We start from the raw sequence: 50,050 nt of genomic DNA on the forward strand, positions 1-50,050 counted from the left end.
CATACAAAAAATATAGTTTGTTGTTTTATCTTTCATCTTTTTTCTAATATATGTAAATATTCAACTGTTTCAGTTGCTTTATGATTTCTGTTTTCTGTTTTATCAGCTTTAAAACGTTGATAATTAACAGTTTTTAAACTGTAATTTCCGTAAGCAGACATTATTGTACTTACCTCATTTTCAGTCATTAACCCTTCATTGTTATAGCTTAAGAAAATGTGCTTAAATTTAGCGTTTTTTATTAAATTTTCGAAGGAAATTTTCACTTCATTTTTCTTGCAATAAGAAGACCTATAATAATCTCTTAATCCCGTTTTTCCCTTCGGAAGAAAAGTATCATAATTGGCTATTGTGTTTAATAAATGATAATTTGAACCGTACTGCCGCGCATTATATGGCGGGTCTAAATACAAAATATCACCTTCAATATTTTCAATTAGTTTATTGCTATCTTCATTAAAAACTTGATGTGAGTTTTTAGTAATTATAAATTTAGCAGGTATAAAGTTTAATGTTTTTTGAGCAGATTTTTTGATATGTTTTAAATAAGCGCCATAAACTGAAGCTGTATTTGCAACTTTATCGGCACTTTCTATTAACGATGCTATTAAAAAATAATACATATCATCATTTATCTCCTTCGTTGTTTTCCAAGTTTCTATTTGTTGTCGTATTGCATCAATTTTTTTACCATTTTCTGAAGAAAAATACAATCTTCCTTCACTTCCGTTTTCGCAGTAATTATGAAATATAAAGCCCTCAATTCCAATTAAATTATTTAAAGTTTCAAACTCAGTTTTACAATTTAATAATTGGTGATTTCCAATATAATTTCTGTTTAAAACGTAGCTATATTTTTCTACATCATTTGAAATAACTTGCTTTACTAATGGTTTAAAATTACGACCAACAATACCCGTTCCTGCAAACAAATCACAAAATACTAAATTTGATAAATCTAAGCCTACAACATCAATTATTGAAGTTTTTAAAAATGTAGAAAGTTTATGTTTAGACCCTATATAATTCACTTAAATTTATTTTATTGCCCAAATAATATCGGCTTTTACTATTTCATTTTCAAAATAAAAACTATGTAATTCTGACGGTTCAAATTTACTCAAATAAGTTGAAACTATATTTTTTAACCAACTAATCTCAGCTTTTAATTTCCAATGCTCATTTTCGTTTTCAAAATTTACCAATACAATAAAAAGTCTATTTTTAAAATGTTTACGCTGTTGTTGGCTTTGATTTTTATACAACCACTCTATTAATTCATGCTTATGTTCAATTGCATATGGAACTGATTTTTTAAATCCTTTTGGAAAAACGGTAGTTTTATGATCAAACGGAATTTCGTTAATAAAAAAATCTGTGAATTTATTGTAAGAATCTGGGTGTGATTTTACCGTAGTATGTTCACAAAAAATAGTTTCAATTGCTTTTGCCGACCAAAAATTAAACCATCTGTTTAAGGCATAATTTTTCAAATCGTTATATTGAGCATTATTTTTAAATTTAATTTCAATAGTTGATAAAAGCAACTCAAAAGAAGCTACTTTGTAGATAAAACTAGTTTGTTTATCAAACACATCAACTTGTTTTCTTCCCCACGAATACTGAAATTTTAATCTTTTTTTAAGTTCTTCTTCTAGCGCTTTGTAATCCATTAATACTATGAAAATTTCCGCTCAATTAAATCTATAAACCGGCTTTCGTATTCTAATTTTTCATTCCAATCATAATCTGGTTTCACAAAATTTAAAATAAAATCTTTTGCATCATTTTCAGTTTTAAAAGAATTTAATTGTGATAACACACGATTAAAATCTTCTTGATTTCCTTCAAATAAATGTTTTACAAAAGCTATTCTATCATTTAAACCAATTTGTAAATTATTTTTAAATAGCGCATCATTTAATGAACGTTTAGTATCTGGTGCATTTTCAACTACGGGGTTTTCTTTAGTAACTCTTTCAAACATTTCAGTAGCTACATCAGCTGATATTGCATCTTTTAATTCATCTTCTAAAGAGTTTTGTGTTGAAAATATTTCTTTTTCATCATCTTTTATTAAGGTGTCTTCAATTCCAAATATTTCTTCAACTTGTTCTTCTGAAATTAATTCAACTTCTTTTCCAACTTCAGTTATTTTTGTTTGCTCATCTTCTACTTCTTCAGAAACCAATTCAATTTTATCAACAATTTCCGTATTATTTTGTGGTGTGTTTATATATGCATCAACAAATTTAAGTACAGATAGCTTTTCGTAAATACCGTGTGCTTTTTTATGTAATTCATCTATAGCGTCGTTATTTTTCATTTCTAAAATACTCTGTGCCAGGCTTATTAATTCAGCTTTAATTTTTTTGTGCATAAGTTGCGCTATTAAATGATTTTTGATGTATTTTTTTTAATAAATTTGAATTCTAAACGAATGTAACATTTTTTTTATTGCATTTATTTTTGAAACTAAAAAATTACAATAACCTTTCAAGCGTGAAATTACAAAATGTTTCTTGAAAATACAGTAAATCATAACGAACAATTTGGATGGATTGAAGTAGTTTGTGGATCCATGTTCTCTGGTAAAACAGAAGAACTAATTCGCAGGTTAAAAAGAGCTCAATTTGCCAAACAAAAAATAGAAATTTTTAAACCTGCAATAGATACTAGGTATGATGAAGAAATGGTGGTTTCGCATGATGCCAATGAAATTAGATCTACACCTGTACCGTCATCTTCCAATATTTTAATTTTAGCAGATGAAGTTGATGTTGTTGGGATAGACGAAGCTCAATTTTTTGATGATGGTATTGTTGCCGTTTGTAATGAATTAGCCAACCGCGGAATTCGTGTAATTGTTGCTGGTTTAGATATGGATTTTAAAGGAAATCCGTTTGGACCAATGCCTGCGCTTATGGCAACTGCTGAATATGTTACAAAAGTACATGCCGTTTGTACAAGAACGGGTAATTTAGCGCATTACAGCCACAGAACAGCTATTGGTGATGAATTGGTGATGCTAGGTGAAACACAAGAATACGAGCCTTTAAGTCGTGCCGCATACTATAAAGCCATTCGTGATGAAGAAAACAAAAAAGCAGCACAAAATAATCATGAAAAATAACCACGTAACTACGCTTGAAATAGATTTAAATGCTATTGATTTTAATTTCAATTATTTTAAATCTAAAATTCATAAAACAACAAAAGTTTTAGTAGTAGTTAAGGCGTTTGGTTATGGTAGTAGCGCCATAGAAATTGCTAAACTTTTAGAAACTAAAGTTGCTTATTTTGCAGTTGCTTATTTAGATGAAGGAATTGCTTTACGAAATGCAGGAATTAAAACGCCTATTTTAGTTTTACATCCTCAAAAAAACAATTTCAAGAAAATTATTGAATACCATTTAGAACCTAATATTTATTCACTTCCTTTATTAAACTCTTTTATTGAAGTTACTAAAAATTTAAACTTTCAAAGTTATCCTATTCATTTAAAATTTAACACTGGTTTAAACAGGTTAGGGTTTACAGAAAACAATATCTCTGAAATCTCTTCAATTGTTAATAATCAAGAAGAAATTATTATAAAATCTATTTTTTCACATATTGCTGCAAGTGAAGATTTAAACGAACGTACATTTACATTGCAACAAATAACTAGTTTTAATACAATTTCTTCAACATTAATTCAGCAATTAAAAAATACACCTTTTAAACACATGTTAAATACTTCAGGAATATTAAATTATGCTTCCGAAGCGCAGTTTGATATGGTACGTTTAGGAATTGGTTTGTATGGTTTTGGAAATGATGAAACTCAAACTAAAAACTTAATAAATGTTCTCACTTTAAAATCAGTAATTTCTCAAATTCATACTATTGAAGAAGGTGAAACTGTTGGGTATAATAGAGCTTTTAAAGCTATTTTAACCATAAAAACAGCAACAATACCTATTGGCCATGCTGATGGTATTTCAAGACAATTTGGAAATGAAATTGGGTATGTTTACATAAATAATAAAAAAGCGCAAATAGTTGGAAATATTTGTATGGATATGATTATGGTTAATATTACTGACATTGATTGTAATGAAGGTGATGAGGTTTTAATTTATAAAAACCAACAACATATTGAAAGCCTAGCAAAAGCTATAAATACAATTCCTTATGAGCTACTAACTGCAATTTCTCAACGAGTTGGAAGAGTGTTAAAATAATGTTAAAGAAATTGATTTTTTTACTATATTCGCTACACTATTCATCAACTAAAACAACTATATAATGGGAATGTTAAAAGAATTTAAAAATTTTGCAATGAAGGGAAACCTTGTTGACATTGCAGTAGGTTTTGTAATGGGTGCAGCTTTTAAAAGTGTTGTAACCTCATTTACAGGAGGTATTGTTTCACCACTTATTGGTTTAATTTTCAATTCAAATTTAAAAGATTTAAACTGGGTTGTTAAAGATGGCGTTGCTAATGATGCTGGAGAAATTGTAGGTGAAGTTGTAGTTCTTTACGGTGATTTTTTAACAAATTTAATAGATTTTATAATTGTTGCATTTGTAATGTTTATGATTATAAAAGGAATTAATAAAACAAAGAAAAAAGAAGAACCGGCTCCTGAAGCTCCAAAAGGTCCTTCTCAAGAAGATTTATTAACTGAAATAAGAGATTTATTATCTAAAAAGTAAACCAAACTTTATTTAATAAGCTAAAAAAGGTTCGCAAATGCGAGCCTTTTTTTATTGCTATTTTTTCGTTTCGTAAACGTCAGCAATAGTAGGAGCGTTATTACTTTTAGCAATTAAAATTAATTCATCATTTACTGATACATTTCCTGTTTTAAGTACTTTAAAATACAATCCGCTTTTAGTAGAATTCCAAAATTGTTTTAGTATTTTTTGTGTACCAAAAACCAATTCTAATTTCATACAAGGTTCTCTTGGTTTTGTTACTTCTAAAATAACTTCACCCAACTTATATGTATTTCCTACTTGTATTTGAGTTTCATCTAAATTTGATATGGTTAAATTTTCACCAAACATTCCAAATCTCCAATCTAAATTTGGGTACAATTCTTTCCAATATACATAATGATTTTCCGAATATGCATATACCGCTTGATCTATTCCACCGTGATATTTTCTATCAACTACTGCATCACTTTCAACATCTTCTTCACCTAAAACTATTTCGCTGACCGGAAATTTATAAATCCCTGTTTCAACAACTCTTCCTTTATAATTAATGGTTTTTTTCTCGCCAATATTTACTGATACTACTTTCATTTAAACTTTAAATTTTGAAAGTTTATCAGCAATTTTTCTATTATCAGATAAACGAGGTACTTTATTTTGTCCGCCTAACTTTCCAATTGATTTCATATAATTATTAAAACCACCTTTTTCAATACTAGTTATTTTTAAAGGTTGTAATATTTTTCCTTTAATTAAATCTAAATAATATATGTTTTGTTGTTGCATAGAAACATCAACTTTAGCTGCAAAACTTTGTAAGTTTTTAGGTTCATTATCAAACTCAATAAACCACTCGTGATATGGCAAACCACTTTCTGGCGTAATTTGAGGCGCAACAGTAAATTCAGTAATACCAATAGTTGTATTGGTTGTATTTTCATTCATTGCTTGTTCTACTTCTTTCCCAATTACATGCTCTCCAAATGCCGAAATGAAATGCTTAATGCGCCCGGTAACTATAATTCTTGGCGGATTTACTGAAAGAAATTCAACCGTATCACCAATATTATAACCCCAAAGTCCTGCGTTAGTATTTAAAATTATCACATAATTTACGCCTGCTTTTACATCAGCTAAAGAAATTCTAGTTGGATTATCCTCAAAAAATTCTTCGGAAGGAATAAACTCATAAAACATTCCATTATCCACCAATAACATCATTCCCTTTTCATTTTGAGAATCTTGGTAGGCGATAAATCCTTCAGAAGCCGGATACAATTCAATAGTATCCACTTTTCTTCCAATTAAATCTTCAAATTTGTTTCTGTAAGGTTCAAAATTAACACCTCCGTAAACAAATAAATTAAAATTTGGAAACACTTCACCTACCTTTTTACCGGTTCGTTCAATAATTTTTTCGAAATACATTTGCACCCAAGATGGAATTCCACTAATGAGTGTCATATCTTCGTTTATTGTTTCATCAACAATAGCGTCAACTTTGGTTTCCCAATCTTCAATACAATTGGTTTCCCAACTTGGCAAACGGTTTTTAAGTAAATAATTTGGAATAAAATGTGCTGAAATCCCTGAGAGCCTTCCTGTTTTTATTCCATTTTTTTCGTTCAATTCTGGGCTTCCTTGTAAAAAAATCATTTTACCATTTACAAAGTCCGTTTTTTTAGTTTCAGCAATATAATTTAGTAGTGAATTACGCGCGGCACTAATATGCATTGGCATAGATTCTTTTGTAAGTGGAATGTATTTTGCGCCTGAAGTTGTCCCAGATGTTTTCGCAAAATACAGTGGTTTTCCTTTCCATAAAATATCAGATTCTCCAGCTACAACTTTTTCTACATATGGCTTTAAAGCTTCATAATCTCTAACGGGAACATTTTTTTTAAAATCTTCGTAAGAATTTATGGAATTAAAATTATGATCTTTCCCAAATACAGTTTTAGAAGCCTGAGCAATTAAGTTTTTGAAAACTTTTTGTTGAATTTCTACTGCATTATTACTTTGTTTGTAAAATTTTGATGCAGTTAGTTTTGCAAATGGTTTTGCTAAAATTGATTTAATGCTCATTTTTATTCGAAATCAATATAATTTGTTGGGTTTACAGGATAACCTTCATTCCACAATTCAAAATGTAAATGAGGTCCTGTAGTATATTCGCCAGAATTTCCTGCTGAAGCAATTACTTCACCAGATTTTACTAAATCACCCTGTTCTTTGTGTAATGCTGAATTATGCTTGTAAATAGAAATAAATCCGCTAGTGTGTTTCACAATAATAACATCTCCTGTATCTGCTGTCCATTCGGCAAAAATAACTGTACCATCTGCAACCGATTTTACAGGTGTATCCATTTCTACAGCAATATCAACAGCAAAATGTTTTTTTTCTAAATTATAACCATCAGATAATATCCCTGTTACTGGTGCAAAAAATACTATATCAGCATTTTTAGTTGCTTCTTCAAAAATACTATATCTATCAGTACTTTCAATTTCTTGTCTAAACTCTAAATCAATATCGCTAGCACTTAAATCAATAGTATCTTTATCATATTGTATTGCTTGTAAAACAGAATCTTTATCAAACATAACTTCTGAAATTTCACCCGTTAACAATGCTCTAACTTTTTGAATGTATAAGTTATTTACTTCTAAAATTTGTTGTAATGAATCTGCTTTATATACTAATTTAGTAGCATCCTTTTTTAACTTTGTTGATGAATATCCAGGAATATATTCTCTTAAAGGAGTAAAGGCGATTAAAAAAATGGTGCCTACAATTAATAAAATAGAAAATACACTTCCTAAAATAAATACATTTAATCTTGTTAATTTAAATGAAACTTTTTCTTCAAAAGTGTCTTCATTCAAAATAACCATGCGGTATTTATGAATTAGTTTTTGTCTAAATTTTCCTTTATTTTTTGATTTTCTTGTCATAATTAAACTTAAAACAAAGGTACAACGAAATTTTATTTAAAAATTTTAATATACTTGTTTAGGTGTGTTAAAACTTAGATAAAATTATTTTTTATAAAAGTTCATTTCATCAATATATTCCCAAACATTTGCAGGTAACATTGTACTTATATTTTTTTTATCTTGAATTGATTTCCTAATTAAAGTAGAAGAAATTTGAACTATTGGAGCGTTTACGGTATGAACATTTTTGTGGTCAAAAAATTGATGTTTGATTGTACCTTCAGAAATACGCGGATACACATATAATTGATAATTTTGAAGTATTGTCTCATAGTTTTTCCATTTATGAAATCCTTTCAAATTATCTTCTCCCATTATTAAACAAAATTGATGTGTTGAGAATTTTTCTTCAATATGAACCAATGTATTTATAGTGTAATTTGGCTGTGGCAAGTTAAATTCAATATCAGTAGTTTTTAATTTTGGGTAGTTTTCAACAGCTATATTTACCATTGCTAATCTATGATGATTACTTAGCATTGTAGTTTTTTGCTTAAACGGACTTTGCGGTGTTATTACAAACCAAACCTCATCCAAATCAGAAAATTCAGCTATATAATTTGCAATAATCATATGCCCAACGTGGATTGGATTAAACGTGCCAAAAAACAATCCTACCTTCATTTATTTTATGAAATTTTCAACCATATTAAACGCGTCCTTTTTTGCTGTATCTAAATCGTTATTAATCAAAATAACGTCAAAGTTTTTAGCATATTTTAATTCATTTTCAGCTTTTGCAACTCGTTCCTTTATTTTTTCCTCACTATCAGTTTGTCTATTTCTTAGTCTGCGTTCCATTTCTTCTATAGATGGAGGTTGCACAAAAATAGCCAATGTTTGCTCTGGAAATTTCTTTTTTATTCTTAGCCCGCCAACAACATCTATATCAAAAATTACGTGTTTACCTAGGCTCCAAATTCGTTCAACTTCCTTTTTTAAAGTACCGTAATAATTATTTGTATATACTTCTTCCCATTCAATAAAATCATCATTTGTAACATGTTCTTCAAACTCTTTTAACGAAATAAAATAATAATCTTTTTCGTTTATTTCAGCACCTCTTTTTTCGCGTGAAGTTGCTGAGATAGAAAAGTCTAAGTTTAATTCTTTTTGTTTTAATAAATAATGTACAATTGTAGTTTTACCTGAACCTGAAGGCGCTGAAAAAACTAGTAATTTTCCTTCTTTTTTTACTAACATACTATCCTATAAAACGTTCAAATTTTGTTCTTTTATTTTCTCTAGTTCATCTTTCATTTGAACTACTAATTTTTGCATATCAGCAAAATTAGATTTTGAACCAATAGTATTTATTTCTCTACCTATTTCTTGCGTTATAAATCCAAGTTTTTTTCCGTTTGAAATATCTCCTTGAAGTTCTTTTTTAAAATAATCTAAATGATTTTTTAAACGAACTTTTTCTTCTGTAATATCTAATTTTTCAATGTAATAAATTAACTCTTGTTCAAATCTACTTTCATCAATTTTAGCTTCTAGTTCTTCAATCGCATTTTTTATTTTTTCTTTAACTTTTTCAATACGCTTTGGATCAACCTCAATAATTTCCTTTAATAAATTTTCGATAATTGAAATACGTAAATCAAAATCGGTTTGCATAGATACTCCTTCATCAATTCTGTATTGAATTATTTTTTCAATAGTTTCATCAATCGCCTTGTCTATTTCAAACCATTCATTCTCATCTAATTCATCTCTTTCTGTTTTTAATGAATCTGGCAATCTAACAGCCATTTTTAGTAATTCCATTTCATTAGAATCAACAATATCTTTTAATTGATTCATGTATTCTTTTACTGCTAATTCATTTATTTTTGAAGAAACTTCACCACCATTATTTTCAATGTAAATTGAAAAATCAACTTTTCCTCTAATTAAAGTTGAAGCTAATTTTTTACGAACATCTAATTCTTTCTCTCTATAATATGAAGGAATTCGAACATTTAAATCTAAATTTTTGCTGTTTAACGATTTTAACTCAATCGTTATTTTTTTAGTAGAAAGTTGCAATACGGTTTTCCCGTATCCGGTCATTGATTGTATCATCTAAATCTATAATTTAGGCAAATTTACTAATTTTATACATAGTATTTCATACATGGCTTTTACAACTGTTAACTATTTAAAATTACTCAAAAAAAAACCTCCCAATTGGGGAGGTTTTTTAATTAAAAATTTCAATTAAATGTTTAGTTATTTAGAACCCAAACACCACCTGTTTTAATAAGGCTCATACTTAATTCATTAATACCATTATCATATAAAAGATAAGTGAAAAAGTATTTTTGACCTTCTTCAGCCGCAGGGCTTAAATGATCAGCAAGAATACCTAAAGCTTCAACCACCTGACCTTCAGTCCAATTATAATCAAAATCACTATAATTAGAAAGGTTTGGTAAACTCACGTTATCATAGTCAGGGTTTCCTGTTAATTGATCTGCCATATAAGTATAATCAGCAGCAGTTAATGTATATTTAATAGTATTGTCAGGTACCCAATTATTACCATCATGTCCAAATTGTAAAACTGTACTTATTGTAGAGCTATAAGCTATCCATTCACCATCTATTAAAGTGTATAAATTACCACGTACTTGTGCTCCGCTGTTACTAGAATAATAGTCATATGCTACATCTAATTCAGTACCTTCTAATGCGTAAGGGAATTTTAATTTTAAAAATGTTGGTAAGTAATCATTTGGAGGTGTTGAACTACCAAAGTTGTTATATCTTCCTGGCTGCCCTGAATCTTCTCCCATAGAGTCAAAATCTTCAGCACTTACTAAGTAAAATCTTTCTGGAGCAGTTACCCAAGCCCCATCTGTATAAGTATAACCCATTACTTTAGAAGTTTTATCTCCTATAACTACATCATCTAATTCATCATTACTCATAATAGCTGACCAAGTGTTTGCAACACGTATCCCATCTATATTAGCGTTAGGTCCACCGCCTCCTTGACGTACACCTATTCTTTCTAAAGTATAACCTGCTGTTCCAGTATTTGTAACTAATGGCTCTGATGGCTCATAAGAAAGTGCAGATGATAATACATATAGATTAGCTTTACCTGTAGCAATATCATAAGACGCTACAATAAGGTACGTAGTATCTAAATCAAATGATGTACTACCATAAGTTAAGGTACTTGAACTAGCTCCAATACCAAATAAAATGTTACCAGATCCATCATCTTTTGCACCTACTCTAGCTGCATAATTATAACTACCATCTTCCTCCATAAAATGAATAAAGTAAGTACCATCATCAACAGTACCTAAATTTACAAGTGCGCTATAATAAACAGTACCTGAAGAAACTGGCGAAAATGAGGTGTTTACATCTTCATTTCCTGGATTGTTAATTCGAATAGCTCCGCCTACACCTGAAGTAGGATAATCAGTCATTGATAAATCTGCAGTAGTATATCCAGCAGGGTTGTAACCAGAACTTGAATGTGCTACCCAATTACCACCAGATGCTACTGTAATATCATCCGCTACATTACCGTAATCAAAATTTTCTTCAAGTAAAACTTCAGGAGTAACTGTATAAGCGCTTCCTGTAAACTGAAAATATTTTGCTACAGCATAATCTCCTTCGTCAGCATAATTAATATTATCAGCAAGTATATCAGCTAAATAATTAGTAGGAACTGCATCAGATTGGAAACCTAATAAATCACTTCCTCCAAAAGTATAATCATCTTGATTTAAATAATAATCTTCTATCCCAAAAGCATTACCTATGTATAATTGGTAACCAACTAATACGGAAGATCCTTTACCCCAAACTGGGTACATATCTGTTAATAAAGCAGGTATATCAGATTTTGCATCATCTTCAGAACTAAAACTTCCATAGTTTAAACCTAAGGTGTCATAATCATCATCTGTTAATGTATAATCAGCGTCACCTGCAATTGGTGTTTCTTGAGCATCAATGGCAGCATTAATCTCATCCATTGGTTCGCAGGCTGTAAATACCAAACCGAAAACCATTATTAAATAAATTAATTTTTTCATAATTATATATTTTTAAAATTTAATTTTCATTCCAACACTAAATGTTCTCCCTGCACCGTAATAAACCGTTGCATCTGTTTCATCATGATTACCACTTGAACCATCAAACGCATCAGATACATATACAACATCAAATATATTGTTCATTTTAGCATTTAGAGTTGCTTTAAAATCACCTATAGCAAATTTATGGTTAAGTCCAAGATCAACTAAATGATAATCAGGCATTTCCCATGAATCTTCTCTATCTATCAGTCCTTCATCGTCTAAACCTCTTCCGTTAATATCATACCTTGCGTAAATATTACCTGCGTAGTTATAATCTACATATATAAAAGTTGTAGGTAATACATTATAGTTAAAACCTAAAGCAAATGTAGTTTGAGCTGCATCAGAAACTTTTAAATCTTTAGCATATACATCAACTGTTTGATCATCTAAAGCGTTTCCTCCTTCATCGAATATTGTTCCAGTTACATCATTTTTCCATTTCCAATCTCCTAAAGAAGCCATACCTGTAATTGTTAAATTATCAGAAGCATTGTATCTAAAATCAAATTCAATACCCATATGTAAAGCATCTAAACCTGGAATGTTATAAGCTAATCTATCTCCTTCAGGGTCAGGATTAGAAACAGTTCCGGTTAAAGATTTATCTACCCAAGATGTATTATAAACATTTAAGTTTGCTGCAAAATTTGAACTTCTGTAACCATAGCCAATTTCAGCACTAAATACTTTTTCATTTAAAGCATCAGGGTTTAATGTAGTACTACTTGTGCTTTGAAATACATTTCCAGTTAAGAAAGGAGCTTTGGAAAATGAACCTATATTAACAAAAACATTACTTGTTTCATTAATATTATAGTTCGCACCCCCTTTTACACTATATCCTAAAAAGTCTGCTTTGTCTGATATTCTGTTAGGATCATCTGAAGCATATTTCATGAAATCTATTTTGCTGTATGTTGTATTTGAAATAGCAGAAGATAAAAATATAGCTACATCATCATTATAGGCATATTCTAATTGTCCAAAGATTCCTCCTTTAATTACTTTACCATCATAGTCTTTATTATATCTATCACCAACTTTTAATGCTTGATTATATGTATTGTCTGAACTATTTGTGTTATGGAAGAATTGACCACCTAACAAATCTTTAACCTCATACCAGTGTGAACCAACATAGTATCTTCCATCTAAACCACCTGATAATGTTAACTTATCTGATAATTCTGTTTTTAAAGTTGATAAAATACCAATCCATTGGTGAGAGTTCATAGAAGCAGAAAGAATATCTGTAGATCCTAAAGCTCCATTCGCTTTATTTTCTTCAACTATTTTATCAAAATTTATTGGTGTATCAACATCTCCAATTCTGTAATTAACATCATTAAATTTAGATCCAGAAGTTCTTCTACCTCCACCAGAACCGAAAGAAGCATAAACAGCTGTAGATAAATTAGTATTATCATTAATATACCAGTAATGATTTAAAGACATTTGAGGTTTGTGGTAAAAGTTGTATGAAATGTGTTCAACTTCTCCATTTTTATAACCCCAATCTGGATTGTATCTCTGACCACCAGCTTCAGTAGCTCTATTTTGAGCTATAGTTCGTCTATTGTATCTTTGTCCGTGTACTTGTTGAGCACCAAAAGCTGTAAAAGATATTTTGTGTTGGTCATTTATTTCTTTTGATAAATTTAAAAAGTAGTTATAACCATCAAATTGAGTTCCATCAACATATCCATCTCCGTAAATTTTTGCAGCAGAAACTGTTGCAGCAAAACCATTCTCCATTAAACCGGTAGAAAGTGTAGCTCCGTATTTTTTATATCCATCATTTCCGGTAGACATTGTAATATTTCCACCTTTTACAACATCTGTTGATTTAGAAATAATATTAATAGTACCACCTATTGAAGGTACAGCAACTTTAGAAGCTCCTAAACCACGCTGAACCTGCATAGCACTAGTAACATCTGCTAAACCAGCCCAGTTACTCCAATAAACTCTACCGTTCTCCATATCATTAACAGGTACACCGTTAATAAGAACACCAATATTATTTGATTCAAAACCTCTTAAGTTAATTCTAGAATCTCCATAACCACCACCTGCTTTTGTTGCATATACCCCTGGTGTAGATTTTAAGATTTCAGGAAATTCTTGAGTCCCTAATTTCACTTCAATAGCTTCTGCTTTTATAGTAGAAACTGCTACAGGTGTTTTTCTATCTACAGCAAAAGATGTAGCTGTAATAACAATTTCCTCTAATGATTCAGAAGAAGGATCTAATGAAATAGTTCCAAAATCCTTATTCCCATTAAATGATAAAGATTTTGTTTGGTATCCAACAAAAGAAACTAAAATAGTACCGTTAGCACTTGTAGTTTCAAATGTAAAATTTCCATCAAAATCAGATGATGCTCCTGATTGAGTTCCTTGAAGAACAACAGTAGCTCCAGGTAAAGGTTGATTTGTTTCATCAACAACCTTACCAGTAAGTTTGGTTTGTGCAAAAATGACAGATGTTGAAATCAACATAACTATCACTAGCCAATTTTTAAAATTTCTCATTGTTTATTTTAATTTGAATTAAATGTTTGTGCAAAAATGCACCTTTTTATTGATTTATCTTTATTAACTAATCGTTAAGTTTTAACAAAAAATTAAGACTATTAAAAGTAATAAAAATCATCGTAAAAACTGACAAACAATTGTTTAAATGTTAACAGTTTATTAACAGATGTTAATTGTTCAACATGGTTGCTTCTTATACTGTTAAAAAATTAACTTTTTTTATACAATTTTTGGGCTAATTCTTTTCCTAATTCAACGCCAAATTGATCGTAGCTAAAAATATTCCATATAATTCCTTGAACAAATATTTTATGTTCATAAAAAGCAATTAGACTTCCTAAAGTTTTAGGTGACAATTTTTGAATCAATATTGTAGTACTTGGTTTATTTCCTTCAAAAACTTTGTATGGTAATAACTTTTCAATAGCATCCATTTTACCTTGAGTCTTTAAGTCTAAATGAACTTCTTCTTTTGTTTTACCTTCAGCCAATGCTTGAGTTTGAGCAAAAAAGTTAGCCATTAATTTATCATGATGTTCTTTATTTCCATATAATGACTCTTTAAACCCAATAAAATCAGCTGGAATTAATTTTGTTCCCTGGTGCAATAACTGCATAAAAGCATGTTGAGAATTGGTACCTGTACTTCCCCAAATAACATTTCCTGTTTGGTAATTTACCTTTTCACCATTTCTATCAACACTTTTACCATTACTTTCCATAATGGCTTGTTGTAAATAAGGTGCTAATTTGCTTAAGTATTGTGTGTAAGGCAAAATAGCTTCAGTTTCAGCATTAAAAAAGTTGGTGTACCAAACACCTATTAAACTTAACACAACTGGCGCGTTTTTTTCAAAAGGTGTATTTTTAAAGTGTTCATCCATTTCAAACGCACCGATTAAAAGGTCTTTAAAATTTTTGAAACCTATAGCTAAGCTTATTGACAAGCCAACAGTGCTCCACAATGAAAAACGACCGCCAACCCAATCCCACATCGTAAAAATATTGTCGGTTGCAATTCCAAATTCACTAACAGATTTTAAATTTGTAGAAACAGCTACAAAATGTTTTGCAACATCATTTTCTGAAGCAGTTTGCAAAAACCATTTTTTAATAGTAGTTGCATTTGTTAATGTTTCTTGCGTGGTAAAAGTTTTTGAAACAATTACAAATAGTGTTGTTTCAGCATTTAAATTTTTAATAACTTCTTGAACGTGGTCACCATCAATATTTGAAACAAAATGAACATTCAACTTATTTTTGTAATATTTTAAAGACTCCACAACCATATCAGGCCCTAAATCTGAACCTCCAATACCAATATTTACAACATCAGTTATTGCTTTTCCTGTATATCCTTTCCAATTTCCAGAAGTAACTTTATTGGTAAACGCTTCCATTTTAGCCAACGTTTCGTTCACTTCAGGCATCACGTTTTTACCATCAACAACTATTTCATTGTTAGCTTGGTTTCTTAAAGCGGTATGTAATACTGCTCTTTTTTCAGTCTGATTAATTATTTCACCTGAAAATTGTGCGTTTATTGCACTTTTTAAATCTACTTCATTTGCTAGTTCTAACAAATATTCTAATGTTTCTTCAGTAATTCTATTTTTTGAATAATCAAATTCAAAATTGTTAAAATTTATGGTGAAGTTTTCTTTTCTTTTGGTGTCGTTATTAAATAACGATTTTAAATGTTGATTTTCAATTTCAGCAAAATGCGCTGTTAGTTTAGACCAAGCTTTTGTTTGTGTTGGGTTTGTGCTTTTTAATGACATAACTTAAAGTTTATTTCTTTTTCTGAAGAATAAAAAGGTTTTAATTTGGATAGTTTATTGAGTCTATTTTATTTTTTAAAGGAACTATAAATTCGAAATAATTAGGTTTAACAATTTCTTTCATTGGTTCGGCAGCTGGTAATTTTTGCTTTAACGGATCAACTTGTTTTCCATTTTTCCAAAAACGATAACATACATGCGGACCAGCTGTATTTCCTGTCATTCCAATTAAACCAATTACTTCACCTTGTTTCACAAATTGCCCAACTTTCACCTTTCGCTTACTCATATGTAAATATTGCGTACTGTATGTTGCGTTATGGCGTACTTTTACATAATTACCATTACCTCCTTTATAGCGAGATTCTGTAACTGTACCATTTGCGGTTGCCATAATTGGCGTACCAATAGGCGCGGCATAATCTGTACCTTTATGTGCTCTAACTTTATTACCATATAAAGGTATTCTTCTTCGTAAATTATAACGAGATGAAATTCTACTAAATTTTACAGGCATTTTTAAAAACTGGCGACGTAAATTAGTGGCCTCATCATCAAAATAATCGGGAATATTTAATATTGAATCAGCTACAAATTTAAATGCGTAAAATGGCTTATTCCCATGTTCAAAATAAGCTGCTTTTACTTCTCCAATACCAACAGGCACAGTATCATTAATATAAAATTGTTCATATATTAATTTAAATTTATCGTTTTTTTGAAGTCGAGAAAAATCAATTGTCCAAGCATAAATATCATCTGCCATTTTGTAGGTTAAATACGAACTTAAACCTTGTTCATCAATTGCATCAGACAGAGAGCTAGTTATAATTCCTGAAGCAGTTTTAATTACTGCTTTTACAGGTTTTTTAGCATTGTATGCCGCAATTATTGAATCTTTAAAATCAATAACAGTATAACGAACTTTAGAATGTTTGTATATAAAAACTTGTGCTGCTTCAGTAGTATCTTTTTTAGCTAAAATGGTATAAGGAATACCACTTTTAATTCTTCTTACATTAAAAGTGTCTTTAACTTTAGTTACAATTTCTAATACTTTTGGATATTCAACATGATGTCTATCTAATATTTCACTAAAGTTTTCACCTTTCTTTATTGTATCGTGAATTACTTTAAAGTTATTTAGCTTAAAACCATACTCATAAATTACTTTTGGTAATGCAGGTACAATATTAATTACTGGTTTTTCTTCTTTACAAGAAATTAATAAAACGAGACTTATAAGTGTAATTAATTTTTTCAAAATAATTTGTATTTACGTTTTAATCAGGTTAAAAATTTTAAAACGCAAAAGTACAATTTAATTGTTGAAAATAATGTTAAAAGGGTGTGCTAAACCTTTAAAAGCATCTAAATCTGCTCTAAGCGATCCAACTGCTAATGATGCTTTAATTCTTAAAGGAATTTTATTTTCATCATCAGTAACCCAAATACTTACGCTTTCTTGTTCTTTAAAAACACGACCTGCTTGTACCAAAGGTCTGAATTTCAATGTTTTTATTTTCCCAAATTTTGTTCTTATAATTTCTTTCCCTAAAAAATGAAGTTTAAAATTTGTAATTTCTTCATCAAAAAACATTTTAATTTCAACGTCATCACCAATTTCTAAATCACTAAGGTTTTGATTTCTTAAAAAGTAAAGTGATGAAAGAATATCTTGAATATCACTGCTAATAGGGTGCTTTTCTACTTTATTATGCTTATAATCTTTAACTGTAGCTTCATTAGCTTCATAATTAAATAAAATTTCTTTGTCTTTAGTATAGCCTCCTTCATTTATTTTACGAATAAATCTGTAAGGCTTTAAGGATTCTTTGTACATGTATGATTGGTAGTTGTCCTTCACCTTAAAAAACAAACTTATTAATCCAGTAGTTTTTCCTTTACCAATAATATGAAAAGCTTCTTCTTTATTGTTTTTTATTTCTTTAACTTCAATGGTTGAATAGCCAGCATTAAAAAAATTACTATAACTCATTCTAAACTTTAGCCATTCTCCATTTTTAAAAGGAAAAGGTGTATTTGAATTTTCATTTTTTACAGATTGTCCATACGAAAATGCTGAAATTAATAGTAGTACTATGATAAATTTTTTCTTCATTCTTGTCGCTGAATTAATTCATATTTATGATGAAAAATACAATTATTAAGCCAAAAATAATAAAAGCTTAACAAATGATGTTAAGCTTTTATTATTTTATTGAAATATTAGCTTGTTTTATAAAGTACCTCTACGTTCTTGTTCAGCCTCAATACTTTCAAATAAGGCTTTAAAGTTTCCTTTCCCAAATGATTGCGCGCCTTTTCGCTGAATAATTTCAAAAAACAGTGTTGGCCTGTCTGTTATCGGTTTTGTAAATATTTGTAAAAGGTAACCTTCTTCATCTCTATCTACTAAAATTCCTAAATCTTTTAATTCAGCTAAATTCTCATCAATCTCTCCAACTCTACCTAAAACCGTATCGTAATAGGAACCCGGAACATATAAAAATTCCACTCCACGTTCAGTCATTTCTTTTACTGTTTCTAAAATATTATTTGTAGCAACAGCAATATGTTGCACTCCTGCACCATTATAAAAATCTAAATATTCTTCAATTTGAGATTTCTTTTTCCCTTCAGCAGGTTCATTAATTGGAAATTTTACACGCCCATTTCCGTTGGTCATTACTTTACTCATTAAGGCTGTGTACTGTGTTGAAATATCTTTATCGTCAAAAGTTATTAAATTAGCAAAACCCATAACTTTATTGTAAAATTCTGCCCAAACATTCATTTCGTTCCAGCCAACATTACCAACCATATGATCTATATAACGCAAACCAACACCTTTTGGGTTATGAGTTGATTTCCATTTTTCAAACTTCGGAAGAAACACACCTGTATAGTTTTTACGTTCTACAAAAACATGAACAGTATCTCCATACGTATGAATTCCAGAACGAATAACTTCACCATTTTTATCACTTTCTTTAACAGGTTTCATAAATGATTTAGCGCCACGTTTTGTTGTTTCTTGCCAAGCTTTTGTAGCGTCTTCAACCCAAAGAGCAACTACTTTTACACCATCACCGTGTTTTTCAATGTGATTAAATAGTTCTTTATTTTCTGAATTTGGCATTGGTGTAGTTAACACCAAACGTATTTTATCCTGAACCAATACATAACTTGTTCTATCTGTTATTCCAGTTTCCAATCCAGCATATGCTAATGATTGAAACCCGAATGCTGTTTTGTAATAATGAGCCGCTTGTTTTGCGTTTCCAACATAAAGTTCTACATAATCAGTCCCTAATAATGGTAAAAAATCATCTGCTTCTGGGAATATTTTCTCTAGTCCGTAATTAAAGTTTTGTATGTTTTTTAAATCTGACATTGTTATTTTTTTTGATAAAAGAAAAAAGAATATAGACAAAAGACTACATTAAGCCATTTTGGAAACCCATAGTTATTTTTTGAAATTCTTCTATTTTTTCTTCTAGGTTATTTAATGTTTATGTATTAATATATGCTCTATGATGTGCAATTAAAAGTTGTGTTGAAAGTTCAAAAGAAGAGCCTAAATAAATATTTAGAAAATGAGAAAAAGATTTGTCTGTTCTTGCTGAACTTTCAGCAATATTACTAGGTATTGAAATTGAACATCTACTTATTTGTGAACTTAAATCAAATCGTTCGTGTTTTGGAAAATTAGTTAAAATATCAGAAACATTTTTTGAGATTTCTAAACCTAATTGCCAAATTTTTAATTTTTTATAATTATGCCTTTTCATACTAATTTAAGTCTATTTTCTTTCCTCTCTTTTCTTTAAAGTCTATTTTTTTTATTCAACAATCCAAGATTTATAATAATCATCTACTTGTAAATTTAGTGCTTCTTCAGTAATCATAACGGGTTTAAAAGGATCAATCATAACTGCTAATTCTCCGGTTTCTTTTTTGCCAATACTTCTTTCTATTGCACCAGGATGAGGACCATGAGGAATACCGCCAGGATGTAAAGTTAATTGCCCTTTTTCAATAGTATTTCTGCTCATAAAATCACCATCAACATAATACAAAATCTCTTCAGAATCTATATTACTATGATGATATGGTGCAGGGATTGCTTTTGGGTGATAATCATACATTCTTGGCACAAATGAACAAACTACAAACCCTGCGGCTTCCCAAGTTTGATGAATTGGTGGCGGCATATGAATACGCCCTGTTATTGGTTCAAAATCATGTATTGAAAATGCATAAGGATAATTAAACCCATCCCAACCAACAACATCAAAAGGATGGTTGTTGTACATATATTCCCAAAGCACACCTTGTTTTTTAATTAAGACTTTAAACACTCCTTTTTCATCATGAGTTTCTAAATTGGTTGGCAATCTAAAATCACGTTCACAAAAAGGTGAATGTTCTAATAATTGTCCGAAATTATTTCTGTATTGTTTTGGTGTCACAATTGGGCTGAAAGATTCTACATATAGCAATCTGTTCTCCTCGGTGTCAAAATCTATCTGATAAATGGTTCCACGCGGAATAATTAAATAATCGCCATATTTAAAATCAATATTTCCATACATGGTTTTTAAAATTCCAGAACCAATATGCACAAAAATCATTTCGTCAGCATCTGCATTTTTGTAGAAATAAGAAGGAGAGAATGCTTTAGGTGCGGCTAAACCAATGTGTAAATCGTTGTTTACAAACAATGTTTTTCTACTATCTAAATAATCCGTTTCGGGTGTTAAAGAAAATCCTTTAAAGCTTAGCGCCTTCATATTTTTTTCGACAGCAATTTTAGGAGTAACATTTTTTAATTGTTTAATTTCAGAAACAACGGTTGGTGGGTGTAAATGATAAATTAAGGAAGACATTCCTACAAAACCTGCAGTTCCAAAAAGTTCTTCTTGGTATAAGCCACCAGTTGGGTTTTCAAAAGTTGTATGACGTTTAGGTGGTATATTACCTAATGAATAATATCTAGGCATTTTTTATTTTTTTAGTTATGAGTATTCCCAAAAGGGATGTGAAAATCTAAAATTGAATCAATTATAATGAATTGATTTATTTTATTAAAGTTACAAAATTTTAAAACATGAAATTGTAAAGTTAAAAGAGCTAGTTAGCTCACTCTGGATTTCTCTTAATTAAGAATTTAAGAAGTAGTAATAATTCAATCCAAGCTGTTTTCATCATTCACAAATATAAAAATATTATTTTAAGGTACGTTTAAAACAAAAAAGAGCGCTTTTAAAGCGCTCTTTTTATCATTTATTTTATAACAACTAAAATTTAATTCCACTTACTTCAATAACTTCTTCAATTTGTGGAGCATGTCTTTTTATAGTTGCTTCTACACCATTTTTTAAAGTCATTTGATTGACCGAACATCCTAAACAAGCACCTTCTAATTTTACACTTGCAGTATTTGTAGTTACTTCAACTAATGAAATATTACCTCCATCAGCTTCTAAGTATGGTCTAATTTCCTGCAATGCAATTTCAACTGCTGTTTTAAGTTCTTCAGTGCTCATAGTTGTTTTATTTACTGCTACATCCACTCATCGTTGTAATTCTAACAATTTCAGTTGGAGGTAGGTCTTTATTTCTTTTTACTAATTGAGAAAGTGCATTTTTAGTGATTTCAGAAAAAGCATTTTCTAAAGGTGTATTATTTTGTAAAGCAACTGGATGACCAACATCACCAGATTCTCTAATACTTTGTACTAAAGGTACTTCACCTAAAAAAGCAGCATCTATATCTTTTGCTAAATTTTTTGCGCCATCTTTACCAAAGATATAGTATTTATTATTTGGAAGTTCAGCAGGTGTGAAATAACTCATGTTTTCAACAATACCTAAAACAGGTACACTTATATTTTCTTGCTGAAACATAGCAACTCCTTTTTTAGCATCAGCTAAAGCAATGTTTTGTGGTGTGCTTACAATTACTGCACCAGTTACTGGAACAGCTTGAACAATTGATAAATGAATATCACCAGTTCCTGGAGGTAAATCAATTAATAAAAAGTCTAATTCTCCCCAATGTGAATCAAAAATCATTTGATTTAATGCTTTTGAAGCCATTGCGCCACGCCAAATTACTGCTTGGTTAGCATCAGTAAAAAAACCTAACGATAATATTTTTACACCATAACTTTCTACAGGTTGCATTTTTGAACGTCCGTCAATTTCAACAGATAAAGGTTTTGCATTGGCTACATCAAACATTAAATGTATAGACGGACCGTAAACATCAGCATCTAAAATACCAACTTTGAATCCCATTTTTTGTAATGAAATTGCCATATTTGCGGTAATTGTAGATTTCCCTACACCACCTTTACCAGAAGCTACTGCTATAATATTTTGAATACCAGGTACATTTGGTTTTGCATTTTCAACAGGTTTAATAGGGGCAATTGTTGCTGTAACATTTACTTTTACATCAATTTTCTGATCTATTTGTTCATGTATTGCTTTCATTATTTCAACCTCAACCTTCTTTTTTGCTTGTAAAGTTGGGTTTCCAATAGCTACATCTATAATCACTTCTTTATCAAAAGTTACAATGTTTTTTACGGCTCCACTTTCAACCAAACTTTTTCCTTCTCCAGGAGCCGTTAAGGTTTCAAGTACTTTTGTTATATCTTTTTTATTTAATGTCATAATATTTATCTAAAATCATTCTAAACAACAAATATACAGAGTTCAAACGGATATAAAAAGATTCGTATTAAAAAGAAATGTAGAGGTAGTTACATATAGATTCAGCTATAAATCAATGCTTAATTCTTTATAAGGATCCCAAAATATTTCACTAAAATTTTGGATTTGATTTTCTTTAACAACAACTCCTTCACTTTCTAATAATTGTTGCATTAAATTGGTGCCATCAAAATGAAGTTTACCTGTTAGTAATCCATTTCTATTTACAACTCTGTGAGCAGGAATATCATCTTTATTATGAGATGCGTTCATTGCCCAACCCACCATTCTTGCTGATTTTACGGCTCCCAAATATTTAGCAATAGCACCGTAACTTGTTACTCTTCCGAAGGGAATTAGTTTGGCAACTTCATAAACTTTTTCAAAAAAGTTTTCTGATTTCTCCATCCGATAAATGTACTAATTTAATAGCGAAGTTTAAATTTTATATAGGTTATTGGCTTTCCTTTTTCTAAATATTGGTTTTCGTAAAAGGTTTGTGTTGAAGTAACTTCAATAGGTGTATGTGGATTCTTATAAATATCATGATGCGCATATAAAACCTCATGACCTGCACCGTGCAATAAACCTAAAGTATAACCGTGCATAAACTCACTATCCGTTTTTAAATTTACAACACCTTCAGCATTTAACACTTGATGGTATTTTTTTAAAAACTCAGCGTTTGTTAACCTATGTTTTGTACGTGTGTATTTTATTTGAGGATCTGGAAAAGTTATCCAAATTTCAGAAACTTCGTCTTCATTAAAAATACAATCTATCAACTCAATTTGAGTTCTTATAAATGCAACGTTTGTTAAGTTTTCTTCTAAAGCAGTTTTAGCACCTCGCCAAAAACGCGCTCCTTTTAAATCGATGCCTATATAGTTGATATTTGGGTTTTTTTGAGCTAAATCAATAGTGTATTCCCCTTTCCCGCAACCTAATTCAAGTACAATAGGATTGTTATTGTTAAAATGCTTGTGCCAGTTTCCTTTTAACGAAGAGCCTTTTAATAAATCTTCTCGCTCTGGTTGAATTACATTAGCGAATGTATCGTTTTCACGAAATCTTTTAAGTTTGTTTTTGCTCCCCACAAGTTTTGAGTTTAAAAAAGGAAATTAAGGTGAATTTTAAATAGAAACTACTCGTTTCCTGCTTTTTTGTATTTTTTTAATTCACCCATCCAGTAAAAAAATGCAAAAAAAGTAATTGCTATAAATATCCAGCTTATTGTGTTTTGTAACCACCAGTTGTCTGAAGAGCTTATCATTTTAAATGGTTTAAATAAAACATTTTGACAAAATTCAGCTATTGTAGTAAAAATATTGTTTGCAATCATATCTTAATTATATTTACAGGCAAAAGTATAAAATATAGTCATGATTGCAAATTTTTTTAATAAAACTAAACCCGTAAACATTATTAATGTAGTTGTGCTTCTTTTTTTGTTTTATGTTGTTTCTTTTTTTGTAGAGCATACTATTGAATTTTCTTGGGGGTTTTTACTAAACAAAACCATTTACTTTTTTTGGCTTTTACTCTTCATTTTAATTTTTAAATTCATCATTAAAAAAAATAAATTAACAAAAGATAATGCCTATGCTTTATTAATTGCTGTACTAATATTAGTGGCTTTCCCTAAAGCTATATTTTCTAGTTCTGTTCTTTTTTCTAATTTAATATTGCTTTTAAGCTTTAGAAAAATATATAGCTTAAAAAGTGGTATTCATATTAAAATAAAATTATATGACGCAGCCTTTTGGATTGGCATTGCAACTTTAATTAATTCTTGGAGTGTTTTATTTATATTTTTAATTTATGTAGGGATTATTGTTTATCAAAAAATTAGCTTAAAAACCCTATTAATACCAATTATTGGGTTAGCGACGCCTATATTTATATATTTCACATATCATTTTTACTTTGCTACTTTACCTGTGTTTTATAATAAATTCAATTTTGAAATTAGTTTAAATTATGCTTCATATTTAGCTTTTAAACAGCTACTTCCAATAGCTTTATTAATTTTAATTTTAACATGGTCAATTGTAATTAGTACGCCTAAAATTGTCTTGGTAAGTAATCATTTAAAGTTCTCTTGGAATATTCTTATAAATCACTTGATAATAGCTATAATAATTATTGCATTATCACCAATAAAAAATGGAGCTGAATTTTTCTATTTGATTTTTCCGACTGCTATAATTATTGCGAATTTTATACAAAATATAAAATCAACCATTCTTAAAAATGTGATTTTATACTTATTTCTAGGGCTATCGGTAAGTATTTATTTTTTATAATTTTTCTCCAAAAGCTAAATCTCCTGCATCACCTAAACCAGGAACAATATAACCTTTGTCGTTTAATTTAGTATCAACTGTTGCAATCCACAATTCTGTAGTTGAAGGGAAATGTTTTTTAATTAACTCTATGGCTTCAGTAGAACCAATTACACAAGCTAATATTATTTTTTTAGGTGTTCCATGGTTTTTTAACCCTTCATAAACACTTACAATAGATTGGCCAGTTGCAAGCATTGGGTCGGCTAAAATTAAGGTTTTACCTTCTAAACTTGGCGATGCAAAATACTCTACTTTAATTTCAAATTCAGTTTCATTTATATGTTTTCTATAGGCTGAAATAAATGCATTTTCAGCATCATCAAAATAGTTTAAAAGTCCTGTATGTAATGGCAATCCTGCTCTTAAAATTGAACATAAAACAATATCATTTTTAGGTACTGGTACAATTTTAGTTCCTAAAGAAGTTGTTATTACTTTATTTTGATAATCTAAAGATTGACTTATTTCATACGCTAAAATTTCACCAATTCGTTCAATATTTCTTCTAAAACGCATAGAATCTTTTTGAACGTTTACATCTCTAATTTCAGAAATAAATTTATTTAATAATGAGTTTTTATCATCAAGAATATGAACAGTCATAAAATTATATTTTTACAAAAATAGCACTTTATAATTATCTTTTATATTAGTAAAGTTTAAAATTTTTGGATTAAAGAAATGCTTTAATAAAGTTATTTTTAAATTTTAGTTTTTCTAAGTGCATAAAATAAAAATAATAAACTTATAAAATACAACAAGCCAAATAATTGATGACTTACACCTAAAAACAATGGTATTTTACCTTTTACATTTAACACTGTAAGTATTCCTAATAAAATTTGAATTAAAACTAAAACCAACGAACTGTTTAACCAAATTCTATATTTATTTTCAATAGTATTTTTTAATTTAAAAAACATATAAATAGTTAAACCGCCTAACACATATGCTAAAATTCTGTGTGTAAATTGAATCAATGCAGGAGCAAATAAATAACTATCATAATTTATCATATTTCCCCAATTCCAATGTGTAGAATTTAACAATACACTAGGTATAAACTCTCCATTCATATCTGGCCAAGTTGGATAATACAATCCTGCTCTCATACCAGCAATTAGACCCGCAAAAATTAGCTGTAAAAATGTAACTCCTAAAACTACTGCTACAATTGGTTTTTCTAGTGTTTTTTTATAACTTTTAAATACATAAACATCTGCAATAGTTTTAACCATTGCTGCAATAACTAATAATGCTAACACAAAATGAATTGTTAGTTTATAGGCATTTACCCAAGGTCTATTTATTAAACCACTTTGCACCATTATCCAACCTGCCGAAGCTGTTAATATGGTTAAAAAAACCACCAAACCTAAGCGTTTTACCAAATAAAAATCTATTCGTTTCTTTAAAACAAATAGTATAAATGGAATTAAAAAAACAAACCCTAATGATCGTACCCAAAGCCTGTGAAAATACTCCCAGAAATAAATAAATTTAAAATCTTGAACTGTAAACGTTGAATTTATTTTATGAAATTGTGGTGTGTTTTTATACAATTCAAAAGCATTTAACCATTGTTCAGCATTTAAAGGCGGAATAACACCTGTAATAATATCCCAACGAGTAATTGAAAGACCTGAACCAGTTAAACGAGTAATACCGCCAAGAATAACTTGACCGATTAACATAATTAGTCCAACCAGCAACCAGATTCTAATTATTTTTGTGTACTTATAATTGTTTGCTAACATTTATTTCCATTCTAAAGTTTCTACCAAATGCATCATATCTTTTTCTAAGTATTTTATTGCAGGTACTATTGAATCGTAATTTGGTTTTGCGTAAAAATATAATGATCCTGAGAGTACATGTTTAACACTATCTGTTACTCTAAATTGTATATTGGTTGCAACATTTCCTTCAATATTATACAGTTTTCCAAATACTTTTTTTTCTAAATTTTCATACGGAACAGCATTAATTACATCGGCTTTTACGGTGTGTTCAAAAGTTAGTTTTTCTACTTCTTTTAAAATTTCTTCTAAATTATTATCAACAGCTCTGTAGGTTATATGAATTGTTGCTTTTAAATTTGGATATTGAACTGTAGCCCAGCAATTATTTTTAAAATTAACTGTTGCCAAATTAGAAACTTCAAAATTATAAGGACAATTAGAATTGGTTATTTTGTATGAAGCTAATGGGTATTGTAATTTTAAATATGGTTTTTGCTTTGGTAAAGTTTCACCATTACAAGCAACTAACAAAACGGTAATAATTAATACAATACCAAAGTTTTTCATTTTACGCTATTAATTATTTATGAATTGTAATTTTTACTTGTTTGATACGTTTTTTATCCATTGCTTCAATTTTAAACGAATAATTATGAAACTTTATTATTTCATTTTCCTTAGGAAATCTACCACAAACTTCTAAAATAAAACCTGCAATTGTTTCAGATTCTCCTTTGTTTTCATCAAATATTTCTGAATTTTCTATGTCTAAAATTTTATAAAAATCTTTTAAATTGGTTTTTGCTTCAAATAAATAATTATTAGCATCTAACTTAGAGAACAATACATCTTCATCGTCAAACTCATCACTAATATCACCTACAATTTCTTCAATTACATCTTCTAAAGTAATAATTCCACTTGTACCACCGTATTCATCAACAACAATTGCTAAATGGTTTTTCTTTTCTTGAAATTCTTTTAATAAATCGTCTAACTTTTTGTTTTCAGGAACAAAATAGGGATCTCTAATTAGTTTTTGCCAGTTAAAATCTTTTTTATTTAAATGTGGTAATAAATCTTTTGCGTACAAAACTCCAATAATTTCATCAATATTTTCTTTATAAACTGGGTTTCTAGAAAATCCTTTTTCAACAATTTTTGCAACAACATCTTCGTATAACTCGGTAGTTGAAAGTGCAAAAATATCTATTCTAGGAATCATAATTTGGCTTGTTTCAGTATTTCCAAAGTTTACAATACCTTCTAATATTTTTTGCTCGTCTTTAGTTGTAGCTTCATCTGACGTTAATTCTAATGCTTGAGATAACTTTTCTACAGATAAATTTGATTGCTTTTTCCCTAATCTATGTTCAATAATATTGGTTAAACTCATTAATGGCGAACTAACAATTGTTAATGCTGAATTTAAAACTTTAAGCGGATACGCCATAAAAGAAGCAAATTTTAACGAATTTCTTGTAGCGTACACTTTAGGTAAAACTTCACCAAACAATAAAATTAAAAAAGTAACTAAAACTATTTCAATACCAAATTTTAATACTTCGGAAGTAATTTCACTAAACACAGTGTTACCAATATATGCGAAGAGTAAAACAATTAAAATATTTATAAAATTGTTTGAAATGAGGATAGTTGCTAATAATTTTTGTGGATTTTTTAATAGCGAAACCACTACTTTTTGAATGTTAGACTTAGATTCTGAAGCCTTTGTTATATCTTCTTTAGTTAACGAGAAAAATGCAACTTCAGCACCTGATATTAAGGCAGATAAAATTAACAACAAAACAAGTATTAATATGCTTGACAAAAGCCAAAAATCTATACTTTTAATAAATAAAATTAGTAAAAACGTGGGTTCAGGATCCAAATTAATTTCCATTTAATTAAACTTAAAAAGGCAAATCATCTTCAGCAGGATCGTTAACCGATTGCTCTTTAGTTTGTGATTCTTCAGACTTTTTAACAACTGGCTTTGGCTGTGTATTTAATTCGTTTTTAGTAGTTAAAAACGTCATATCAACCACATGAATTTCGGTTGAATATCTTTTCGCTCCAGTTTCATCTTCCCATTGGCGTGTTTTAATACGTCCTTCACAGTAAATTTTATCACCTTTGCTTAAATATTTTTCGCAAATTTCAGCTAGTTTATTTCTTACAACAATATTGTGCCACTCAGTAGTAGTTACCTTTTCACCGGTTTGTTTATTGGTATATGTTTCATTTGTAGCAATAGGAAAACGACCAATAGCATTTCCACCTTCAAAATAATGCATCTTTACTTCATCTCCTAAATGTCCAATAAGTATTACCTTGTTAATTGTACCAGCCATAATTTATTCATTTATATACCAAAAGTACTAAAAATAGTAGTTGCTTTTATATTCATTTAAAAAATTATCTATGAGTGTAGATACCGGATATTTTTCAATCTCGTTCCAAGAAAGTGTAAATTTTGACGAGGTTTTGGTTTTTACAATCCAAAATCTCGTATAAATATGTTGATGCGATAGTTTATGCACCATTATTTCTTTATTAAATAACTGAACTGTAGTTGATGTTTTTGCAAACAGCTTATTAAATAACTCATGTTCAATAAGTTTATGTTCATCAATTTCATTAGTGGTTTCAATTAATGGAAATTCATATAAGTTTAACCAAATTCCTTTTTCTCTTTTTACAATTTTAGTTTTATTGTCTTCAGTCTCAATTACTAAATAATTGAAAAATCTATTTTTAATTTTAATCTTCTTTTCTTTTACAGGAAGTTCTTTTATGGTTTTTTTAGACAATGCAACACAACTATTATTTAGCGGACAACTAGTACAATTAGGATTTTGAGGTTTGCACATTTTAGCACCAAACTCCATCACAGCTTGGTTATGAGTGCCTGATTCTTTTACATCTAATAATTGTTGAGCTAATTGTTTAAACTCTTTAATTCCTTTTGTTGAATTAATAGCTGTGTAAATTCCAAAATAACGAGCCAACACTCTATACACATTTCCATCAACCACAGCGGTAGCTTCATTATAACAAATTGAAGCAATTGCTGAAGCTGTATAATCACCAACTCCTTTCAATTTAAGTAGCTCATTATATGTTGTTGGAAATTCCCCATGAAGTTCATTCATTATATATTGTGCTGAAAAATGTAAATTCCTAGCTCTAGAGTAATATCCTAAACCTTGCCACAGTTTAAGCACTTCTTCTTCTGAAGCAAAAGCTAAGTCATTTACGGTAGGAAAATTTTCAACAAATTTATGATAATAAGCCGTTCCTTGGTCAACTCTAGTTTGTTGAAGAATAATTTCAGACAGCCAAATCATGTATGGATTTACAGTTGAGCGCCAAGGCAAATCTCTTTTGTTTTGTAAATACCACAATATTAACTTGTTAGAAAAATTCATCGCTTTTTTGTAAAATGCAATAATACAAGTTTTAATTGATTAAATTTTAGTGAATTAACTTTTTGAAATCGATTTATATATCCTATATTTGCCGTCTTAATTTTATAATAACATATATAACAATATTAAAAATGACGAAAGCAGAAATCGTATCAAGTATTTCAGATAAGTCTGGAATAGAAAAGGCTGATGTTTTAGCAACAGTTGAAGCGTTTATGGACGAGGTAAAAGTATCTTTAGAAAAAGGTGACAATGTTTACTTAAGAGGTTTTGGTAGTTTTATAATTAAAACAAGAGCTGAAAAAACTGGAAGAAACATTTCAAAAAATACAACTATTAAAATTCCTGCTCATAATATACCTTCATTTAAACCTGCAAAAGTATTTGTAGAAGGTGTAAAAAGCAAAGTAAGTGTAAAGTAGGCACAACATATTTATTAACATAAAAACATCCTTTTATTATGCCAAGTGGTAAAAAAAGAAAAAGAGCTAAAATCTCTACTCATAAACGTAAAAAAAGAGCAAGAGCAAATAGACACAAAAAGAAAAAGTAAGCTAAGCTTACTTTTTCTTTATTTTAAAAAAAGTTCATTGAAATAGATATTTACAATTAATTTGTAAATATTGTTGGGTATAGAATCCTGGAAAAACTAATTATAAATAGTTTAAGCTTACACGCTTAAACATAAAAACAATTCAGAGTGAAAACGGAATTAATTATTAGATCAAACTCCTCTGATATTGATTTTGCCTTATTAAAAGATGGTAAATTAACAGCCCTAAATAAAGAAACAAACGGTAATAAATTTTCAGTTGGCGATATTTTTTTAGCCAGAATTGGAAAAGTATTATCTGGTTTAAACGCCTCATTTGTTAACGTAGGTTACGAAAAAGACGGCTTTTTACATTATCAAGATTTAGGAGCACAATTATTATCATTAAATAAGTTTATAAAAGGTATTAGCACAGGTAAAATTAAAGATTACACTTTAAATAATTTTCAACTAGAAAAAGACATTGATAAACACGGAAGTATTGTTGATGTTTTAAAAACAGGTCAAAACTCATTAGTGCAAATTGTAAAAGAGCCAATTTCTACTAAAGGACCACGTATGAGTTCAGAAATATCTATTGCTGGTAGATATATGGTTTTAGTTCCTTTTTCTGAAAGAGTATCGGTTTCACAAAAAATTACCGATTTACAAGAAAAAGAACGTTTAAAAAGACTTGTAAAAAGCATTAAGCCTAAAGGTTTTGGAGTAATTATTAGAACTGTAGCAGTTAATAAAAAAGTTGCAGAACTTGATAGAGACATACAAAATTCATTAGAGCGTTGGGTGGTTATGTGTAAAAAAGTAAGATCCGTTAAAACACAACAAACGCCTATAAAAGTATTAAGCGAATTAAATAGAGCCTCTTCAATTTTAAGAGATTTATTTAATGATTCTTTTACAAATATTGTTACAAATGATGAAGTTTTATTTTTAGAAATTAAAGAATATTTACAAGAAATTGCTCCTAAAAAAGAGTCTATTGTAAAACTTTATGAATCTACAGTTCCAATATTTGAAAAATATGGAATTGAACGTCAAATAAAAACATCATTTGGAAAAACAGTTTCAATGAGCAAAGGAGCTTATTTGGTAATTGAACACACTGAAGCACTTCATGTTATTGATGTAAACAGTGGGAATAGATCAAACAAAGCGTTATCACAAGCAGATACTGCACTTGAAGTAAATTTAATTTCAGCTTCAGAAGTTGCCAGGCAATTGCAATTACGTGATATGGGAGGAATTATTGTTGTTGATTTTATTGATATGCACACAGCTGAACATAGACAAAAACTCTATGATCATTTAAAGGCTGAAATGGCATTTGATAGAACTAAACACAAAATATTACCTCCAACTAAGTTTGGATTAATTCAAATTACAAGACAAAGAGTACGACCAGAAATGGTGATTAAAACTCAAGAGCCTAATCCTAGCGGCTCTGGAGAAGTTGAAGCTCCAATTGTATTATTAGATACAATTAACGCTGAACTTAATAAGCACATAGCTTCAAAAAAGAATAAAAAGATTGTATTAAATGTACATCCTTTTATTGCTGCTTATTTAAAAAAGGGAATTCCATCAATTCAGCAACGATGGTTTGCAAAACATAAAAAGTGGATTAAAATTTTACCTAGAGATGCATACCAATATTTAAGATTTGACTTTACCAATAGTAAAGGCGAAATTATTAAATAAGGCATTTACAATATCTAAAAGTCCTGCATTTTATGCAGGGCTTTTTTTAAAACCAATACCCAACGTTAAAATACCAATATTTCAAATTATGATCTGGAGACCACGAATAATTAATTTCTACAGGTCCCAAAAAAGTATCTAAACCATACCCAGCCATATAACCAGATTTGGTGTTGTCAAAAATTCTTCCTTCATTAAATAAATCACGTTCTACCCTTGCATAATTTGCAGTAACTGAAAAATAGTTTTTAGGTAAAAACTCATATCTAATTGTTAATGCTGATTTTAAAAATGAATTAGCACTCAATTCAGCAAAATCGTACCCAAATAAAGGTGTAAAGTTATTGATATAATTTTCACCATAACCACCAACATTATAATCTAAAACTCTATTATCATTATCTCCAATAGTAATACCTGCTTCTGAATTAAAATGAGTTGTTAATTTATTGAAAAACGTATGAGCCACACCTAATTTTCCTTTTAATTGAGAAAACGAAACAAAGTTTTTATTATAATCTGATGAACTTAAATACCATCTAAAATCTGCATTTAAATAAAATCCTTTCTTCTGAAAATACTTTTTATCATAAGTATCAATTTTTAAGTAACCTATTAAATTTAAATATCCAGATTTATCAAAATACAATCTCTCTTCATTAACTGTAAGCTGCTCATATTCAAGCGATGTAATTGTTTCTGTATATGCTTTTATAGATTTATGCTCTAACCCAACACCTATAGCAAATTTTCTATTAAATACTGTTTGAAAATAAGCTTGATTTGTAAAGTCTTCATATTCTAAATTAATTTTATTAATAGTTCCATCTTCAAAATTCACATCAGAATTAAAGCTATTAAATCTAGATTTTAGTCCAAAACTCCAATAAAAACCATTATCAATAAAATAATTAAAATTATAACGAATGTTATCTCCTAAAATAACATCTGCAGCTACAACATCATTTTTAAATAAGATGTGCTTGAATGTTGTGTTTAATAAAATACCTGTTTTATAAAAATCATCATAATGCACTCCTAATTTTAAAAAATTTGAAATCTTATGTTCTTTTACTTTAAATTTTACAACGCTACCATCATTATTATCTACAATTTTATATTGTACACTTTCAAAATTTCCAGTAGCCGATAAATTATTTATACTTTCAATAAGCATCTTATAACTTGTGGTATCTTTTTTCTTTAAATTAAGTTTTCCTAAAATATAAGCTCTTGTATAATATTTATTCCCTTCAATCTCAATTCTATCAATGTGAAATTTTTGATAACTGTTTGTATTTACTTTTTTGGTTTCTTTTTTAATTTGGCGATTGGCTAAGTTTTTTAATTCGTTAAATTTTTCACGTGAAGCTCTATCTCCTTCCAACATTATTTCTTCTATTTTATCGAAAGAAACAACATTATAAGTGTCTACTTTAGGTTGAATTAATACATCTACTTTATTATATTTAGCATCTGAATTTTTATACATCTGAAAACCTACAATTTGATCTAAAATTCTTACTGCTGAATTTAATTCCTCTTTACTTTCTAACCCTCCTTGAATATCTATACCTATAATTATATCAGCTCCCATTGCTTTTACTTCTTCAACAGGAAAATTATTTACAATTCCACCATCGGTTAATAATTTACCATCTATCTCTACTGGGGCTAATAATGTTGGAAACGAACCGCTAGCTTTCACTGCTTCAGGTAAAAATCCTTTATTTAAAATTTCTTGTTTACCAGTTTCTAAATTTGTAGCAACACATACAAATGGTATTGGTAATTTATTAAAATTATTAATATTATTAACGTGCTGTGTTAGTCTTGTTAGCAAGTTTAATACATTTTGACCTTCGGATAATGCCGTTGGAATTCCAACTTTTTTATTATTTATTGGTAAGGTTAATGCATATTTTTCACCGCTTTCTTTTTCGTAAAATGGTTTTGATTTACGTGGTAAATCGTTTGTTAAAAGCTTGTAAAAATCTATAGATTTAATAATTGAATCTAACTGATTTGCATTATATCCTGAAGCATATAATGACGCAATAATTGCACCCATACTTGTACCTCCAACATAATCTATGCGTATACCTGCTTCTTCAATTACCTTAATAGCTGCTACATGAGCCAATCCTTTAGCGCCACCTCCACTAAGCACTAACCCAACTTTAATATCTTCTTTTTCTGTAATTTCTTGTGAAAAAACAAGATTTACAGAACATATAAAGGCTAATATTAAAATCTTTTGCATATTATTTTTTTTGTAAATAATCATAAATTATTGTGGCTCTATTTTTACCAATTATACTCTCAATTTCCGCTAAAGATGCTATCTTAATTCTTTTAACTGATTTAAAATGCTTCAATAAAGATACAACAGTTTGCTTACCAATTCCTGAAATTTGTTCCAACTCATTTGTTAGCGCACCTTTACTTCGTTTATTTCTATGGTGTGTTATACTAAACCTGTGTGCTTCATTTCGCAATTGCTGAATAATTTTCAAACTTTCTGATGTTTTATCTAAATACATAGGTACTGAATCTCCCGGATAATAGATTTCTTCCAACCGCTTAGCAATACCAATTATGGCAATTTTATTTCTTAATCCTAACACATCTAAACTTTTTAATGAAGCTGATAATTGTCCTTTGCCACCATCAATTACAATTAATTGTGGCAAATCCTGACCTTCATCTTGCAAACGTTTATAGCGTCTAAAAACAACTTCTTCCATAGAGGCAAAATCATCGGGGCCTTCAACAGTTTTAATGTTAAAATTTCTATAATCCTTTTTACTTGGCTTCCCATTTTTAAAAACCACACAAGCTGCAACCGGATTTGTTCCCTGTATATTTGAATTATCAAAACATTCAATATGTCTTGGCTCAACAGTTAGTCGTAAATCTTTCTGCATTTGTGCCATAATTCTATTTACATGTCTATCAGGATCAACTATTTTAATTTGTTTGAAACGTTCTTGCCTATAATATTTTGCGTTTCTAAGGCTCAAATCTACAATTCGTTTCTTATCTCCAAGTTTAGGAATTGTTACTTTTAGATTTTCTCCTAAATCTACTTCAAAAGGCACATAAATTTCTTTAGATTGTGAATTGAATCGTTGTCTAATTTCAACAATTGTTAGCTCAAGTAACTCTTTATCTGTTTCGTCTAATTTCTTTTTAATTTCAGTTGTATAGGATTGAATAATTGCTCCGTTACTAATTTTAAAAAAATTTACATAACAGTAACTTTCATCAGAAATAATTGAAAAAACATCAACATTTGTTATTGACGGATTTACAACTGTTGATTTTACTTGATAATTTGCTAACAATGCTATTTTTTCTTTAATTTTTTGCGCTTCTTCAAACTCCATTTCGCTCGCATATCGCATCATTAACTCTTCAAATAACTTTAAAGATTCTTTAAAATTACCTTTTATAATATTTCTGATTGCTCCAATATCTTCGCTATAATTTATTTCAGTTTGCAAACCTTCACAACCTCCTTTACAATTTCCAATATGAAAATCTAAACACACTTTATATTTTTGAGCTTCAATATTTTTTTCACTTAAATCGTAATTACAACTACGCAACAAATACAACTCTTTAATTAAATCTAACAATGCTTTTGCTGTTCTAACTGAAGTATAAGGTCCAAAATATTCTGAACCATCTTTTATTACATTTCTAGTTAAAAACACTCTTGAAAATCGTTCTTTTTTAATACAAATCCAAGGGTACGTTTTATCATCTTTTAATAGCACATTGTAACGTGGCTGGTATTTTTTAATCAAATTATTTTCTAACAACAACGCGTCGGTTTCAGTATCAACAACAATGTGCTTAATATCTACAATTTTTTTTACTAATATTTTTGTTTTACCATACTCGTGGTTTTTGGTAAAATATGATGAAACTCTTTTTTTTAGATTCTTAGCTTTTCCAACATACAAAATAGTCCCATTTTTATCATAATATTGATAAACACCGGGTAACGTTGGTAAGGTTTTTATTTGAATTTCTAACTCCAAAAAATAAGTTATTTTAAAAATTAAAATTACTATTTTTTATTGAATCAATCGTTTCTTTTAACAGATTGAATTTTAAGCACTATTACCATTTAAAAAAGTGTATTTTTGCGGAATATTTAAAAATTATCATTTTAAAATGATTTTTTTACGAATAATCTAAAATTAGAAACAAATGAAGTACTGGAAAAAATATTCGAAAGAAAAATTGATTAAAAGAATAGATGAAGCTTTAGAATCTAATATTGATTTTGAAGAAAGTAAATCTTTAGGATATCCTGTTTCTAAATTAGACGCAAACGTGTTTAATACAAGTGGTGCTTTTTTAAATGATTCTCCACTACTTAAATCCTTTATTCAAAATCCTAATAATATTGGCTGCCACACAACCGGAAAATCTGAAGAGGCTTTTAAAGGTTCCCAAGAATTAGAAAAAGAAGTAATTAGAGTGCTGGCTGTTGATATTTTTAAAGCTGAAGAAAATGAATATGACGGTTATATTGCTACTGGTGGTACTGAAGCAAATATGCAAGCTTTATGGATTTATAGAAATCTTTTCAAAAAAGATTTTAATGCAACTTTAGATGAAATGGTCATTTTATCATCTGAAGATACGCATTATTCAGTTCATAAAGGTTCAAATTTATTAAGTGTTGATGCTGTTAGTATTCCGGTTGAATTTAATTCAAGAGAGATAATTACTGAAGAATTGGATTTAATTGTACAACATCTAATTTCTGATGGTAAAAAGTACTTTATGGTTATTTCAAATATGGCAACAACTATGTTTGGATCTGTAGATAATCCTGATGTGTATGCTAATATTTTAACCAAACATAACGTAGAGTTCAAAATACATGTTGATGGGGCTTTTGGTGGATTTATTTATCCAATTTCTAACAAAAAATCAACTATTAACTTTCAAAATCCACATATTTCATCTATTACCATTGATGCTCATAAAATGCTACAAGCGCCTTACGGAACAGGTGTGTTTTTATGTAGAAAAGGTTTAATTGAAAATGTATTAACCAAAGAAGCTCAATATGTTGATGGGATGGATTTAACTATGGTTGGTAGCCGTTCAGGCGCAAATGCAATTGCTGTTTGGATGATATTATTTAGCTACGGTTATTATGGTTGGTTCGAGAAAATTAATACACTTTTATTACGAACTGAATGGTTTTGTAAGCAATTAAACAAACTTGATATTGAATATTTTAGAGATCCCTTTATGAATATTGTTACTTTAAAATCTAAGTATGTTCCTGCAGAATTAGCTCAAAAATATGGCTTAGTTCCTGAAACACATAATGGTGATAATAATTGGTATAAAGTAATTATGATGGATCATGTAGAAATTGATGACCTTTCAAAATTTATTGATGAATTAAAAGAGGTTTAAAAACTTAAATTATACGAAAAATACTCATTTTAAATGAGTATTTTTTATTCTAAGTATTATTTGCTTTTTTTACTATTAAGTAATAACAGTTGAGTAAAATATTAAGGCAATAATAACTACCACAAACAAAATTTTAGTTTCAAGTGGTTTATTTTTAATGTCGTCAAATATTTTCATGAATTTTTATTTTTTTGCTAATTTAACAAATTATAAGAGTTCTGCAAAAATCAACACATAATAAACTCCTGTAAACACAAAAACAATACCTGTAATTATTCTCATAACCTTCTCTGTTTTAGCTATTTTATTGTAAAAAACACCTACACTACCTGCTGCAAATGCTAGCAAATATGTAAACAAAATAACTGGAAGTCCTGTTCCAAAAGCAAAAACAATTGGCAAATACAAACCATCTACACTTGAAATTGTCATTGGAATTAACATTCCAAAATATAAAGCACCACTATACGGACAAAAAGCCAAAGCAAAAATAACACCTATTAAAAAAGAGCCTAATAAACCCTTTCCTTTTAATTTTTCGGTTAGTTTTTCTGTGAAATTAGATTTTCCTAAAAAATTAAGTCTAATTACATTCAACATAATTAAACCTACAATTATTAATAACGGACCTAAAAACTTTTCTCCATTTTGCTGAAAAAAACGCCCAACATGAAACTTACTTGCTCCAAAAAACAAAATTAAACCAATAGCTGTATAGCTAAAAGCTCTTCCTAAAGAGTAAACCACTCCGCTTAAAAACACCACCTTTTTATTTGTGATATTTTTTGAGATAAAAGCCGTTGCTGTAATATTTGTAGCCAGTGGACAAGGGCTAATTGATGTCATTAACCCTAATACAAAAGCTGATAAAATTGGTATGTTATAATTTTCTAGAAGTGCCTGTAAATACTCCACTTATACTTTTTTTAACTCCGTTTCTAATGTTACTTTTAACTCGTTTGAAAACTTTTCTTGATCGTTTCCATTCATAAAAGCAAATTCAGTTAAATCAATTTGAGTTTCTTTTCCGTCAACAATTACATTTAAAAATAATGCTGTTCCTGTTGCTTCAAATTTTTCAGCAAGTTTGTAATTTTTCTCATCATCAACATTTACAATTTGAAGAGTAATACTTTCATTTTTTAATTCTTCTGAAAAATAAGTATCTAATGTATATTTTGTACTTGATTCAATAGCGTTACAAGTCATACACCTGTGCGTTGAGTGAAAATCAATCACCTCAATTTTATTCGCTACTTTTTCACTAATTGATTTTTCTGTAGCTACTTTTTCTTTACAAGAAAATAGTACTACACTAACTACCATTATTACTAAAATACTAAGTTGTTTCATTATTAAAAATTTAGTTTGTTAAAAAATTATATTATATATATATCCTGAAATTATAATGCAGAGTGTTACTACTCCAAAGAAAATTCCAATTAATTTAAAGGTCATTACCTTTTTTAAGAGCATTGCTTCAGGTAATGAAAGTCCTACTACACCCATCATAAATGCAATGGCTGTTCCTAATGGAATTCCTTTTGCTACTAATACTTGTACCACAGGTAAAATTCCTGAAGCGTTTGAATACATTGGAACTGCTAAAATGGTTGCAATTGGTACTGCAAACCAATTGTCTTTACTTAAATATTGTTCAAAAAAACCTTCGGGAATATATCCATGCATAATACCACCAATTGCAATACCAATAATTACATAAGGTAAAATTCCTTTTAAAATAGTCTTAGTATCTATCCAAATTGAAGGTAATCTATCTTTAAAAGGAAAAGATGTTGCTTCAAATTCCTCTGTTTCTTTTTGAGATTTTTCAAGTACTTGTTGTACCCAAGGTGTTAAATATTTCTCTAATTTTAATTTTTGAAGAATGATTCCTGAAATAGTTCCTAATAAAATACCACTCACAACATAAATTACCGTTGTTTTTACACCAAAAAGACCTATAAATAACCCGATAGCAACTTCATTTACCAAAGGAGATGTAATTAAAAACGAAAAAGTAACACCTAAAGGAATTCCACCTTTTACAAAACCAATAAATAATGGCACTGATGAACAAGAACAAAATGGTGTAACCACTCCAAATAATGAAGACATTAAATATTCAAAACCGTATAATTTTTTGCGAGATAAGTAATTTCTAACCTTTTCAACAGGAAAATAACTGTTTACTATTCCCATAAAAAAGATAATTATAAAAACTAGCAATAAAATTTTCACACTATCATAAATGAAAAAATTTAACGCTTCAGCTAAATGATTTCCTTCCTTTAAGTTGAAAATATCAAAAACTAACCAATCTGCTATTTGTTGAATCCAGTCGAACATTCTATTTAAATACTAATTATCTTTTAATAAAATCATATGCATTATCACCTCGTAAATTACCTGCTAAACCTAATAAACCATCCGTTAGATATTTCACTTCGTACCCTTTAGTTTTAAGATAAATCATAGCTATAATTGCCCTATCTTTATGCGGGCACGCAGTAACTATTAATTTTGATTTATCTAATTTCTCAAGATTGTTTGGTAAATCAGCTAAAGGAATATTAATTGCAATTGGCATATTCCAAGATTGATATTCTTCTTCAAAACGAATATCAACAAGTTGCGCTTCATTATCTTTTAACAATTGAATTAAATTTTTGCTTTGCATTTTCATCTCAATACGAGATTCGTAATCATAATTCAATAAATAATCTTCTAATTTTAATTCTTGCGCTTTTGCGGAAGTTGTGAAAGCTAAAATAATTACTGTAAATAAGATTTTTGTTTTTTCCATTTTATACTGCTTTAGGATAATATTTTCTCTTCAGCCATAATGAAACTTTTACTAAAAGTATTAAAACCGGAACCTCAACCAAAGGTCCAATTACACCCGTAAATGCTTGTTGAGAATTTAAGCCAAAAACTGCAATAGCAACTGCAATTGCCAATTCAAAATTGTTACCAGTTGCTGTAAAAGCAACAGCTGCATTACGTTTATAATCTATATTCATTGCTTTTCCTACAAAGAAACTTACAAAGAACATCAACACAAAGTAGATAACTAATGGCACTGCAATTTTTAAAACATCAAACGGAATTTCAACAATTAAATCGCCTTTTAAACTAAACATTAAAACAATAGTTGCTAATAAAGCAATTAATGTAATTGGTGAAATAAACGGAATAAATTTTGTATTATACCAAGTTGAGCCTTTATATTTTACTAAGTATTTTCTACTTAAAAAACCTGCAGCAAAAGGAATTCCTAAATAAATTAGAACGCTTTTAGCAACTTCCCAAACTGAAATATCAACATCAAAACTATCTAATCCCAAATAATTTGGAAGTACCGTAATAAATAACCATGCATAAAAACTATAGGTAATAATTTGAAAAACACTGTTTAACGCTATTAATGTAGCGCCATATTCTCTACTTGCGCCTGCTAAATCGTTCCAAACAATTACCATTGCAATACAACGCGCCAAGCCAATTAAAATTAAACCAGACATATATCCTGGTTCATCTCTTAAAAATATAATTGCTAATACAAACATTAAAACCGGACCCACAATCCAATTTAAAAATAAAGACATGGACATTAATTTTGTGTCTTTAAAAACTATTGGAATTAAACTGTAATCTACTTTTGCCAATGGTGGATACATCATTAATATTAACCCAATTGCTAAGGGAATATTTGTAGTTCCTACTGATAACGAATCTGTTACACTTGCCATTTGAGGGAAGAAATAACCTAGACTTACACCTATAGCCATTGCCAAAAAAATCCAAAGCGTTAAAAACCTATCTAATAATTTTAGTCTTTTTTTCATGTCAAAAAATTTGAGATTGAGAGATTATGAATATTTTTTAACAACAATCTGAGCTAGGATCGCAACAAGCATCTGAAGTGTTTTCTGAAGTTGGTTCACAGCAAGTAGCATCCATGTTTTCATCAGAGCAACATGCATTATTAGCAAAATTATCTACTAACAGTAGTTTTACTTCTTCTTTTGAAGGCACTCTACCTTTTATTACAACTTGTTCATCTATCACAACAGCTGGTGTACTCATAATATCATACGCCATAATTTCTTGAATATCTGTAACTTTAACTATAGTTGCTTCAATTGCTAATTCATTTACAACTTCAGTAACAATTTTTTCTGTTGTTACACAATTTGGGCAGCCTGTTCCTAATATTTTTATTGTTTTCATTTTTTATATTTATTATCGCCAATAAACGATAGATTTAATTAATTTTTTTATTTACAAGATGTTTTTACAGCATGTTTTTCAAAAAAAACAGCAAACAACATTTTTGCTTTTTTCCAATTTTCTTGATGAATACAGTATTTAATTTTGGGAGGTGAAACTTCACCTTTAATTAAACCCGCATTTTTTAATTCTTTTAAATGTTGTGATATTGTTGATTGTGCCAACGGCAACATCTCTATCAAATCACCCGTATAACAACAACTTTGGTTTTCTAAATAGTTTAAAATTTTAATTCGAGTTGGATGTCCTAAAGCTTTTGCAAATTTTGCCAAATTTTCAGTTTCTTCTAAATAATTAATATCTTGAATTGTTCTTTTCATAAGTTCATCGCAAATGTACGATTAAAAAATTATTTTCCAAATTTTAAACCAATCGATAATTTTTAAGTCTTATTTTATATCCATCAAAATTTTAATGTAATGAAAGAAGTTCGCTATCTTATTTTAAATCTATTGTTAATTGTATCTTGTAATAATGCAACTGACACTACAATAACTGAAATTACTACAATTGATATTTTAACAACTGAAAGCAACTATCCAATAGTTGATACAGGTGTTACCGATTTTTACAATAACACCGCAATTATTTCTTCACCAACTTTAGGAGAAGCTTTTTTTGGGCAAGACGCAACTTACCAAAGCAATCAACATTCATATACAAATAATGGAGATGGAACTATTACAGATAATGTAACAGGCTTAATTTGGGAGCAAGATATGGGAACAAAAATTACTTATGATGAAGCTTTTAACAAAGCATCATCTTCAACTTTAGGAAATTACTTAGATTGGAGAGTTCCTACAATTAAAGAATTGTATTCTTTAATTGTATTTACAGGAAGTGTTCAAGGAGAATCAGCTATACTTCCATTTATTGATACCAATTATTTTAATCAACCGCTTGGTAATACTTCAATAGGTGAACGAGAAATTGATGCGCAAACATGGTCTTCAACTCAATATGTTGGATATACAATGAATGGTGACGAAACTGTTTTTGGTGTAAATTTTGTTGATGGAAGAATTAAAGGCTACCCAAAATACAATCCGGCAAACCAAAACGAAGCGAAAACAATGTATTTTAGAATGGTAAGAGGAAATACTAATTATGGAATAAATAATTTTACTGATAATAGTAATGGTACTATTACAGATGAAGCAACCAGACTTATATGGCAAAAAGCTGATGATGGTGTAGCTAAAGATTGGGAAAACGCACTAGCATATGCTGAAAATTTAGATTTAGGAGGTAAAAGTGATTGGAGATTACCAAACGCAAAAGAATTACAAAGTTTGGTTGATTATACTAGAAGTCCGCAAACAACAAATTCACCAGCAATTAACCCCATTTTTGATACCACTTTAATTAACGATCCAGATGGAAATTCAGGTCAATATCCTTATTTTTGGACTAGCACAACTCATTTAGATGGAATAAACCCATATGCAGGTGCCGTTTATATTGCTTTTGGAGAAGGGCAAGGGAAAATGAATGGAACTTTAATGGATGTTCACGGAACTGGCTGCCAACGTAGCGACCCGAAAAGTGGAAACATAAATGATTATCCTCAGTTTTTTGGTCCGCAAGGTGATGTTCGGTATGTATACAACTATGTTAGATGTGTTAGATCAATAGAATAAATATTATGAAGATTTTTAAAATAAGTATGATATTACTATTTGTAATTATATTAGTTTCATGTAGTAAAGAAAATAATATTCAACTAGAAGATGATATTATAATAGAAACCCCTGAAGCAAATAATAAGCCAAACATTCTACTAGTTATTGCTGATGATATGGGTTTAGACGCTTGTCCTGGTTATGATTTAGGAATTACAAAACCAACAATGCCAAATCTGGAAAGTATGATTAATAGTGGTGTTAGGTTTAATAATGTTTGGTCTAACCCTACTTGCTCTCCAACACGATCAAGTATTATTACTGGAAAATACGGATTTAGAACAGATGTTTTAAAGGTTGGTGATGAACTTTCAACTTCTGAAACTTCAATTCAACAATATTTAGATAATAATTTAGGTGCAACATATAACCAAGCTGTAATTGGAAAATGGCATTTATCAGAAAATACAAATCATCCAACAAATATGGGCATAAATTATTATGCAGGTTTGTTAACCGGTGGAGTATCATCATATTGGGATTGGAATCTATCTGAAAATAACATAACAACTAATTCTACTGAATATTCAACAACAAAAATTACCGATTTAGCAATTAATTGGGTCGAAAATCAAACACAACCATGGTTTTTATGGTTGGCCTATAATGCTCCTCATACACCTTTTCATTTACCCCCAAATGAATTACATTCTCAAGGCGCACTTCCAACTAATGATGCAAGTATTGAAGCCAATCCATTACCTTATTATATGGCGATGTTAGAAGCAATGGATTCAGAAATGGGAAGACTTATAAGTTCTCTCAGCGAAGAAGAAAAAGAGAATACTATTATTATTTTTATTGGTGATAATGGAACACCTCAGCAAGTAGCTCAAGAATACAATTCGTTAAGAACAAAAGGGTCCTTATATCAAGGAGGAATTAACGTGCCAATGATAATTTCTGGAAAAGGTGTAAACCGATTTAATATAACTGAAGATGCACTTATTAACACAACCGATTTATTTGCTACAATTGCAAATATTGCAGGTGTTAATGTTGATAAAATAAATGACAGTCAAAACTTTAAAGAATTACTTTCTAATCATAATGAAACCTTTAGAGATTATGTATATGCTGAAACAGGAAGTGGAGTAGGAAATTCTGATTATACCATTAGAAACAAAACACATAAATACCTTCTTTTTGAAGATGGAACGGAGAAATTATATAATTTAAGTACTGATCCTTTAGAGTCTATAAATTTAATGCACGCTCACCTGTTACCATTAAATAGTACTGATGAATTGATAAAAGGTGAATTAGTTTTAAAGTTAAATGAAATTAGACAATAAGTTCTCTTTACTCTTCAACTTTTGGAAATGCTTTTTTATTAAAAAATATTAAGATTCCAACACCTGTAGAAATTGCAGTATCAGCAACATTAAAAATAGCATTAAAAAAAGTAAAAGATTTTCCACCAAAATAAGGAATCCAACTTGGTAAATCGCCACTCCAAATAGGGAAATAAAGCATGTCTACAACTTTTCCAAAAAATAATGTTCCTTTTGCTTGTTCAGAAAATAATGCTGCAATTTCATGACCTCCAGGTGTATTAAAAACCACTCCATAAAAAACAGAATCAATAATATTTCCCATTGCACCAGCAAAAATTAAGGAAACAGCAACTATTAATACGTTATGTGCATTCTTTTTAATTGAAGTAAATAACCAATATCCAATCCCTGTAATTGCAAATAATCTAAAAATTGTTAAAAATAATTTACCTGATTTTCCACCAAATTCAGCACCCCAAGCCATTCCGTTATTTTCAATAAAATGGATACGAAACCAATCAAAAACAACCACTTCTTCTCCATAGAAAAAATTAGTTTTAATGTAAACTTTACTAATTTGATCAATTAATAATACTATAAATATAATAAATATGGCTTTTTTCAATTGAGAAGATTTTGGGAATGATATAAAAAATAAAAATATCTTAAAACCTTAATTTTAAGATATTTTTATTAATAAATTTAAAATTATTACTGCATATTTTTTGCTTCAATACTTAATGTTGCGTGTGGAACCAACTTTAATCGTTCTTTCATAATTAATTTTCCTGTAACACGACAAATACCGTATGTTTTATTTTCAATACGAACTAAAGCATTTTTTAAATCTCTAATAAATTTTTCTTGACGAATTGCTAAAGCAACATTTGCTTCTTTAGACATGGTTTCAGAGCCTTCCTCAAAAGCTTTAAATGTAGGTGAAGTATCATCTGTACCGTTATTACTATCGTTTTTAAAAGCACTTTTAATCAATGCTAAATCTTCTTCAGCATAATTAATTTTATTTAAAATTAGCTCTTTAAATTCAGCTAAATCTATGTCTGAATATCTATTATTTTCGTTCATAAGCTCACATTTTTTGTATTAATATTTTAGTGTTTACATCGTCAAAAGCAATTTCTGTGCCTTTTTCTACTATTTCTTCAAACACTAGTTCTTTTGTTAACGTTTCAGATTTTATATATTGTTCATTTGCAAAAATTGACTGCTCTAATATATCATTTTTTTGAATAATCAATTTTATTTTATCTGTTACATCTAAACCAGATTCTTTACGAAGGTTCTGTACTCTGTTTACCAACTCTCTTGCATTTCCTTCTTTACGTAATTCATCAGTAATTGTTACATCTAAAGCTACTGTTAAATTTCCTTGATTAGCAACTAACCAACCTTCAATATCTTGTGATGAAATTTCTACTTCATTAAGTTCTAAAAATACAACATTTTCATTTACTTTTAATGAAATTTCACCTTGTTTTTCAACAGTTGAAATGTCGTCTTGTGTTAAATTTTGAATTGCCTGTGCCACAAACCTCATATCTTTTCCAAACCTAGGCCCAAGCACTTTAAAATTAGGCTTTATTGTTTTTACCAAAATACCTGAAGCATCGTCAATCAACTCAATTTCCTTCACATTCACTTCCGATTTTATTAAGTTTTCAACAGCTAAAATCTCCTCTCTATCATTTTCATCTAAAATAGGAATCATAATTCGCTGTAATGGCTGACGAACTTTTATCATTTCTTTTTTACGTAATGATAGTACCATTGATGAAATTTTTTGAGCTTGTTGCATTTTATGCTCTAACTTACTATCAATCAAACTTTCATCACAAGTTGGAAATGTTCCCAAATGTATAGATTCAAAATTTTCTTTTCCTGAAATAGTTGTTAAATCTTTATACAAATTATCCATAAAAAATGGTGCAATTGGCGAAGCTAATTTTGCAACCGTAACCATACAAGTATATAATGTTTGATACGCTGAAATTTTATCTTGTCCATATTCTCCTTTCCAAAAACGTCTTCTACTTAAACGAACAAACCAGTTACTAACATATTCTGAAACAAAATCTTGAATTGCTCTAGCTGCTTTGGTTGGTTCATATTCTTCATAAAATTTCTCTACATTTTTAACCAATGTATTTAATTCTGATAAAACCCAACGGTCAATTTCCGGTCTTTCTTCAATTGCAATTTCATCTTCAGCATAGGTAAAACCATCTAAATTGGCATATAATGAAAAGAATGAATAGGTATTGTATAATGTTCCGAAAAATTTTCTACGAACCTCATCAATCCCTTCAATATCAAATTTTAAATTATCCCACGGATTTGCATTTGAAATCATATACCAACGTGTAGCATCTGCGCCATACTTTTCCATTGTTTTAAACGGATCAACAGCGTTTCCTAAACGTTTCGACATTTTTTTACCTTCTTTGTCTAACACCAAACCGTTAGACACTACATTTTTATAAGCAACCGAATCAAAAACCATGGTTCCAATTGCGTGTAATGTATAAAACCAACCACGAGTTTGGTCAACTCCTTCAGCAATAAAATCAGCTGGATAGAATTTTTTCTCGTCAATTAATTCTTTATTCTCAAACGGATAATGCCATTGTGCATACGGCATTGAACCTGAATCAAACCAAACATCAATTAAATCTGATTCTCGTTTCATTTGTTGTCCTTTTGGAGAAACTAATGTAACTACATCAACTATATTTTTATGTAAATCAATTTTATCATAATTCTCATCACTCATATTACCAACTTCAAAATCGGTAAAAATATCAGCTTCTAAAAAACCTGCTTCAACAGATTTTTTCATTTCATCTTTTAACTCTTCAACAGAGCCAATCATAATTTCCTCTGTACCATCTTCTGTTCTCCAAATTGGCAATGGAATTCCCCAATAACGTGAACGCGATAAATTCCAATCATTGGCATTTTTTAACCAGTTTCCAAATCTACCTTCTCCGGTTGATTTTGGTTTCCAGTTAATAGTATCGTTTAAATCAAACATTCTATCACGTTTGTCTGTAACTTTTACAAACCAAGAATCTAATGGATAATATAAAATTGGTTTATCTGTTCTCCAACAATGCGGATAACTATGGCGATACTTTTCTACGTGAAAAGCTTTATTTTCTTCTTTTAATTGAATAGAAATTTCAACATCAAGTGAACGCTGTGGAGCTTCACCTTCAGCATAATATTCGTTCTTAACATATTTCCCTGCATATTCACCCATATGTTTGGTGAACTTTCCTTGTAAATCTACCAACGGAACCGGATTACCATTATCATCCAAAACTAACATTGGTGGAACTTCAGGTGTTGCTTGTTTCGCAACCATCGCATCATCTGCACCAAAAGTTGGAGCAGTGTGTACAATTCCTGTACCATCTTCAGTAGTTACAAAATCACCTGCAATAACTCTAAAAGCATTTTCAGGATTTTGATATGGAAGTACAAACGGTAATAATTGCTCGTATTTAGCTTCTAAAATATCAACCCCTTTGAATTCTTTAACAACTATAAATGGAATTTTTTTATCGTTCTCTTTGTATTCAGAAAGTTGCGCTTCATTTTCAACTGCGAAGAATTTTTTTGAAAATTGTTTTCCTACTAAATTCTTAGCTAAAATTACTTGAATAGGTTCAAACGTATATTGATTAAAAGATTTTACAACAACATATTCAATTTTCTTTCCAACAGTAAGTGCTGTATTTGAAGGCAATGTCCAAGGTGTTGTTGTCCAAGCTAAAAAGTGAATGTCGCCGTCTATTTCTTGAAGGAAATCTGGCAACGTACTTTTAACCGCTTTAAACTGTGCAACGGCAGTAGTGTCAGTAACATCTTGATAAGTTCCTGGCTGATTTAATTCGTGAGAACTTAATCCTGTACCAGCTTTTGGTGAATATGGTTGAATTGTATATCCTTTATAAATCAAATCTTTTTTATACAATTGAGACAATAACCACCAAACAGTTTCCATGTATTTTGGCTTGTAAGTTACATACGGATCTTCCATATCAACCCAATGTCCCATTTTAAGTGTTAAGTCTTCCCAAATATCTGTATAACGCATTACTGCTGTTCTACAAGCATCATTATATTCTTCAACGGTAATTTTTTTACCTATATCTTCTTTGGTAATTCCTAATTCTTTTTCAACACCTAATTCAATTGGCAAACCGTGTGTATCCCACCCTGCTTTACGTTTAACTTGAAAACCTTGTAAGGTTTTATAACGGCAAAAAATATCTTTTATAGCACGTGCCATTACGTGATGAATTCCTGGTAAACCATTTGCTGAAGGAGGTCCTTCAAAAAATACGAATGGTTTATTTTCATCTCTCGTAGCTATACTTTTTTCGAAAATATTCTCTGCTTCCCATATCGCTAAAGTTTCTTCTGCTACTTTAGTGAGGTTCAATCCTTTATATTCTCTAAACTTTTTACTCATTTTATGCCTTTAAATCAATTAGTTTGCGAAATTACGTATTTTCTTCAAAATATCATTTCATAAATTGCAAAATATTTACACCTTAAAACCTTGTAATAAGTAGTTTTAATTTAAGTTTACATATGATTCAACAAATTATCTCAAATTCTTATAAAAACGCTAAAAGAATTCAGTTAAATTCTAATTCAAAATTTATACTTTTTAGTGACGTTCACAGAGGTGATAA

At 29.3% G+C, this 50,050-nt stretch carries 49 protein-coding genes; 9 read left to right on the forward strand and 40 right to left on the reverse strand.

The window, feature by feature from the left end:
• Window positions 1-32: 32 nt before the first annotated feature.
• From GQ540_RS04020 to GQ540_RS04030, 3 genes are read right to left on the reverse strand one after another with little or no spacing between them, the layout of a single operon-like run.
• On the reverse strand, window positions 33-1,031 hold the full coding sequence (locus GQ540_RS04020) for a DNA adenine methylase (protein ID WP_291797705.1): 999 nt from the start codon (window positions 1,029-1,031) through the stop codon (window positions 33-35).
• A gap of 6 nt (window positions 1,032-1,037) precedes the next feature.
• Window positions 1,038-1,673, reverse strand: coding sequence for a hypothetical protein (locus GQ540_RS04025; protein ID WP_291797708.1), 636 nt, complete (start codon window positions 1,671-1,673; stop codon window positions 1,038-1,040).
• A 5-nt stretch (window positions 1,674-1,678) separates the two neighbouring features.
• The gene (locus GQ540_RS04030) at window positions 1,679-2,380 is read right to left on the reverse strand and encodes a hypothetical protein (protein WP_291797711.1); all 702 of its coding nucleotides are present in this window, start codon (window positions 2,378-2,380) and stop codon (window positions 1,679-1,681) included.
• A gap of 135 nt (window positions 2,381-2,515) precedes the next feature.
• Between GQ540_RS04030 and GQ540_RS04035 the strand changes: the two genes are divergently transcribed.
• From GQ540_RS04035 to mscL, 3 genes are all read left to right on the forward strand, one after another.
• Window positions 2,516-3,133 (forward strand): thymidine kinase, encoded by a 618-nt coding sequence (locus GQ540_RS04035; RefSeq protein ID WP_291797714.1) that lies wholly within the window; start codon window positions 2,516-2,518, stop codon window positions 3,131-3,133.
• Complete coding sequence (alr, locus tag GQ540_RS04040; RefSeq protein ID WP_291797717.1) at window positions 3,123-4,226, forward strand: alanine racemase; 1,104 nt, start codon at window positions 3,123-3,125, stop codon at window positions 4,224-4,226. The genes GQ540_RS04035 and alr overlap by 11 nt, the downstream gene beginning before the upstream one ends.
• A 70-nt stretch (window positions 4,227-4,296) precedes the next feature.
• Entirely contained in the window at window positions 4,297-4,701 is a 405-nt protein-coding gene (mscL, locus tag GQ540_RS04045; protein ID WP_291797839.1) for a large conductance mechanosensitive channel protein MscL, read from the forward strand.
• A 57-nt stretch (window positions 4,702-4,758) separates the two neighbouring features.
• On the opposite strand, the gene GQ540_RS04050 is transcribed toward mscL, so the two are convergent.
• The 19 genes from GQ540_RS04050 to GQ540_RS04140 form a co-directional block, all read right to left on the reverse strand.
• Entirely contained in the window at window positions 4,759-5,298 is a 540-nt protein-coding gene (locus tag GQ540_RS04050) for an MOSC domain-containing protein (protein ID WP_291797720.1), read from the reverse strand.
• Complete coding sequence (locus tag GQ540_RS04055; RefSeq protein WP_291797723.1) at window positions 5,299-6,792, reverse strand: GH3 auxin-responsive promoter family protein; 1,494 nt, start codon at window positions 6,790-6,792, stop codon at window positions 5,299-5,301.
• A gap of 2 nt (window positions 6,793-6,794) precedes the next feature.
• Window positions 6,795-7,664: a M23 family metallopeptidase gene (locus GQ540_RS04060; RefSeq protein ID WP_291797725.1), complete on the reverse strand. Its 870-nt coding sequence runs from the start codon at window positions 7,662-7,664 to the stop codon at window positions 6,795-6,797.
• Between the two features lie 84 nt (window positions 7,665-7,748).
• On the reverse strand, window positions 7,749-8,330 hold the full coding sequence (gene nadD / locus GQ540_RS04065; protein WP_291797728.1) for a nicotinate (nicotinamide) nucleotide adenylyltransferase: 582 nt from the start codon (window positions 8,328-8,330) through the stop codon (window positions 7,749-7,751).
• Window positions 8,331-8,909 (reverse strand): guanylate kinase, encoded by a 579-nt coding sequence (gene gmk, locus GQ540_RS04070; protein WP_291797731.1) that lies wholly within the window; start codon window positions 8,907-8,909, stop codon window positions 8,331-8,333.
• A 6-nt stretch (window positions 8,910-8,915) separates the two neighbouring features.
• Complete coding sequence (locus tag GQ540_RS04075) at window positions 8,916-9,773, reverse strand: YicC/YloC family endoribonuclease (protein WP_291797734.1); 858 nt, start codon at window positions 9,771-9,773, stop codon at window positions 8,916-8,918.
• Window positions 9,774-9,916: 143 nt separating this feature from the next.
• A complete protein-coding gene (locus GQ540_RS04080; RefSeq protein WP_291797737.1) occupies window positions 9,917-11,752 on the reverse strand; it encodes a hypothetical protein in 1,836 nt (611 codons plus the stop codon).
• Window positions 11,753-11,764: 12 nt separating this feature from the next.
• Entirely contained in the window at window positions 11,765-14,338 is a 2,574-nt protein-coding gene (locus GQ540_RS04085; protein ID WP_291797740.1) for a carboxypeptidase-like regulatory domain-containing protein, read from the reverse strand.
• Between the two features lie 212 nt (window positions 14,339-14,550).
• Window positions 14,551-16,122 carry a glucose-6-phosphate isomerase gene (pgi, locus tag GQ540_RS04090; RefSeq protein WP_291797743.1) on the reverse strand — a complete coding sequence of 524 codons (1,572 nt, stop codon included), beginning with the start codon at window positions 16,120-16,122 and terminating at the stop codon, window positions 14,551-14,553.
• Window positions 16,123-16,162: 40 nt separating this feature from the next.
• Entirely contained in the window at window positions 16,163-17,392 is a 1,230-nt protein-coding gene (locus GQ540_RS04095; protein WP_291797842.1) for a peptidoglycan DD-metalloendopeptidase family protein, read from the reverse strand.
• A gap of 51 nt (window positions 17,393-17,443) precedes the next feature.
• The gene (locus tag GQ540_RS04100; RefSeq protein WP_291797746.1) at window positions 17,444-18,244 is read right to left on the reverse strand and encodes a DUF3108 domain-containing protein; all 801 of its coding nucleotides are present in this window, start codon (window positions 18,242-18,244) and stop codon (window positions 17,444-17,446) included.
• 117 nt (window positions 18,245-18,361) lie between these two features.
• Window positions 18,362-19,519: a 4-hydroxyphenylpyruvate dioxygenase gene (hppD, locus tag GQ540_RS04105; protein ID WP_291797749.1), complete on the reverse strand. Its 1,158-nt coding sequence runs from the start codon at window positions 19,517-19,519 to the stop codon at window positions 18,362-18,364.
• A gap of 118 nt (window positions 19,520-19,637) precedes the next feature.
• Complete coding sequence (locus tag GQ540_RS04110; protein WP_367205916.1) at window positions 19,638-19,916, reverse strand: four helix bundle protein; 279 nt, start codon at window positions 19,914-19,916, stop codon at window positions 19,638-19,640.
• Window positions 19,917-19,967: 51 nt separating this feature from the next.
• Entirely contained in the window at window positions 19,968-21,128 is a 1,161-nt protein-coding gene (locus GQ540_RS04115; protein WP_291797753.1) for a homogentisate 1,2-dioxygenase, read from the reverse strand.
• 297 nt (window positions 21,129-21,425) lie between these two features.
• Window positions 21,426-21,674 (reverse strand): NifU family protein, encoded by a 249-nt coding sequence (locus GQ540_RS04120; protein WP_291797755.1) that lies wholly within the window; start codon window positions 21,672-21,674, stop codon window positions 21,426-21,428.
• Between the two features lie 7 nt (window positions 21,675-21,681).
• Window positions 21,682-22,809, reverse strand: a complete 1,128-nt coding sequence (locus tag GQ540_RS04125) for an Mrp/NBP35 family ATP-binding protein (RefSeq protein WP_291797758.1) — start codon at window positions 22,807-22,809, stop codon at window positions 21,682-21,684.
• A gap of 105 nt (window positions 22,810-22,914) precedes the next feature.
• Entirely contained in the window at window positions 22,915-23,256 is a 342-nt protein-coding gene (locus GQ540_RS04130; protein WP_291797761.1) for an MGMT family protein, read from the reverse strand.
• A gap of 17 nt (window positions 23,257-23,273) precedes the next feature.
• Window positions 23,274-23,945 (reverse strand): tRNA (guanosine(46)-N7)-methyltransferase TrmB, encoded by a 672-nt coding sequence (gene trmB / locus GQ540_RS04135; RefSeq protein ID WP_291797764.1) that lies wholly within the window; start codon window positions 23,943-23,945, stop codon window positions 23,274-23,276.
• 47 nt (window positions 23,946-23,992) lie between these two features.
• A complete protein-coding gene (locus tag GQ540_RS04140; protein WP_291797767.1) occupies window positions 23,993-24,190 on the reverse strand; it encodes a uracil phosphoribosyltransferase in 198 nt (65 codons plus the stop codon).
• Window positions 24,191-24,230: 40 nt separating this feature from the next.
• Here GQ540_RS04140 and GQ540_RS04145 point away from each other — a divergent pair, with 40 nt between their 5' ends.
• Window positions 24,231-25,154 carry a hypothetical protein gene (locus tag GQ540_RS04145; RefSeq protein ID WP_291797770.1) on the forward strand — a complete coding sequence of 308 codons (924 nt, stop codon included), beginning with the start codon at window positions 24,231-24,233 and terminating at the stop codon, window positions 25,152-25,154.
• Here the strand turns inward: GQ540_RS04145 and upp are convergent.
• The 6 genes from upp to mutY form a co-directional block, all read right to left on the reverse strand.
• Window positions 25,149-25,799 carry a uracil phosphoribosyltransferase gene (upp, locus tag GQ540_RS04150; protein WP_291797773.1) on the reverse strand — a complete coding sequence of 217 codons (651 nt, stop codon included), beginning with the start codon at window positions 25,797-25,799 and terminating at the stop codon, window positions 25,149-25,151. The two genes, GQ540_RS04145 and upp, sit on opposite strands and share 6 nt — an antisense overlap.
• A gap of 98 nt (window positions 25,800-25,897) precedes the next feature.
• Window positions 25,898-26,953, reverse strand: a complete 1,056-nt coding sequence (locus tag GQ540_RS04155; RefSeq protein ID WP_291797776.1) for a COX15/CtaA family protein — start codon at window positions 26,951-26,953, stop codon at window positions 25,898-25,900.
• On the reverse strand, window positions 26,954-27,505 hold the full coding sequence (gene gldD / locus GQ540_RS04160) for a gliding motility lipoprotein GldD (RefSeq protein WP_291797779.1): 552 nt from the start codon (window positions 27,503-27,505) through the stop codon (window positions 26,954-26,956).
• Between the two features lie 13 nt (window positions 27,506-27,518).
• Entirely contained in the window at window positions 27,519-28,841 is a 1,323-nt protein-coding gene (locus GQ540_RS04165) for a gliding motility-associated protein GldE (RefSeq protein ID WP_291797782.1), read from the reverse strand.
• Between the two features lie 10 nt (window positions 28,842-28,851).
• The gene (locus GQ540_RS04170; RefSeq protein ID WP_291797784.1) at window positions 28,852-29,292 is read right to left on the reverse strand and encodes a single-stranded DNA-binding protein; all 441 of its coding nucleotides are present in this window, start codon (window positions 29,290-29,292) and stop codon (window positions 28,852-28,854) included.
• A gap of 27 nt (window positions 29,293-29,319) precedes the next feature.
• The gene (mutY, locus tag GQ540_RS04175; protein WP_291797787.1) at window positions 29,320-30,369 is read right to left on the reverse strand and encodes an A/G-specific adenine glycosylase; all 1,050 of its coding nucleotides are present in this window, start codon (window positions 30,367-30,369) and stop codon (window positions 29,320-29,322) included.
• Window positions 30,370-30,500: 131 nt separating this feature from the next.
• On the opposite strand from mutY, the gene GQ540_RS04180 reads away from it, so the two are divergent.
• Together GQ540_RS04180 and GQ540_RS04185 are read left to right on the forward strand one after the other, a co-directional pair.
• Window positions 30,501-30,791 (forward strand): HU family DNA-binding protein, encoded by a 291-nt coding sequence (locus GQ540_RS04180; protein WP_291797789.1) that lies wholly within the window; start codon window positions 30,501-30,503, stop codon window positions 30,789-30,791.
• 278 nt (window positions 30,792-31,069) lie between these two features.
• On the forward strand, window positions 31,070-32,620 hold the full coding sequence (locus GQ540_RS04185) for a ribonuclease E/G (RefSeq protein WP_291797792.1): 1,551 nt from the start codon (window positions 31,070-31,072) through the stop codon (window positions 32,618-32,620).
• A gap of 46 nt (window positions 32,621-32,666) precedes the next feature.
• On the opposite strand, the gene GQ540_RS04190 is transcribed toward GQ540_RS04185, so the two are convergent.
• Both GQ540_RS04190 and uvrC read right to left on the reverse strand, forming a co-directional pair.
• Window positions 32,667-34,883 carry a patatin-like phospholipase family protein gene (locus GQ540_RS04190; RefSeq protein WP_291797794.1) on the reverse strand — a complete coding sequence of 739 codons (2,217 nt, stop codon included), beginning with the start codon at window positions 34,881-34,883 and terminating at the stop codon, window positions 32,667-32,669.
• Window position 34,884: 1 nt separating this feature from the next.
• Window positions 34,885-36,669 carry an excinuclease ABC subunit UvrC gene (uvrC, locus tag GQ540_RS04195; protein WP_291797797.1) on the reverse strand — a complete coding sequence of 595 codons (1,785 nt, stop codon included), beginning with the start codon at window positions 36,667-36,669 and terminating at the stop codon, window positions 34,885-34,887.
• A 172-nt stretch (window positions 36,670-36,841) separates the two neighbouring features.
• On the opposite strand from uvrC, the gene GQ540_RS04200 reads away from it, so the two are divergent.
• Window positions 36,842-38,071: a pyridoxal-dependent decarboxylase gene (locus GQ540_RS04200; protein ID WP_291797800.1), complete on the forward strand. Its 1,230-nt coding sequence runs from the start codon at window positions 36,842-36,844 to the stop codon at window positions 38,069-38,071.
• Between the two features lie 207 nt (window positions 38,072-38,278).
• Here GQ540_RS04200 and GQ540_RS04205 read toward each other — a convergent pair whose 3' ends face one another.
• The 7 genes from GQ540_RS04205 to GQ540_RS04235 are packed head-to-tail and all read right to left on the reverse strand — an operon-like array spanning window position 38,279 to window position 42,684.
• The gene (locus GQ540_RS04205) at window positions 38,279-38,986 is read right to left on the reverse strand and encodes an aromatic aminobenezylarsenical efflux permease ArsG family transporter (RefSeq protein WP_291797803.1); all 708 of its coding nucleotides are present in this window, start codon (window positions 38,984-38,986) and stop codon (window positions 38,279-38,281) included.
• Window positions 38,987-39,424: a nitrophenyl compound nitroreductase subunit ArsF family protein gene (locus tag GQ540_RS04210; RefSeq protein WP_291797805.1), complete on the reverse strand. Its 438-nt coding sequence runs from the start codon at window positions 39,422-39,424 to the stop codon at window positions 38,987-38,989.
• An 18-nt stretch (window positions 39,425-39,442) separates the two neighbouring features.
• Window positions 39,443-40,420, reverse strand: a complete 978-nt coding sequence (locus GQ540_RS04215; RefSeq protein WP_291797808.1) for a permease — start codon at window positions 40,418-40,420, stop codon at window positions 39,443-39,445.
• A gap of 16 nt (window positions 40,421-40,436) precedes the next feature.
• Entirely contained in the window at window positions 40,437-40,877 is a 441-nt protein-coding gene (locus GQ540_RS04220; protein WP_291797811.1) for a rhodanese-like domain-containing protein, read from the reverse strand.
• A 1-nt stretch (window position 40,878) separates the two neighbouring features.
• Entirely contained in the window at window positions 40,879-41,919 is a 1,041-nt protein-coding gene (arsB, locus tag GQ540_RS04225; protein ID WP_291797814.1) for an ACR3 family arsenite efflux transporter, read from the reverse strand.
• 37 nt (window positions 41,920-41,956) lie between these two features.
• Window positions 41,957-42,304 (reverse strand): thioredoxin family protein, encoded by a 348-nt coding sequence (locus GQ540_RS04230; RefSeq protein WP_291797817.1) that lies wholly within the window; start codon window positions 42,302-42,304, stop codon window positions 41,957-41,959.
• A 47-nt stretch (window positions 42,305-42,351) separates the two neighbouring features.
• Entirely contained in the window at window positions 42,352-42,684 is a 333-nt protein-coding gene (locus GQ540_RS04235; protein ID WP_291797820.1) for a helix-turn-helix transcriptional regulator, read from the reverse strand.
• Window positions 42,685-42,783: 99 nt separating this feature from the next.
• On the opposite strand from GQ540_RS04235, the gene GQ540_RS04240 reads away from it, so the two are divergent.
• Complete coding sequence (locus GQ540_RS04240) at window positions 42,784-44,007, forward strand: DUF1566 domain-containing protein (RefSeq protein ID WP_291797823.1); 1,224 nt, start codon at window positions 42,784-42,786, stop codon at window positions 44,005-44,007.
• A 5-nt stretch (window positions 44,008-44,012) separates the two neighbouring features.
• Complete coding sequence (locus GQ540_RS04245; protein WP_291797826.1) at window positions 44,013-45,344, forward strand: sulfatase-like hydrolase/transferase; 1,332 nt, start codon at window positions 44,013-44,015, stop codon at window positions 45,342-45,344.
• Window positions 45,345-45,351: 7 nt separating this feature from the next.
• On the opposite strand, the gene GQ540_RS04250 is transcribed toward GQ540_RS04245, so the two are convergent.
• From GQ540_RS04250 to ileS, 3 genes are all read right to left on the reverse strand, one after another.
• Window positions 45,352-45,951, reverse strand: a complete 600-nt coding sequence (locus GQ540_RS04250; protein WP_291797829.1) for a lipoprotein signal peptidase — start codon at window positions 45,949-45,951, stop codon at window positions 45,352-45,354.
• A gap of 86 nt (window positions 45,952-46,037) precedes the next feature.
• Window positions 46,038-46,412, reverse strand: coding sequence for a TraR/DksA C4-type zinc finger protein (locus GQ540_RS04255; protein ID WP_291797832.1), 375 nt, complete (start codon window positions 46,410-46,412; stop codon window positions 46,038-46,040).
• 4 nt (window positions 46,413-46,416) lie between these two features.
• On the reverse strand, window positions 46,417-49,824 hold the full coding sequence (ileS, locus tag GQ540_RS04260; protein ID WP_291797836.1) for an isoleucine--tRNA ligase: 3,408 nt from the start codon (window positions 49,822-49,824) through the stop codon (window positions 46,417-46,419).
• Window positions 49,825-50,050: the final 226 nt, after the last annotated feature.

This window comes from Lutibacter sp. (assembly GCF_013139515.1).
GTDB lineage: Bacteria > Bacteroidota > Bacteroidia > Flavobacteriales > Flavobacteriaceae > Lutibacter.

Excerpts from the sequence above, each read along its gene's own strand:
- GQ540_RS04165 (WP_291797782.1), bottom strand. The coding sequence starts at position 28,841 with ATGGAAATTAATTTGGATCCTGAACCCACGTTTTTACTAATTTTATTT.
- GQ540_RS04120 (WP_291797755.1), bottom strand. The coding sequence starts at position 21,674 with ATGAGCACTGAAGAACTTAAAACAGCAGTTGAAATTGCATTGCAGGAA.
- gldD (WP_291797779.1), bottom strand. The coding sequence starts at position 27,505 with ATGAAAAACTTTGGTATTGTATTAATTATTACCGTTTTGTTAGTTGCT.
- alr (WP_291797717.1), top strand. The coding sequence starts at position 3,123 with ATGAAAAATAACCACGTAACTACGCTTGAAATAGATTTAAATGCTATT.
- GQ540_RS04155 (WP_291797776.1), bottom strand. The coding sequence starts at position 26,953 with ATGTTAGCAAACAATTATAAGTACACAAAAATAATTAGAATCTGGTTG.
- GQ540_RS04180 (WP_291797789.1), top strand. The coding sequence starts at position 30,501 with ATGACGAAAGCAGAAATCGTATCAAGTATTTCAGATAAGTCTGGAATA.
- nadD (WP_291797728.1), bottom strand. The coding sequence starts at position 8,330 with ATGAAGGTAGGATTGTTTTTTGGCACGTTTAATCCAATCCACGTTGGG.
- GQ540_RS04145 (WP_291797770.1), top strand. The coding sequence starts at position 24,231 with ATGATTGCAAATTTTTTTAATAAAACTAAACCCGTAAACATTATTAAT.
- GQ540_RS04110 (WP_367205916.1), bottom strand. The coding sequence starts at position 19,916 with ATGAAAAGGCATAATTATAAAAAATTAAAAATTTGGCAATTAGGTTTA.
- hppD (WP_291797749.1), bottom strand. The coding sequence starts at position 19,519 with ATGTCAGATTTAAAAAACATACAAAACTTTAATTACGGACTAGAGAAA.
- GQ540_RS04190 (WP_291797794.1), bottom strand. The coding sequence starts at position 34,883 with ATGCAAAAGATTTTAATATTAGCCTTTATATGTTCTGTAAATCTTGTT.
- GQ540_RS04115 (WP_291797753.1), bottom strand. The coding sequence starts at position 21,128 with ATGCCTAGATATTATTCATTAGGTAATATACCACCTAAACGTCATACA.
- mutY (WP_291797787.1), bottom strand. The coding sequence starts at position 30,369 with ATGAATTTTTCTAACAAGTTAATATTGTGGTATTTACAAAACAAAAGA.
- GQ540_RS04210 (WP_291797805.1), bottom strand. The coding sequence starts at position 39,424 with ATGAAACAACTTAGTATTTTAGTAATAATGGTAGTTAGTGTAGTACTA.
- upp (WP_291797773.1), bottom strand. The coding sequence starts at position 25,799 with ATGACTGTTCATATTCTTGATGATAAAAACTCATTATTAAATAAATTT.
- GQ540_RS04230 (WP_291797817.1), bottom strand. The coding sequence starts at position 42,304 with ATGAAAACAATAAAAATATTAGGAACAGGCTGCCCAAATTGTGTAACA.
- GQ540_RS04035 (WP_291797714.1), top strand. The coding sequence starts at position 2,516 with ATGTTTCTTGAAAATACAGTAAATCATAACGAACAATTTGGATGGATT.
- GQ540_RS04050 (WP_291797720.1), bottom strand. The coding sequence starts at position 5,298 with ATGAAAGTAGTATCAGTAAATATTGGCGAGAAAAAAACCATTAATTAT.
- GQ540_RS04220 (WP_291797811.1), bottom strand. The coding sequence starts at position 40,877 with ATGGAAAAAACAAAAATCTTATTTACAGTAATTATTTTAGCTTTCACA.
- GQ540_RS04025 (WP_291797708.1), bottom strand. The coding sequence starts at position 1,673 with ATGGATTACAAAGCGCTAGAAGAAGAACTTAAAAAAAGATTAAAATTT.
- GQ540_RS04240 (WP_291797823.1), top strand. The coding sequence starts at position 42,784 with ATGAAAGAAGTTCGCTATCTTATTTTAAATCTATTGTTAATTGTATCT.
- GQ540_RS04075 (WP_291797734.1), bottom strand. The coding sequence starts at position 9,773 with ATGATACAATCAATGACCGGATACGGGAAAACCGTATTGCAACTTTCT.
- GQ540_RS04060 (WP_291797725.1), bottom strand. The coding sequence starts at position 7,664 with ATGACAAGAAAATCAAAAAATAAAGGAAAATTTAGACAAAAACTAATT.
- gmk (WP_291797731.1), bottom strand. The coding sequence starts at position 8,909 with ATGTTAGTAAAAAAAGAAGGAAAATTACTAGTTTTTTCAGCGCCTTCA.
- GQ540_RS04080 (WP_291797737.1), bottom strand. The coding sequence starts at position 11,752 with ATGAAAAAATTAATTTATTTAATAATGGTTTTCGGTTTGGTATTTACA.
- GQ540_RS04235 (WP_291797820.1), bottom strand. The coding sequence starts at position 42,684 with ATGAAAAGAACAATTCAAGATATTAATTATTTAGAAGAAACTGAAAAT.
- GQ540_RS04100 (WP_291797746.1), bottom strand. The coding sequence starts at position 18,244 with ATGAAGAAAAAATTTATCATAGTACTACTATTAATTTCAGCATTTTCG.
- GQ540_RS04030 (WP_291797711.1), bottom strand. The coding sequence starts at position 2,380 with ATGCACAAAAAAATTAAAGCTGAATTAATAAGCCTGGCACAGAGTATT.
- ileS (WP_291797836.1), bottom strand. The coding sequence starts at position 49,824 with ATGAGTAAAAAGTTTAGAGAATATAAAGGATTGAACCTCACTAAAGTA.
- mscL (WP_291797839.1), top strand. The coding sequence starts at position 4,297 with ATGTTAAAAGAATTTAAAAATTTTGCAATGAAGGGAAACCTTGTTGAC.
- GQ540_RS04085 (WP_291797740.1), bottom strand. The coding sequence starts at position 14,338 with ATGAGAAATTTTAAAAATTGGCTAGTGATAGTTATGTTGATTTCAACA.
- GQ540_RS04215 (WP_291797808.1), bottom strand. The coding sequence starts at position 40,420 with ATGTTCGACTGGATTCAACAAATAGCAGATTGGTTAGTTTTTGATATT.
- GQ540_RS04170 (WP_291797784.1), bottom strand. The coding sequence starts at position 29,292 with ATGGCTGGTACAATTAACAAGGTAATACTTATTGGACATTTAGGAGAT.
- GQ540_RS04055 (WP_291797723.1), bottom strand. The coding sequence starts at position 6,792 with ATGAGCATTAAATCAATTTTAGCAAAACCATTTGCAAAACTAACTGCA.
- GQ540_RS04140 (WP_291797767.1), bottom strand. The coding sequence starts at position 24,190 with ATGATTGCAAACAATATTTTTACTACAATAGCTGAATTTTGTCAAAAT.
- GQ540_RS04245 (WP_291797826.1), top strand. The coding sequence starts at position 44,013 with ATGAAGATTTTTAAAATAAGTATGATATTACTATTTGTAATTATATTA.
- pgi (WP_291797743.1), bottom strand. The coding sequence starts at position 16,122 with ATGTCATTAAAAAGCACAAACCCAACACAAACAAAAGCTTGGTCTAAA.
- GQ540_RS04255 (WP_291797832.1), bottom strand. The coding sequence starts at position 46,412 with ATGAACGAAAATAATAGATATTCAGACATAGATTTAGCTGAATTTAAA.
- arsB (WP_291797814.1), bottom strand. The coding sequence starts at position 41,919 with ATGAAAAAAAGACTAAAATTATTAGATAGGTTTTTAACGCTTTGGATT.
- GQ540_RS04200 (WP_291797800.1), top strand. The coding sequence starts at position 36,842 with ATGAAGTACTGGAAAAAATATTCGAAAGAAAAATTGATTAAAAGAATA.
- GQ540_RS04130 (WP_291797761.1), bottom strand. The coding sequence starts at position 23,256 with ATGGAGAAATCAGAAAACTTTTTTGAAAAAGTTTATGAAGTTGCCAAA.
- GQ540_RS04125 (WP_291797758.1), bottom strand. The coding sequence starts at position 22,809 with ATGACATTAAATAAAAAAGATATAACAAAAGTACTTGAAACCTTAACG.